Below are 57,671 nucleotides of genomic sequence, written 5' to 3'. Positions count from 1 at the left end.
TTCAACCGTTGTCCGCCTCGCGCCAGCAGCCGCCGACGGCGCTGTGGCGTCAGGCGCTGGCGGTCCTCGCGGTGCTGACCTTCTATATCAGCCTTAGCGCGGTGTGGACTTTTATCGGCACCCTCGGCGCGGCGGCGGGCCTGAGCCCGACGCAGGTCGGCCTGGTGCTGGCGGCGGCGACGGTCTGCGGCATTATCGGCGCGGGGGGCGCGGCCCTGCGCGGCACCCGGCGGGCCGATCGTTTGCCGGTGTGGCTGGGCTACGGCCTGCTGATCCTCAGCGTCGGGCTGCTGATCGGCCAGCCGCTGCTGGCGCGCTACGCCATCGCGGCGCTGCTGTTTAAGTTCACCTGGACCTTCGTACTGCCCTTTATTCTCGCCCGCGTCGCCGGGCTCGATAACAACGGCCGGCTGATGAACAGCATTAATCTGGTGATCGGCGGCGGCATGGCGGCCGGTCAAGCATTAGCCGGGGCTTTACTGCAGCATTTTGCCAGCGCCGATCCGCTGCTGCTGGCGGCAGGGGGCTGCGCACTGCTGTCACTGATTTTGATTGCGGCGGCGTCGGCCGCCGGCAAAGGCTTAGCCAACGGGAGGATAGAGTGAAAAGAAAAACCGGTTTCTTCTTTGATGAACGTTGTTTCTGGCACAGTACCGGTCTGCACGCGGTGACGCTGCCGGTGGGCGGGTGGGTGCAACCGCCCGCCGGCGGCGGTCATGCCGAATCGCCGGAGACCAAACGGCGGATGAAAAACCTGATGGACGTCTCCGGGCTGACGCCGCAGCTGGCGCTGCGCAGCGCGGCGCCGGCAAGCCTTGCGGACCTGCGGCGGATCCATCCCGACAGCTATCTTGAGCGCTTCAAGGCGATAAGCGATAACGGCGGCGGCATGCTGGGCAAAGAGGCGCCGTTGGGGCCGGGCAGTTATGAAATCGCCTGTCTCTCCGCCGGACTGGCCTGCGCGGCGGTGGAAGCGGTGCTGAAGGGCGAGCTGGATAATGCCTATTCGCTGTCGCGGCCGCCTGGACACCACTGCCTGCCGGACCAGTCGATGGGCTTCTGTTTCCTCGCCAATATTCCGATTGCCGTCGAGCGGGCGAAAGCGCTGCTGGGGCTCGGCAAGGTGGCGATCATTGACTGGGACGTTCATCACGGCAACGGTACCCAGCATATCTACCTGCAGCGCGACGACGTGCTGACCATCTCCTTGCATCAGGACGGTTGCTTCCCACCCGGTTATGCCGGTGAGGACGATCGCGGCGCTGGCGCGGGCGAAGGTTACAACATCAATATTCCGCTACTGGCCGGGGCGGGGGACGACAGCTGGCGCTATGCGCTGGAAACCATCGTTATTCCGGCGCTGGCGCGCTTTGAGCCGGAGCTGATTATCATCGCCTGCGGCTATGATGCCAACGCCATGGACCCGCTGGCGCGGATGCAGCTGCACAGTGACAGCTTCCGGGCGATGACCGGGCTGGTGCAGCAGGCGGCGGATCGTCTGTGCGGCGGGAAACTGGTGATGGTGCACGAGGGCGGCTACGCCGAATCCTACGTGCCGTTCTGCGGTCTGGCGGTGATGGAGGCCCTGAGCGGCATTCGCACCGCGGTCCAGGATCCGCTGCTGGAATTTATTCAGCAGCAGCAGCCGCGGGCGGAGTTTGCGCAGTTCCAGAGGCAGGCCATCGATCGGCTGGCGCAACGGTTTGGCCTGCAGTAAACCGGCTCAGCTTCCCCGCTGTGATGGCGGGGAAGGAAATGCTTTCTCATCTACGATTTCACCGCGCATCCACTGACTGACTGCCTGATCGATCATCGCCAGCACGCTGAGCAGCAGCATCCGCTGCTGCGCTTCCAGCCGCAGATAGCGGCGCAGCGGCGGCATTTTACAGACCACTTCGCTGGCGGCCCAGGGTTCAATACTGCAGCGCCAGCCGTTACCGTCAAAGGTCAACGAAAAGCGGCGGTAGTCCAGTTCGCTTAGGGTCTGCTGGAGATTAGGAAACCCGTTGAGATAGCCGGCGAGTTCCTCGCTGCCTTTGCCGCCGATAAAGCGGATCGGCTGGCGTTTCCACCAGCCGGATTGATGGGCGCGAATGTGACCGCGCACGGGCCGGGTGACCGGCCCTGCGACGACAAATTCGCAGCTGTGAATGCTGGCCATAAACAGCCGCTTCTGACGCACGCTGAAGGTGACGGCGGTGGCGTCGTTCAATCGCAGCAGCGCGCTGCGCTCGCTCAGCTTTTCGCAGGGCCAGCCGGCCAGATCGCGCTGCACCGCGTTCATTAACGGCGTCTCAAACCAGGGGACGGAGGACATCTGGCGTCATCTCCCCGCGGGTCTGTTTTTCGTAGTTGCTGATGGCGCGGTCGACCACCTCTTCCACCACCAGCGGCTTGAACGGATTGACGCGCTGTACGCACACCGTCCAGAACAGGGCGTAGGCGGCGGTCAGGCCGAGCATAATGCCGAACGGCACCAGCACCTGGCGGCTGTCCATCCCCGGCGGGGTGATATTGACGATAGCGATGATAATTCCGACGCTGGAGATAATCTGCGGCAGCGGGAACCACGGCGAGCGGTAGGCGCGCGGCAGGTCCGGGCGGCGAATGCGCAGCATCACCACCGACAGAGTAACCAGCAGATAGGCGACGCCCCAGGCGCAGACCGCGGCGAGGATCAGCGGCACGATGCGGTCCAGATCGCCGTTCAGATACCAGGCGTGCAGGCAGGGGATCGCCACCCCGATGGCGATGGCGATCACCGGCGTTTTAAAGCGCGGATGCAGCCAGGTCAGGAAGCGGGGCAGCGCGCCGTCCAGCGCCATACCGTAAATAATGCGCGGTACCGCGGCCATCAGCGTATTGATGGTGGCGCAGCCCGCCAGCAGCAGCCCGACCCCCAGCCAGTACTGGCCGGCGTGGCCCATCACCCGCTCGGCAAAGGCCGGGATCGCCATCGGCGTATCCAGCAGATGGACGTTGTTGGCCGCGTCGAGCACGGTGTTCTCCACCTGGCGGTTGATCGCCGCCCCGTAGATAAACATGCAGCTGGCGACCCCCAGCAGGCCCAGCGCCATCGCCCGCGGAATGGTACGGTGAGCCTGTTTGATCTCCGGCGCCATCGGCGTCACCAGTTCGCAACCGACGAACATAAACATCGCCATGCCGATATAGCCGAACAGGCCATGGATATCGCTGACGTTCAGCGGCGTGCCGAACCAGCCGGAAAGATGGGTGACCGGCGCCATAAAAATGCCGCACAGGCCGAAAATGGTCAGCGTGGTCCACATGCCGAAGGTCAGCACCACTTCGACCTTGCCGAAGATTTCCACGCCGATGGCGTTCAACAGGCCGAAAACCACCACCATGCCGACGCCCACCATCCAGGTGTTCTGGTGAGCGGCCATCTGGGCGTTGATCGATTCGAAGTTCACCAGCGCCATAATGCCGGCCAGGATCGTCTCCGCCGTCCCGGCGAAAATATGCACGATCAGATAGGCGCACAGCGCGCCGGTGATGGCGAAGAAGCGTCCCATGCCGCAGGAGATATAGTCGTACACCGAACCGGTGGTGGGAATGAGCGTCGCCGCCTCGGCAAAGGTGGTGACCTGCGCCTGCATCATAATAAAGGCCAGCAGCACCGCCAGCGCGAAGGTATCACCGCCCATGCCGAAGCCGCTGGTCACCGTCAGGATCACCGGGCTGGCCATAATCAGCCCGACGGAGCTGGCGAGAGTGGTCGGGAAGCCGACGACCCCGCGCTCAAGATGGCTGGCAAGTCTGTTACTAAACATAGTCAACCTCTGCACAATAGTGGGGGAGGGCAGGGAATAGCCAGCGCCACTCCCGGATAGTCATAATTTAGGCGGGCATCCTGCTCAACGAATATCGTCCGGAAGGTGGAGGGCGGCGCATGATTCTGTGACGCCGTCGATGAATGTGCGGGTGGATAAACAACATGACCCCGAAAACCGGGGCCATCCGTCTTGCCACATTGCGCCTGTTTCTGCCGGGTGGCGGCTGGCGCCTGACCCGGCCTGGCGACGGCATTCGTCCCCCAGGCCGGGCAAGCGCAGCGCCGCCGGGCAGTATCAGCGCGTTAGCGCGTCTCGACGTTCGCCAGGTAGTGCTTCACAAATCGCGGCGTCAGGATTTTCCACTCCACTTCGGTACCCTGTTTAACAAACCAGCTGTCGCCCGGCGCAAAGCGCTGCGGCTCGCCGCCAGCGACGGTCAGCTCCACTTCGCCTTCCAGCACGGTGGCGTGTTCGGTAAACGGATAGGTCATGGTAAAGCTCCCCTCAGTGGACGAAAACAGTCCGCAGGTAAAGGCATCCTGCGGCTCGCCGTAGATCATCGCCCCGGCCACCTGCGGGTCGCCGGCGGTCGGCGTCGCGCCGAGCAGGCTGACGCTGCCGATTGGCTGCAGGTCGGGCACCGGGTGTTTAAGTTTAAAAGCGTGCATAGCGTTCTCCTGGTTAACTCCGGCCTTTCCAGAAACCGGCGGTTTGATGCATCAGTTTTCCGGCGGTGACTAATAGCAAGCGCAGGCTGTCACGGCCGTGGATGGTCGCGTGGGGGATGCTGCTCAGCAGACGATAGCGGTCGGAACCGCCGTTGATCCCTTCGGCGAGGATTTTGCACACGATGTGCGACGGGGTGACGCCGAAGCCGGAGTACCCCTGGACGTAAAAGACGTTGTTGTGATCGCGTAGGGTGCCGATCTGCGGGAACAGATTGGCGCTACAGGCCATCGGCCCGCCCCAGGCGAAATCGATCTTCACATCCTTCAAATAGGGGAAGACCTCCGCCAGCAGGGTGCGGTTCCAGGCGGCGAAATCGTTCGGCGTATACTCCACAAAGCGGGTGGCGCTGCCGAACAGCAGGCGGTTTTCCCGGGTGACGCGGTAATAATTAATCACCGGGCGAATATCGCTGAAGGCGCCGCGCAGCGGGCTGATGCGCTCGATCAGTTCATCGGAGAGCGGCTCGGTCGATACCTGGTAGGAGTAGGTGACCAGCGTTTTGTTGTAGATCTCCGGCTCCATATTGTTGAGAAAGCTGTCGCAGGCCCACAGCAGTTTGGCGGCTTTGACGCTGCCCATCGCGGTCCGTACCCGCACCTGTTTGCCGTAATTCACTTCCACCACCGGCGAGGATTCGAAGATCTTCACCCCCAGCGAATGGGCGGCCTGCGCCGAGCCGAGGAGCATATTGAGCGAATGGATCTGCCCGCCGCCCATATGTTTCAGCGCGCCGCAGTAGACCTCGGAGCCGACCACCTGCTGCACTTCTTTCCCGGTATACAGTTCGATATCTTCATCCGGGGTGGCGGCCTTAAACTCTTTCTCCCACTGGCGCAGCGTTTTGAGCTGCCGCTGGTTATAGGCGAGGTAGCCGTAGCCGGGGACGAAATCGGCGTCGATGTTGTATTTGCGGATGCGCTCGCGAATGATGCCTGCGCCGAGGTTGGCGATTTTAAACAGCGTCTCCAGCCCCTCTTTGCCGACGTGCTTTTTTACCGCTTCGATATCGTGACCGATACCGGCCATCACCTGGCCGCCGTTGCGCCCGGTGCCGCCGTAGCCGAGATGGCGCGCTTCCAGCACCACCACGTTGGTGATGCCCTGTTCCGCCAGCTCAAGGGCGGTGTTAATGCCGGAGAAGCCGCCGCCGATAATCACCACGTCGGCTTCAATATCTTCCCGCAGCGCCGGAAAATGGAGGTGGTATTTCTTCGTCGCGCCGTAGTAGTTCAGCGCATCGATTTTGATGTTCATCGCGTTACCCTGTGGTCTTGCCTCGCTCAAGTTCCTCATCACAGCACGCCGCGCGGGCGTTGAATATCGTCCGGAAGAATGACGTTCTTTAGAACGATGGGCGGCGGCGGGAAGCCGTGCTGTGATGGGCCAACGTTGCTGAAAAGACGGGTACTGACGATGAGCGAGATAACCTTACTGGCGGAAGTGACCGCCTTTTTACGCCAGCCGCACGGGCAGTTTATCGCCGGTCAACGTGAGGCGGGCCGCGGCGCGCCGTTTGCAGTGATCAACCCGGCCACCGGGCGGGCGATCGCCGAGGTCACCGCGGCGGATAGCGACCAGGCGGACCGCGCGGTAGAGAGCGCCCGCCAGGCGTTTAGTCAGTGGCGCGAAATGCCGACGCTGGCGCGCGGAACCTTGCTGCTGAAGCTGGCGGATGCCCTGGCTGAGCATCGCGAAGCGCTGGCGCAGCTGGAAAGTCTCTGCTCCGGTAAGACCATCACGCTGGCACGCATGTTAGAGCTGGATCAATCGGTCGCGTTCCTGCGCTACTTCGCCGGCTGGGCGGGGAAAGTCACCGGTGAAACGCTGGATGTCTCGCTGCCATCGATGGCCGGGGAGAAATATACCGCCTTTACCCGCCGCCAGCCGCTGGGGGTGGTGGTGGGCATCGTGCCGTGGAACTTCTCCATCATGATTGCCATCTGGAAGCTGGCGGCGGCCCTGGTCTGCGGCTGCACCATCGTCCTCAAGCCGAGTGAGTATACGCCGCTGACGCTGCTGCGCGTGGCGGAGCTGGCGAAAGCGGTGGGTATTCCGGACGGGGTGATTAACGTGGTCAACGGCGCCGGCGGCGAGATTGCTCAGCGGCTGATTACCCATCCGGCCTGCGCCAAGGTGAGCTTCACCGGCTCGGTGGCCACCGGCGAGAAAGTCCAGCAGTCGGCTGGCGCTTTCGGTAAACGGGTGACCCTTGAGCTGGGGGGCAAAAACGCCGCGCTGTTTCTTGACGACCTGACGCCGGAGGCGATGGTCAACGGCATTCTTGAAGCCGGCTACCTGAACCAGGGGCAGATTTGCGCCGCCGCGGAGCGCTTTTATCTGCCGCAGGGCAAACTGGATGCGGTGCTGGCGCTGCTGAAAGAAAGACTCAGCGCCTTCGCGCCGGGATCGCCGCTGGATGAGCGCACGCTGATGGGGCCGCTGGCCAACCGCCAGCAGCATGAAAAAGTATTGCGGCTCATTCAGACCGCACGCGACGAGGGCGATACCATCGTCTGCGGCGGCGAAGCCCTGCCGGGGGAGGGCTATTTCCTGCAGCCGACGGCGGTCAAAGTGCGCAGTGAAGAGAGCACCCTGATGCGCGAGGAGACCTTCGGCCCGGTGTGCAGCTTTATCGGCTATCACAGTGAAGACGAGGCGCTGGCGCGGATGAATGCCTCGCCGTATGGCCTGGCGGCCAGCGTCTGGTCGGATAATATTCGCCTGGCGCTGCGCTACTCGGAGGCGATAGACGCCGGCATCGTGTGGGTCAATATGCATACCTTCCTCGACCCGGCGGTGCCGTTTGGCGGCATGAAGGGCTCGGGCATCGGGCGCGAATTCGGCAGCGCGTTTATCGATGACTACACGGAGCTGAAGTCAGTAATGGTGCGCTATTAACCGCCGTTCAGCGACATAGCGCCGGCATTTGTCGTTTTGCGCCAGATGGGCGACACATCCTGCGCCTTCTGGCCCTGAAACCGGGAGGAGGCACTGCCTCGCTTCCGGGACTCTTTTCCCGTCACGGAGCCTTTCTTCCCCCCGTTATCCGCCATTGCCGTAAAAAATTAGCAGATTATCTTTTTTGCCCGCCAGGGCTTGTCTGACACTAGATAATGCGTATAGTTCTCATTCTCTTTTTTATTTGCATATCAGGCAAGGTTCGAGCTGCGCCAGTGAGTCGTTCACAAAGAGTCGCGAAGGCGTAGGGTGACGTAAAGACAGCAGGCTGGAAACACACAATATCGGCCGCTGCGCGTCCATCGGGTCATTGATTTTTTATAGGGTTGATCCAATGAAATACACACTTCCGGCGTTGACGCTGGCCATCAGCGCGGCGTTAAGCGGCTGCGCGACGCATCCTTCCTCTGCCGTTTCCCAACCGGTTATCGACTCTCCAGCCCCTAACGTGGCGCAACCGCTGCAGCGCCAGCTAGCGGAAGGGCTGTACGAGATGGCGCTAAGCCCGCAGGGTGATGCGCTGTACGTCGCCAGCGCCGAAGGCTTTAAACATGTGCAGGGTGGGGCGGTCTACACACTGGATCCGCAAACCCTCAACACCATCGGCCTGACGCATACCGATCTGAAAAACTTCGCTTTACAGCTCTCTGCGGAGGGTAAAACGCTTTATGTCAGCAATTCGCTGGACGGCGGCATCAGCGCTATCGACACCGCTACCGGCAAGGTCAAAAACCGCCTGCTGTTCAGCGAGCGCAATGAAAAAGGTCGCCCTTATGGGGCCCGTCAGCTGCTGTTGCTGAATAATACTCTCTACGTTGGCGCGGTCGCCGACCCGGCGCAAATCTGGGTGGTTGACGCCACTACCCTGAAGCTGAAAACGCGGATTAAAAATACCGGTAAATGGATGACCGGCCTGCACTACTCCGCGCAAACCGGTCGCGTGTACGCCGCTAACGGCAGCGGTGAAATTCTGGTGATCAACCCGCGTAACCAACGCATTGAACAGCGCTGGAAGCCGCTGGGCGACAAGCCGGCGCTGCTCCTTAATATGGCCGAAGATAGCGACACCGGCCGTCTGTTCGTGACCGACAACTCGAAAGCGAAAACCACTCTGGTGCTGGATATCCACAGCGGCAAGCTGCTTAAACAGCTCGACGTCGGCGATTCGCTGGCGGTGCAGTTCAATAAGAAACGCCACGAAATTTATATTTCACAGCGTGAATCCGGCAAGGTCATCAGCCTTGACGCCAGCCGCTACACGCTGAAGAAAAGCTGGGCGCTGCCGGCCAATCCCAACAGCCTGCTGCTTTCCGCCGATGGTCAGACGCTGTTTGTCACCGTCAAACAGCCCTTCAATAAAGACCACTCCACTAAAGGCCCGGACAGCGTCGTACGTATCGACCTGAACGCGCAATAAAAATAACGGGTCCGGCGACGGGCCCTTTGATTCATTTATCCTCATCCATGGGGCAAATTATGCACACCACGCACTATTCATCCTTCCCGCTGCGTAAAACGCTGCTGGCCTTAGCCATCGGCGCCGCCAGTCAAACGGCGATGGCCGCGGACGCTGCCGCCGCGAAGCAGCCTGGCGAAGAGACCCTCATCGTCGAGGCTAACGAAACCAGCGATTTTAAATCCGGCGGCGACCTGGTGGTTCCGGCATTCCTCGACGGGCAGATCGCCCACGGCGGTCGTCTGGGGATGCTTGGCGAACAAAAGGCGATGGACGTTCCTTTTAACGTTATCGGCTATACCTCGAAACTGATTCAGGATCAGCAGGCGAAAACCATCGCCGATGTCGTCAGTAACGACGCTTGCGTGCAGGCCGTACAGGGCTACGGCAACTTCGCCGAGACCTATCGAATCCGCGGGTTTAAGCTCGATGGCGACGACATGACCATGGGCGGCCTGGCGGGCGTGGTGCCGCGTCAGGTGATGGACACCCAGATGCTGGAGCGCGTTGAAATTTTCAAAGGGGCTAACAGCCTGCTTAACGGCGCGGCCAGCAGCGGCGTCGGCGGGATGATTAACCTCGAGCCGAAGCGGGCGGAAGATCTGCCGACCGCACGCGTTGGCGTCGACTATACCTCTGATTCTCAGGTGGGCGGCACCCTCGACCTGGGGCGCCGTTTCGGCGACAACAACCAGTTCGGCGCCCGGGTCAACCTGGTGCACCGCGAGGGTGAAGGCGCTATCGATAATGATAAACGCCGTACCACGCTGGCTTCGCTGGGGCTTGATTACCGCGGCGACCGTTTCCGCTCCTCGCTCGATTTCGGCTATCAGAAGAAAACGTTCCACGGCGGTACGATGGGCGTCAATATCAGCGGCGTGGATTTCGTTCCGGCGCTGCCGGACAACAGCAAAAACTACAGCCAGAAGTGGGGCTATAGCGATATTGAAAGCGAGTTCGGCATGGCGAAGGCAGAATATGACCTGACCGATAGCTGGACGGTATACAGCGCCCTCGGCGGCCAGCATTCGCATGAAATTGGTACCTACAGCGCGCCGAAGCTTCTGAATAAAAACGGCGATGCGACGGTGGGCCGCCTGGATACTAACCGCATTATCGACGCGATCAGCGGCATGGGCGGGGTACGCGGCGATTTCAATACCGGCGCGATTTCGCATAAGGTGAACCTCGGCTATGCGGCGCAGGTGCATACCGATGCGACCGCCTGGCGGATGTCGGCCAGAAACCCGACCACTAATATCTATGACAACCATGATGTGGCGATGCCGGATAACGCCTATTTTGGCGGCAACTACCACGATCCGCTGGTCACCTCGCGCAGCCGTACGCAGGGCTGGCTGCTGAGTGATACCCTCGGCTTCTTTAACGATAAAGTGCTGTTTACCGCCGCTGCTCGTCATCAGAAAGTGGTTGTGCGCAACTACAGCAACGCCACCGGGCTGGAAGATACCTCTTCGCGTTATACCCAAAGCCGCTGGATGCCGACGTTTGGCCTGGTGTACAAGCCGTGGGAGCAGCTGTCGCTGTATGCTAACCATACCGAAGCGCTGCAGCCGGGCTCTGTGGCGCCGACGACGGCGGCCAATGCCGGGCAGAGTACCGGGATCGCGCACTCGAAGCAGGACGAAGTGGGCGTCAAGATCGACTACGGTACGATCGGCGGATCGCTGGCGCTGTTTGAAATCAAAAAACCGAACGCTATTTCCGATACCGCTGGCAATTACGGCCTCGACGGCGAGCAGCGTAACCGCGGCGTAGAGATGAACGTCTTCGGCGAGCCGATGCTGGGGCTGCGTCTTAACGCCAGTACGGTGTGGCTGGATGCCAAACAAACTAAAACCGCTAAAGGCGCAACCGACGGTAAAGATGCCATCGGGGTGGCTAACTTCTACGCAGTGCTCGGCGCCGAGTATGATATCAAGCCGGTGGAAGGCCTGACCGCCACCGCGCGCGTCAATCATAGCGGGTCGCAGTATGCCGATGCGGCCAATACCAAGAAGCTGGATAGCTACACCACCCTGGATTTAGGCCTGCGCTATCGTATGCGCCTGAACGCCGACCAGAACGAAATGACCTGGCGCGTCGGGGTGACCAACGTGACCAACGAGAAGTACTGGTCTGGCATTGACGATACCGGTACCTATCTGTTCGAAGGCGATCCGCGTACCGTGCGCGTCTCAATGAGCTACGACTTCTGACGCTAAAAAAGCGGGGCGGGCGGCTGACGCTCGCCCCGCGCAACTTGCGACATCTTCCCCTAAGTGATAAAAGGTGCCCCTTCGCAAAAACACACAGGGGAACGACGTGAAAGACGCGTCAACGTCGTCGGATGCCGTAGAAGAGAGCGGCCCGACGCTTCATCGCGGTTTACAGAACCGACACATTCAACTTATCGCCCTTGGCGGCGCGATTGGCACCGGCCTGTTTCTCGGCATTGGTCCGGCGATTCAAATGGCTGGCCCGGCGGTCTTGCTGGGCTACGCGGTGGCCGGGATTGTCGCTTTTCTGATCATGCGCCAGCTGGGCGAAATGGTGGTGGAAGAGCCGGTATCCGGCTCCTTTGCCCACTTTGCCTACAAATATTGGGGCCCGTTCGCCGGCTTCCTGTCCGGCTGGAACTACTGGGTGATGTTCGTGCTGGTGGGAATGGCGGAGCTGACCGCCGCCGGGATCTACATGCAGTACTGGCTGCCCGACGTTCCGACCTGGATCTGGGCGGCGGCCTTCTTCCTCATTATTAACGCCGTCAACCTGGTCAACGTGCGCCTGTATGGCGAAGCGGAGTTCTGGTTCGCGCTGATAAAAGTGCTGGCGATTATCGGCATGATTGCCTTTGGCCTGTGGATGCTGTTTGGCGGCCACGGCGGCAGCAAGGCGGGTTTCGATAATCTGTGGAAGCACGGCGGTTTCTTCGCCACCGGCTGGCACGGTCTTATCCTGTCGCTGGCGGTGATCATGTTCTCCTTCGGCGGGCTGGAGCTTATCGGCATCACCGCCGCGGAAGCGCAAAATCCGGAAAAGAGCATTCCGAAAGCGGTCAACCAGGTGGTTTATCGTATCCTGCTGTTCTATATCGGTTCGCTGGTGGTGCTGCTGGCGCTCTACCCGTGGGTGGAGATCAAATCCGACAGCAGCCCGTTTGTGATGATTTTCCATCATCTCGACAGCAACCTGGTGGCGTCCGCGCTGAACTTCGTCATTCTGGTGGCTTCGCTGTCGGTGTATAACAGCGGCGTGTACTCCAACAGCCGGATGCTGTTCGGCCTGTCGGTGCAGGGCAATGCGCCGACGTTCCTCGCCCGCGTCAGCAAGCGCGGCGTGCCGGTGAACTCTCTGCTGCTCTCGGGGATTATCACCTCGCTGGTGGTGGTGCTGAACTACCTGCTGCCGCATGAAGCGCTGGGACTGCTGATGGCCCTGGTGGTGGCGACGCTGCTGCTGAACTGGATCATGATCTGTATGGCGCATCTGAAGTTCCGCGCCGCCCAGCGCCGCAAAGGGCGTGAGTCGAAGTTTAAAGCGCTGCTGGCGCCCGCCAGCAACTACTTCTGCATTGCTTTCCTTGGGCTGATTCTGGCGCTGATGTGCACGATCGACGGGATGCGCCTGTCGGCGATCCTGCTGCCGGTGTGGATCCTGTTCCTGTTTATCGCCTTCAAACTGCTGCGCCGCCCGGCGTAAGCGAGATGCCCCGCCGTCCGGCGGGGCTGCCTGCCTTTTTATTGTGATCCTCTTCGCAGGTGGCGCATTTGCCTGGCGATCTTCTTTTTGTAATCGATTACTTTTGTGTTGAGCGATTTTGTAATCGATTACTTTTCTGAGGGCGAGCAACATGGTCACAACAACAGAAGGTCGGGAAAGTGTCCGCGTGAGCCACCGTTTTCTGGTACCGCGGCTGTCGTTAATGATGTTTATGCAGTTCTTTATCTGGGGCAGCTGGTCGGTGACCCTGGGGCTGGTCATGACCCGCTATGAGATGTCATTGCTGATCGGCGACGCGTTCTCCGCCGGGCCGATCGCCTCCATCCTGTCTCCCTTTGTGCTGGGGATGCTGGTGGATCGCTTTTTCGCCTCGCAGAAGGTGATGGCGGTGATGCACCTGGCCGGGGCGGCGATCCTGTGGTTTGTCCCCCAGGCGCTGGTGGCGCAGAACGGCGCGCTGCTGATTGGCCTGCTGTTCGGCTATACGCTGTGCTACATGCCGACCCTGGCGCTGACCAACAATATCGCCTTCCACAGCCTGGCTAACGTCGATAAAACCTTTCCGGTGGTCCGCGTGTTCGGCACCATCGGCTGGATTATCGCCGGGATCTGCATCGGGGTGACCGGCATCTCTGACACCACCGGCATCTTCACCCTGGCGGCGCTCTGTTCGGTGGCGCTGGCGATCTACAGCCTGACGCTGCCCCACACCCCGGCGCCGGCCAAAGGCATGCCGGTTCAGTTTCGCGATCTGCTGTGCGCGGACGCCTTCGCGCTGCTGAAAACGCGCCATTTCCTGATTTTCTCCCTCTGCGCCACCTTAATTTCCGTGCCGTTAGGCACCTATTACGCCTATACCGCGTCGTATCTGGCGGATGCCGGCGTTAAGGATGTCAGCACCGCGATGTCCTTCGGCCAGATGTCAGAGATCGTCTTTATGCTGGTGATCCCGCTGCTGTTCCGTCGCCTCGGGGTGAAATACATGCTGCTTATCGGCATGGCGGCGTGGTTTGTGCGCTATGCCTTTTTCGCCCTCGGCGTCAGCGAAGAGGGGCGCTTCCTGCTCTATCTCGGCATTTTGCTGCACGGCGTGTGCTATGACTTTTTCTTTGTCGTCGGCTTTATCTATACCGACCGCGTGGCGGGCGAGAAGGTCAAAGGCCAGGCGCAGAGCATGATTGTGATGTTCACCTACGGGATCGGCATGCTGCTGGGCTCGCAGATTTCCGGCGCACTGTATAACCATCTGGTGGCCGGGCAGAGCGTGCCGCAGGCCTGGGTGACCTTCTGGTGGATCCCGGCGGTGGCCGCCGCGGTTATCGCGCTGATTTTCCTTTTCTCTTTCCAGTACAACGAGAAAGAGCCGCACTAATTTTTCAGGAGGGGGTATGAAAACGATTAAGGGACCGGGCATTTTTCTGGCGCAGTTTATCGGCCCGCAGGCGCCGTTCAACACGCTGGAGGGGGTGGCGCAGTGGGCCGCCGGCCTGGGGTACAAGGCATTGCAGATCCCCTGCAACCACCCGGCGATTTTCGATGTCGATCGGGCGGCGGCGAGCCAGACCTACTGCGACGAGGTCAGCGGTGTCCTGGCGGAGCATGGGCTGGCGATCAGCGAGCTGTCCACCCACCTTGAAGGACAGCTGGTGGCGGTGCATCCGGCGTATGACGCGGCGTTTGACGCCTTTGCTCCGGCGGCGCTGCATGGCGATCCGCAGGCGCGCCAGCGCTGGGCGGTGGCGAAGGTCAAGCAGGCGGCGGTGGCCTCCGGTCGCCTGGGGCTGAAGGCCCATGCGACCTTTTCCGGGGCGCTGGCATGGCCCTTTTTTTATCCATGGCCGCCGCATAATCAGCCGCTTCTGGATGAGGCCTTTGCCGAGCTGGCCCGGCGCTGGCGGCCGCTGCTGGACCTCTTCGACGAGCAGGGCGTCGATGTCTGCTACGAGATCCACCCCGGCGAAGACCTGCATGATGGCGTGACCTTTGAGCGTTTTCTCGCGCGGGTGGATAACCATCCGCGCTGCAATATGCTCTATGACCCGAGCCACCTGCATCTGCAGCAGATGGATTACCTGACCTATATCGATATCTATCATTCGCGTATTAAAGCGTTTCACGTCAAGGACGCCGAATTTCGCCGCAACGGGCGCAATGGCGTCTACGGCGGCTATCAGCCCTGGCAGCAGCGGGCTGGCCGTTTCCGCTCTCCCGGCGACGGGCAGATCGACTTCAAAGGGGTGTTCAGTAAGCTGACCGAATATGATTTTGACGGCTGGGCGGTGCTGGAGTGGGAGTGCTGCCTGAAGGACGCCGAGACCGGCGCGCGCGAGGGCAGCGAGTTTATTCGTCGCCATATCATTCCCGTTGCCGGGCGGGCCTTCGATGACTTTGCCGCCGGCGGGAGGGAATAATATGATTCAGGTCGCGATTATTGGGGCAGGGTTTATTGGTCCGGCGCATCTGGAGGCGCTGCGGCGGCTGGGGGATATCGAGGTGGTGGCGCTGTGCGACAGCAGCCTTGAGGCGGCGCAGCGCAAGGCGCGTGCGCTGAATATAGCCCATGCCTACGACAGCGTGGAGGCGCTGCTGGCCCATCCGGGGCTGCAGGTGGTGCATAACTGTACGCCGAACCATCTGCATGCCCAGATTAACCGGCAGATCCTCGCCGCCGGGCTGCACGTCTTCTCAGAAAAACCGCTGTGTATGACGGCGGAGGAGGCGCGGGAGCTGGTGACGCTTGCCGCCCGGGCCGGCGTGGTGCACGGCGTCAGCTTCGTCTATCGCCAGTTCGCCATGGTCCAGCAGGCGGCGGCGATGATCCGCCATGGCGATGTCGGCAGAATCTTCGCGGCGCACGGCGGCTATTTACAGGACTGGATGCTGCTGGAGACCGACTACAACTGGCGGGTTGATTCGGCGCAGGGCGGCGCGTCGCGGACGGTGGCCGACATCGGCTCCCACTGGTGCGATACCGTGCAGTTTATGACCGGTCGGCGGATTGTCGAGGTGATGGCGGATCTGTCTATCGTCTGGCCGACGCGTAAAGCGCCAGTGAATGGCAAAGCGACCTTCAGCGCCGTTCAAGAGGCGCAGGGATATGAAACCCGGCCTGTCGATACCGAAGACTTTGGCTCGGTGCTGTTGCGTTTTGACGATGGCAGCAAAGGCAGCTTTATGGTCTCTCAGGTGAGCGCCGGGCGGAAAAACCGTCTGGCGGTGGAGATTAACGGCAGCCGCTGTTCTCTGGCCTGGGATCAGGAAGTGCCCCAGCGGCTGTGGATTGGCCACCGCGAGCAGTCGGATCGGCGGCTCAGCGACGACCCCAGCCTGCTGCGGCCGGAGATCGCTGACAGCGCCCATTACCCCGGCGGCCATATTGAGGGCTGGCCGGACGCCTTTAAGAATATGATGGGCCATTTTTATCAGGCGGTGCGCGCCGGGAAGATGCCGGAGGCCGGGGCCCGGCGCTTCGCCGCTTTCGACGACGGCGCCGATGTGATGTACATCATCGAGGCGATCGTCAAAAGCCATCAGCAGCAGCGCTGGGTGAGCGTCGAACGCTGAATTCTGGCGGAGCGCAGGACGCGCGCCGCCGGGTTATTTCACCCCAAGATAGCCGTCGAGATAGGCCCCGGAGAGCTCATTGCCGAACAGGACGGCATCTTTATTTTCCATCGCATTATCCCATTTGTCGCTGGCGTTGCCGGTAAAGGCGTGCTCGGTGCGGGTGCCCTGCGCCGCCTGCTGTTTGATGGCCTCGGCGGTGCGGCGGGCGTCGCTTTCGCTCATGCCAGCGGCTTTATCCTGCTGGCCGCGGGCGTACATCGCCGTGAAGGTTGGCAGGTTTAAACGGTAATTTTCCTGACGGTTGACGGTGAAGTTGCCGCCGACAAAATCGGAGCGGTGGGCGACGAACGCGTAGGCGTGGCGTTCCGGTGACGATTTTGACGAGGTGCAGCCGGTGATCGTTACCAGGGCACAGCTGAGGGCGAGAATCGCGGTGGAGAGCCTCATGGGGATATCATCCTTAATCATAAAAGCACAAATGGGGCGCAGGCGGTCTGTTGCGCCTCCTGCGCTTATAAGCATATGAAACGGCAAAAGGATGCGCGTTAACGGGGCGGGAGAGAAGCCCTGATTATTAATAGTTTCCCGAGACACCGTCTTACTGAGCCGCGCTTGCGCGCCAGGCTGGCAGGCCAACCAGAGGTCATTTATGATAGCCTGCAGGATCCACCTCTATCGCAGGAAGTGCAGGGTTTATGTCTATTCAGAAAATTGCTCGTCTGGCCGGCGTTTCGGTGGCCACGGTGTCGCGGGTGCTGAACAACAGCGATACGGTAAAAGCCAAAAACCGTGAACGCGTGCTGCAGGCGATCAAAGAGAGCAACTATCAGCCGAACCTGCTGGCGCGACAGCTGCGAACCGCCCGCAGCAATATGATCCTGGTGATGGTCTCCAATATCGCTAACCCCTTTTGCGCCGAGGTGGTGAAAGGGATAGAAGAAGAGGCGGAAAAGAACGGCTACCGCATTCTGCTGTGTAACTCCGGGTCGGATCTGGCCCGCTCGACCTCGGGCCTGCAGCTGCTCTCCGGCAAAATGGTCGATGGCATTATCACCATGAACGCGCTCTCCAGCCTGCCGGAACTGACCACCATGATTGGCGATGCGCCCTGGGTGCAGTGTGCGGAGTATGCCGACACCGGCAGCATCTCCTGCGTCGGGATTAACGACGTCGAGGCGGCCCAGGGGGCGGTGTCCCGGCTGGCCGACAGCGGCCGCCGGCGCATCGCGCTCATTAATCACGACCTCAGCTATCGCTACGCCCGTCTGCGCGAGCGCGGCTATAAAAGCGTGCTGCACGTGCATGGTCTGGCGTATCAGCAGGTGACCTACGCGCAGGATCTTAGCGCGGCGGCCGGTAAACGGGCGATGGAGCAGCTGCTGTCGCAAGATGAGAAGCCCGACGCGGTATTTGCCGTATCGGACTCCCTTGCCGCCGGGGCGCTGCGGGCGATTGACCAGGCCGGGCTGCGGGTGCCGGAGGATATCGCGGTGATCGGCTTCGACGGCACCGAGCTGGCGGAAGTGGTCTCCCCGCAGCTGACCACCGTTGAACAGCCCTCCCGGGCGATCGGCCGCACGGCGGTGGATCTGTTAATGAAACGCATCGACGATCCCGACGCCGCCGTCGAGCGGGTGATGATGGACTGGCGCGTGATCGCCCGCGCCAGCGCCTGAGGTTAGCGGGGGAAGGCCCCCGTCAGCGCGCGAATGTCGTTGCCGGTGGGCGTTTGATGAATGCGTAAGCCAAACTCCTCCACTACGGCGAAGACATGGTCGAAAATATCCGCCTGGATCCCCTCATATTCCGCCCACACCACGGTGTTGGTGAAGCAGTAGATCTCGATCGGCAAGCCGTTGGCATCCGGCGCCAGCTGGCGCACCATCAGGGTCATATCCTGGCGGATGCGCGGATGATGACGTAAATACTCCTGCAGATAGGCGCGGAAGGTGCCGACATTGGTCATTCGGCGCTCGTTGAGGACCGATTGCTCCCCGGCATACTGCTGGTTCCAGGCGCTAATCTCCTCGTGGCGCGAATCCATATAGGGTTTAAGCAACTTCGCCCGGATCAAGCGCTGCTGCTCCTGTTCATCGAGGAAATGAATGCTGGTGGTGTCGATGTTGAGGCTGCGCTTAATGCGGCGGCCGCCGGAGGCCGACATCCCGCTCCAGTTTTTAAACGAGTCGGAGACCAGCGACCAGGTTGGAATGGTGGTGATGGTGTTGTCCCAGTTGCGTACCTTGACCGTGGTGAGGCCGATATCGATCACCGCGCCGTCGGCGCCGTACTTCGGCATCTCCAGCCAGTCGCCAAGCTTGAGCATATCGTTGGCCGAGAGCTGGATACCGGCCACCAGACCAAGGATCGGATCTTTAAATACCAGCATCAGTACCGCGGCCATCGCGCCGAGCCCGCTAATCAGGATCGCTGGCGACTGGCCTATCAGCAGGGAAATAATCAGGATGCCGATAATAATCGCCGTCACCAGCTTAATTCCCTGGAATATCCCCTTCAGCGGTAGCTGAGAGGCGGCGGGAAATTTCTGCGCCAGCTTTAAGATCACATCCAGCAGCGAGAAGAAGGACAGCATGGCATATATCATCACCCATAGCTGAGCCACGGTGGTTAATATTTCCGCGGCCTCGCTGCCTTTTTGCAGCCACAGCACCGCCTGCACGTTAACGATGATCCCCTGCAGGGTAAAGGCCAGTCGGTGAAAGAGTTTATTCTGCGTGATGATTTGCAACCACAGATGGCTGCTGGCCAACGCCCGTTTTTCAAAAGCGCGCAGGACCACTTTGTGCAATATCAGATGCACGACGACGGCGGTGAACAAGATAATGCCGAAGATAATCATCAGCGAGCGGGTGGGGGTTATTTCGATTCCTAAGGCGGCAATTTGCGATATTAATTCCTGCATAACGTCTCCTGAATATCCAGCGGGTATGATGACCGCTGGATAACGATTATGCAAATTACCGCCGCCGGTATTACGACGCCGCCGTCGCCGGCTGTCGGTTGAGATGATGGCGCAGCCACAGCGCGATGGCCCCCAGCAACAGCATCATGGCCACCTCGACCAGCAGAAAATCAATCAGCGCCTGCGGATAGTTTCCGCCGCCGCGGCGGGCCAGCGCCAGGAACAGCGAACCGAGGATAGCCGGCCCGAGACCGAGGGTCGCCTGCTGCAGGGTGCTGAGGATGGCGCTCCCGGCCCCGGCGTCGCTGGCGCTGATATCGCGCATGCCAATGCGGTAAAAGCTGTTGACGATCAGCGCCTGACCGTAGCCGATCAGCGCCGTGGCGGGGACCAGCGTCAGGGCGGTGGTGGCGATGCCGAAGCGGGAGAAGGTGGCGCACAACAGCAGTAGCCCGGCGATCTGCACCGTCAGACCGGTCAACAGGATCCGCCCCATGCTGTAGCGGGCGATAAGCCGCGGGGCATACAGCGCCGAAATAAAATAGGCCACGCCGAGGGCGATAAAGCTATTGCCGGACTGCCACGGCGCCATCCCCAGCCCCTCCTGCATGGTCAGCGCCATGCAGAACATAAAGCCGGACCAGGCGCTGAAGAACAGCAGAGCGATGGCCATCCCGAAGCGGATGCTGGTCAACTGCAGCAGACGCGGCGGCAGCAGGGGATGGTCGCCGCGCTGCTGCTGGCGCAGGGCGCTCTGACGCATGGCGAACAGCAGCGGCAGGACCGCCACCAGCATCAGCTGCAGCCACAGCGGCCAGTGCAGCTCCGGACCGAGGGCCATCGGGAACAGCAGGCAGCAGAGGATGAGGGCGAGGTACAGAGTACCCTGCCAGTCAATCCGCGACGGCGTCTCACGACGGGTTTCCGGCACATAGCGGCGGCTCAGGGCCAGCACCAGCAGGCAGATCGGCACATTGATAAAAAAGGCGTTGCGCCAGCCCAGCCCGGCGATATCCGCCGATACCAGCCAGCCGCCGCCCATCTGACCGACGATAAACGCGATCCCGCCGATCCCGCCATACAGGCTGATGGCCCGGGCGTGGGCCGGGCCTTTGAGGGTGACGTGCAGGGTGGCGAGGATCTGCGGCACAATCAGCGCCGCCCCGGCGCCCTGCAGGGTGCGGGCGGCCAGCAGGGCGCTGATGCTGTTCGCCATGCCGCACAGCAGGGAAGCGATGCCAAAGAGAGCGACGCCCCACATAAACAGGCGACGGCGGCCATAGTTATCGCCAAGCTTACTGCCCATCGCCAGGCAGACGGCAAAGGCGACGCCGTAGAGCGCGACGATAAGCTCCAGCTGCGTGGCGCTGGCCGCCAGGGTGTGGGTGATGGCGTCCAGCGCCACATTGGTGATCGAGGTATCAATAAGCGGCAGCATCTGGCCGCCCAGCAGCAGCCACAGACCGGCGCGGCCGGGTGAAACAGCAGACGTTTTCATGGGGTTCTCCATTGCGTCATTCAGCAGACCGACGTAGCATTACCGATAAATTAAACGGGTACCAGTTCCTGTCTATATTGGTACTGGAACTACCATGCTGGAGGGGTGATGACCACGATGCCGCAACGAGAGTCGACGTTCGCCGTGCCGGACGATCGGCGCAAACAGCTGGGGGCGTTTCTGCGCGCCCGGCGTGAGAGCCTCGATCCGCAGCGCCTGGGGTTGCCCAGGGTGGGCCGCCGGCGCACGCCGGGTCTGCGCCGGGAGGAGGTGGCAATGCTTGCCGACGTCGGCGTCACCTGGTACACCTGGCTGGAGCAGGGGCGGGAGGTGAATCCGTCGGAAGCGGTGCTGGTGGGGGTAGCGAATGCCCTGCAGTGCAGCCCGCTGGAGACCCGGCACCTGTTCGTGCTCGCCGGGCTGACCCCGCCGGAAGCGACCCAGGTGACGGTATGCGAAGGCATCAGCCCCGGCACCCGGCGAATGCTGGACAGCCTGATGCCGCAGCCGGCCAGTATTCAGAAACCGAACTTTGATATTGTGGCCTGGAACGACAGCTTCTGCCGCCTGATGGGCATCGATTTCGCCATCCTCCCGGAAGAGGATCGCAACTGCATTTATCTGTATCTGACCCATGAGACCTGGCGCAGCCGGATCGAAAATCGCGATGTGCTGCCGACCTTCGTCTCCTATTTCCGCGCCGCGATGGCCGAGCACCGCGGCGATCCGGCATGGGAAAACAAACTGGCGCGCTTTTTCGCCGCCTCGTCGGAGTTTGAAGCGCTGTGGCATCAGCGCTACGAGGTGCGCGGCGTGGAAAACCAGATTAAACATTTTAACCACCCGCAGCTCGGGCGATTCAGCCTGCAGCAGATGTACTGGTATTCGGCGCCGCGCAACGGTTCGCGCCTGCTGGTCTACCTGCCGATGGACGAGGCGGGCGAGCAGGCGCTGGCGTGGCTGGACCAACATTAATCACAAGGAATCAGATGGCTGGCAATGTGCCAACTTCGGGTATTGCCCGGCCGGCCGGGAACGTCTCAGCGATGTTGAGGCCGCAACACCGGCAGTTTCAGCAGCCCCAGGCCCGGCGGTGATTTGGGACCGTAGGCCGGGTCAGGCGCAGCCGCCACCCGGCAATATGACGGGTATCGAGCCTGATATCATGCCCGGCGGCGCTGCGCTTACGCGGGCCCAGGTTGCGGGGTAACAATCTGATATATAAATGGTTAGGTAGGCCGGGTCAGGCGCAACTGCCACCCGCAGAAAGGCGAGCACATTAGCGAAAACAGGTTTGCCATCAGTCTCAAGGAATGCCTATGAACGTAACCCGAAAAGAGCAGCGCATTATTCAGCGCGCGCTGAACGCCTGGCAGGCCAGCGGGGAGTTAACCCCGGCGGACAGCCAGCGGCTGGCGCAAACGCTGCGCCTCTCCCCCTTCGACTGGCGGCGCCTGAGCCGCTATGCCTTCTGGACCGCGCTGGCCTGCGTGCTGATTGCTCTGGGCAGTCTGTTCGCCGACAATGAACTGGTGGCGTGGCTGCTGAGCCTGTTCAGCCGCTCGGCGCTGACGCGGATCCTGCTGCCTGCGCTGCTGGCTGTCGCCTGCTACGCCTGGGGTTTTCGCCGCCAGCGGCGGGAAACGCAGTGGCACTACAGCACCGAGGCGATTTTGTTTCTGGGCGTTGTCTTTACCGCGGTGGCGCTATGGCAGCTTGGCGAACGGCTGGATAACGGCAGCGGCCATATCGCGCCGCTGTTTCTGGCCGGATGCGTGATTTACGGCGCTATCGGCTATGCTGCCCGCTCCGGGCTGGTGTGGCTCTTTTTTCTGCTGGCGCTGGGCAACTGGTTTGGCGCGGAAACCGGCTATGTCTCGGGGTGGGGCGCCTACTGGCTGGGCATGAACTACCCGATTCGCTTCGTCCTGTTCGGCGGCGCGCTGCTGGCGCTCTGCTACGGCGCGCAGTCCCTGCTTCGCCAGCGGCAGCTGTTTACCGTCAGCAAGGCGATGGGCCTCACGTATCTGTTTATTGCGCTGTGGATCCTGTCGATTTTCGGCAATTACGACGCTGACAGCTGGTACAACGTAAGCCAGGCGCGACTCCTGCCGTGGGGGCTGCTGTTTGCCGCGGCGGCCGGCGTCTGCATTTTTATCAGTCTGAAAACCGATGACGCAATGCTGCGCGGCTTTGGGTTAACCTTCCTGACGATCAATCTCTATACCCGCTTCTTTGAGTTTTTCTGGAACGGGATGCACAAGGTGCTGTTTTTCCTGATCCTTGCCGTCTCGCTGGCGGTAATTGGCCGTTATGCCGAGCGCATCTGGCACGCGGGGAACGTTAAACCATGAAAAATTAAGCGCTTTTAAAGAAGTGTGGCTGGCGGCAGCGACGTCCTGCGCGAATTGTCGTATAAGCGAATTTTACGCTTTTGACAGGGGAGCGAGATGAACAAGGAGTCGATTTTTCGCCAGCTAGAACAACGGATCGCCGGGCGAGCGCTGACGGCGGAAGCGCTGGGCGAGTTTAACGCTATGGCCATCGCCGATAGCTTGAAGCAAAAACGCAGCATCATCAGCCATCATCTGAATAATCTTCATCGCGAGCAGCGGGTGGTCAAAGTGAACGGTCGCCCGGTGCTGTTTTTACCCGTTACCGTTCTGCGCGATCGTCACCGGCTGGCGGTTCGGCACGGCGAATACGCCTCCATTCAGGCGCTGTGCGCGGAGCGTCAGGATAGTCTGGCGCAGCTGATTGGCGCGCAGGGCAGCCTGCAGGAAGCATTGCGCCAGTGCAAGGCTGCCATCAGCTACCCTGGCGCAGGTCTGCCGCTGCTGCTGCGGGGCCCTACTGGCACCGGGAAAAGTTTTCTAGCTCGCCAGCTCTGGCACTACGCAATAGATGAAGGTATTTTACCTGCCGATGCGCCTTTTACCGTATTTAACTGCGCCGAGTACGCGAATAATCCAGAACTACTGACCTCGAAGTTATTTGGTCATGCGAAGGGGGCCTTTACCGGCGCCGATAAAGCCGTTCCTGGTCTTATCGAGACCAGCAACGGCGGGGTGTTGTTTATCGATGAGGTTCATCGGCTGCCGCCCGAAGGTCAGGAAAAGCTGTTTCATTTTATGGATAACGGTAGCTGGCGCCGGCTGGGGGAGAGCACCGACGAGCGCAGCGCGACGGTGCGGCTAATTTTTGCTTCAACCGAGGATCTGGAAAAACACTTTTTGGCGACCTTTATTCGCCGTATTCCGGTGATTGTAAAAATTCTGCCGATCGCTGAACGCGGCCAATTCGAGCGGCTGGCGTTTATCCACCACTTTTTCCGCCGTGAAGCCCAGCGTTTGAACCACGATCTTGCGCTGGATGGCGAAATCGTCAGCCAGCTAATGCGTGAAACGCTTGAAGGAAATGTCGGTGGGCTGGAAAATTTGATTCGCAATATTTGCGCCAGCGCCTGGACATTTGGCGAACGTGATAGCGGTCTTTTACACATAAAAGCGGGTTTGCTGCCCGACCGATTACTGGCGGATGCGCCTTTTTCCCTTCAGCAAAATAGCGAGCGGGTGATGATTTACCGCGATGGCGATGCGCTGCCTCTTTTTTCTGGTCGTCACCATGAATACCAACGGCTAACGGAAAATATTTGTAGCCTGTGCGAGGAGTTGGCTCAGGATAATATTAGCGTGCGGACCTTTGAAAAGCTCATTTATCAAAACGTGACGCTCTATCTCGATGCGTTGATGAATCAGGAGAGCGCGGTCTCTCTTCAGGACAAGCGGCTGCGCTTTATTGAGGATGTGGGCAAGGCGATCGCCGCCAATTACGATCTCCAGCTGAATGCCGAATTCGCCTATCTTACTGGCCGCTACCTGACCAGCCTTCCTCTGGCGCCGCGCAGCGTTGCCGAGCCCGCGCGTCTGGTGATGCAGCGCTGGCTGGAGTCCTCAGCGGGGCTGGCGCAGCGTATCGCGGGGAAACTACTGGATGTCGTCAATAACAAATACGATCTGCTCATCGATACGCTTGACCGTCTGGCGATTACCGCCATTGTCAGTAATGCTATCGATGCGACCAGCGGCGGAAAAGTGAAAGCGCTGATAATCGCCCACGGTTATTCGACCGCCAGCAGCATTGCCGGCGTTGCCAACCGCCTGATTGGCGAGAAGATCTACCAGGCCATGGATATGCCGATGGAGGTGGCGTTCAGCGACGTCAGTCGCGCCGTGGTTGATTATCTCCAGCATACGGACACGCGTGCGGGTGTGATGGTGCTTATTGATATGGGCTACACAAAGGAGATTGCCGATGCGCTTTTGTCGGTGATTAACGGCCCGCTGGTGGTGGTGGATAACGTCACGACCCGCATGGCGCTGAATGTTGCCAGCGAGATCGCGCTGGAAAAAAACATCGAACAAATCGCCGAAGAGATCGTGCCGCTTAATCAGTCGCGTTGGGATGTGTTCTGGCCCGCAGAAAAAAAAGAGCGTGCGCTGCTGGTGACCTGTATTACAGGTATCGGTACCGCATTTAAATTTAAAAATCTGATGGAGAAGAGCCTGCTCAACGATTTTGATATTAACATCATCGCCTGCGAGTATACGCGCTTAAAAAACAGTCGTACGGCGGTATCGTTGCTCCACCAGTATGAAGTTATTGCGGTCGTGGGTACCCACGACCCGCAGCTGGCCGGAGTGCCCTGGGTTGGCATTGAGGAACTACTTGGCGAGCAGGGGCATCGACATCTGAGTCAGCTCTTAAGCGGCTATCTTAATGAAAAGCAAATTGCGCTGATTAATAAAAATATGGTACGTGAGTTTTCGCTGCATAACGTTGTCAACTCTCTGACGATACTGAATGCCGGAAAAACCATGGGTCATATCGAAACCATTATCGCTGAGTGGCAAAATACGCTTGGTTTTCATTTTAATAATAACTTAATTATCAGTTTATATGTGCATCTCAGCTGTATGATTGAGCGTCTGGTAATGCGTAATGAAATTAGCCATTATAAAGATCTTGAGCAATTTACCCGCCAGCATGGCGAATTTATTGCCATGGTCAATCACTCGTTCCAGCGCCTGAAAATACTCTATAACGTGGCGCTGCCGGTAGCGGAAATTGGCTATATTCACGATATTTTTGAATTACGTATTGAAGGTTTTAGCTGGTAATCCTCAACGCAGCCCCGGAGAATTACGCCGGGGCTGGCAGGCGGTTAGCGAATCAATATTCGACTTTCCACATATAGCGGCGGGTGGTCAGAGGATGGTTGCGGGCGGTGGCCAGCGCCAGGTTGTACACATCAAGAACGCAGTTGTGCAGCAGGCCGCAGAAATATTCGCGCACGCTGGCGTGCAGTGTGTCGATTCCCACCTTTTCCACGTCAATAATCTGCAGTTTTCCCTGGTAACGTTCGATAAAGCGGATCGCGCGGTCATCCAGCGGGCGGGTGCGGCCGCTGCTTTTTAATAAAATAAACGGCGTTCCCGCTTCGGTAATCTCAAAGGGGCCGTGGAAATACTCGCCGCTGTGGATGCTTGCGGAGTTAATCCACTGCATCTCGAGCAGAATACAGATGGATTCCTGATGCGCGGCGCCGAATGAGGGGCCGCTGCCCATCATGTAGATGACCTTTTCGCTCTTCCAGGCTTCGGCAAAATGGCGCGCATCCGCCTGAACCTGCTGCTGAGCGCCGCGTACCACGGATTCAAAACTGGCAAAGGCGCTGACCATCTCATCGTAATGGGCGTATCCCTCAGTTTGCGCAAGCACTTCCAGCGCCAGCCACAGGCTGTATGCTGCTTTTTGCTGCGTCGGATCGACGGTTTCGGGATAGCGCGCCCAGCAGTATTCAATAGTGTAATCGCTGTGTTCGCACAGCGGCGTGCCGGGGGTATATACCAGTCCAATCGTAGCCGCGCCTTTCTGACGCGCGATGCGGGCGGCTTCCACCGTTTCAGCGGTGTTGCCCTGCTGCGAGGCGAGGATCACTACGCTGTTTTTACCTAACGCGTTCGGCGTCGCGTGGACAAATTCATTACTGGTCACATAGCCGACGGCCAGCTTTTTCGCTTCACAATCGAGAAAATATTTCCCTGGCCAGAAACCGGTTAATGAACCACCGCAGCCGACAAACCATACCCGCTCAATGTGCTGCTTAGATAAAATATCGCGAATAATAGTATGTGCGTTTTTATGAGCTATAGACATATTGGTCTCCTTGGGATGTAACGGGTCCTCCGCTGAATAGCGGATAACTTTTACTATGCGTCAATTAATTGGGTTGTTTACTTTTCATTTTCTGGTGGAACTGCGGATCCTTCGGTATTGCGGGATCGATGCCCTTCACTGGCGGCAGTCGGGCACAAACCATTTGTAACGGAATAATATATTCAAAGATCGCAAAGTCGGGATCGTTAATAAATGCGAAGGGCATATTTTTGCCGTTATTTTCGACTTGTGGACCAATGCGATAAATATGATGAGTCCAGCCGCCAAGTATTTCCGCCAGGCGATCCTGACGCTCATCGGGAAACGGATCGAGCATGATCAGGGTAGAGCGTTCGTCGAAGGCGTTATAGATCCCGTGGATGAACTCCTCAAATTCGTAACCGGCAACCGGACAGCGTAGCGTTTCAAGCATCTTTAGCGCACCTTCCTGAACGGTGCCAAACAGCCCTGCCGGACCGGTCAGGCGAATGTCCGCGCTGTCGATAAGCGGCCGGGCGTGATTGAGAACCCACGCCTGCGAGGCCTCAATGAGCGTCGGCAAATGATTGAACGTCCTCTCCATGCGGACGAGTAGCGCCTTGCGCTCCTCATCGCTCAGGCGCTGCTGGCGACTGGCGACGGCAAGCGCAAGCAGTATCAGGTTGAGTATGGTGCAGTGATACCCTTTGGTTTTGGCGCCGGCGCGCTCTTCTCCACAGGGGACCGTCAGGATCAAATCTGCCGCCTGGTCGATGGCAGCTGGCGCTTCCCCGGCCATGGAAGCGGTAAGGTGCCCGGCTGCCCGGGCGCGCTCCATTGCGGCGAGAGTAGAGAGGCTACCGCCTCCCTGAGAAATGCCGATGACCAGCGCTTTGTCGCTGAGGGATAGAGTCGTCTCGTCCAGCAGGAAGGGCCAGTACACATCGACCGGGATGCCGCACCACTGCTGCATAAACGACCGCGCGGTCAGCGCGCCGTGGTAAGACGTACCGGAACCGGTCAGGATGATTCGAGAGATCCCGCGATCCGCCAGCGCTTTCGCCGCTTGCCAGAGATCTTCCCGCGTCTGCGTTAGCATAGCGAGCAGGCGAGCAGGGGTTTCATTCATATAGTCTTCTACGTGCATGGGTAATATTCCTCTTCTTAAAGCAGGCCTAACGCGCTGGCCGCCATGCCAAACGCGATGGTGCCTAACAGGATCCAGTTGATGTTGACTCCCTTACGGATCAGCTTGTACATCCCAAGGGTGAAAAGCAGAGGCAGCAGAGAAGGAAGTATTTTGTCGATAAACTCCTGCGCCTTCATGGTCGTCTGCCCGGCAGTGAAGCTGAGCGGGGTGGTGATATCTATCATACTGGCGGTCATCGCGCCGACGACCATCAGGCCAACGATTGACGCGATATAGGTGACCCGATCCATGAGTCCGCTTTGGTAAATCCGCATCAGCCAGGTGGTGCCAGCCCGATAGCCGAGCTTCAGCCCATACCAGCGGCACAACAGATGCGGTAGGTTATAAACTAACAACGCCATTATCGGTCCCAGGAGGCTGCCCTGCTGGGCGAAATAAATCCCCATCCCGGCGGCAATCACCTTCAATGACCCCCAGAATATGGAGTCACCGATACCCGCCAGAGGCCCCATCAGGCTGGTTTTAATCGCGTTTATTGATTCTTCATTAAATTCGGGATTGCGTTGATTCTCCTCTTCCATAGCGATCGACAAGCCGAAGATAAAGGTGGAGAGGTGCGGCGTAGTGTTAAACAGCACCAGATGGCGCTGCAGGGCGCGCCCCAGTTCCGTCGGGTCCTGATAGATGCGCTTCAGGGCCGGCGACATTGCGAAGGCGTAACCCATATGCTGCTGGCGCTCGTAGTTCCACGAGCCCTGCAGCGTAAAGGAGCGCCAGAACACGCTGCGTAAATCCCGAGCGGTGACCCGGCTTGCGTCATCGCTTTGCGGCTGGGCGGCGCCTGACAGGGTCTGCGTCATTTCACTCATGATTAGCTCTCCTGCTGCTTAAGATTAAGAAACTGGCTGATGATAAAAGCCAACACCACGGCGAATAGCGCGATGGCGATGATATCCAGTTTGGTATATGCCGCTATCAGAAATCCCAGACCGAGGTACGGCATCAGTTTGCTGCTGAGCATCATGCTGATCAGCAGGGCGAAACCGAGCGCTGGCAGGATCTTACTGGCGACGATCAATCCGTTGGTGATCACCGGCGGAATGGCCTCCAGGAACCAGCTTACCGCCGAAGAGCCAAGCAGGATGGCGAAAAAAACCGGTAGAAATCCGTTTAAAAAATAGAGTAGCGTCGGACCGGCGAGGTGCATCAGGCCGACCATCCGGGTATTACCTTGCGCCGCATAGCGGTCCGCCAGATGACCGAAGCGGGCGTTCACCACGCGCACCAGGATGCCCAGCGTCTGCGCCAGCATTGAAACAGGAATGGCGATGGTGAGCGCAGCCTCCGGACCGCGGCCGGACATGATCGAAAACGCGGTCGCCAGTACGGAGCCGGTCACGATATCGGGTGGGTGCGCGGCGCCGATGGCGACGTTGCCGAGAAAAATAAGCTCCAGCGTAGCGCCAATCAGAATCCCCTCATGCAGATTGCCGCAGACCAGACCGGTGAGGGCGCACATCACCAGCGGCCGGTCGATCATCGATACCCCAAGCAGGCGGCCATCGAGGATCCCCAGGGCGGCAATCAGTCCGAGTAACGTTGCGGTGAGCAACATAGTGACCTCCGAAGTTAAAGTTGGTCGTTAAGGAGTTCAGCCGAGTGGGCGGGTACCTGACGCATCTCCAGCCGAATGCCTTTTTCTTTTAGCGCTCTGCTATGGGCGATTTCCTCTTCGGTCAGATAGATGGCCTTGCCGAATTGTCTTGCCCCTTCCTTCTGTGGCAGACCGCCGTAATTAATTGCGCTAATTCCCGGGACTTTTTCTACCAGCGCGAGGGTTTCAGCAGTATTGCCAAGGACCACCATGACTTTTTTATGATCCAACTTGCCGCCGTTAAGCTTTTCCGCCGCCTGTTCAACGGTGGCGATGTCCAGCGTGACGCCCGCCGGCTTGGCCAGGTTAAGCGACATCGTAATGAAGGCATCCGCCGCGGCTTTGGCGTTAGCGACGATGATATGATCGATATCCAGCGCTCGGGTCCAGGCAAAAACCACCTGGCCGTGCAGCAGCCGATAATCAATGCGCACGAGTTTAATCATGAGATTCTCCCTGTGGGTCAGAGGATGGTTGTGTTAGTAGAGGGTTGATGAAAACAATGGATTCACGCGCCGCGCTGGTGGCGTAGACAATCGCGGACTCGGTAGTGGCTTCTTCGCACAGCAGAAACTCCAGCAGCAGAGTCAGATTGATGCCGGCGACCACGAAAACGTTACGATGACGCATCAAGACGCTCACGGCGCTATTGTTGATACTGCCGCCAAGCAGGTCGGTAAAGATCACCACTTCATCACCATTCGCCTGGACGATGAGATGCTCCAGGGTTTGCTCCAGCTGTTCGGTGGTCACGATATCTTCGTCATAGGCGCAGACCGGGATAACGCCGTGTTCGTCACCAATCAGCAGCGACAAACTGTTCACCAGTCCGCGAGCAAAATGGCCGTGGCTGGCCACATAGATATGTTTCACCCGGTTTCTCCTTCATCCAGATAGCGGTATCTGTTAAGAGCAAAGGGCGTGCCAGAAATAAAAAATATTAATTATCAATTAATTAAAGCGGCTGGTTCACACTAAAGACGTTATTCCTGGCACAAGCGGGCTTATTAGCGCCAGAAACCTGGCACAAACGGCAGAAAAAGAGGGGGAAAGAGTGGGGGAAGAAAGTCCCGGGCGAGACGCTGCTGCGCCATGGCCCGGGCGTTCCCGGCAGAAGGGAATTAAATCTCGGTAATCGTCGTCGACTGCGGCAGACGCGACTTCGGCAGGGAGGCGTTAAAGTCTTCAACGCTATGATGGCCGACCGGGACCACCACCAGGCTGGTGTAGCCCTGGGCTTTCAGGTCAAATTCCTCATCGAGGATCGCAAAATCAACCCCTTCAATCGGCACGGCGTCGAGACCCATCGCCGCTACGCCCAGCAGGAAATTGCCGACGTTGAGATACACCTGCTTCGCCATCCACTGATCGTCATCCTTCAGCTCTTTGCGGTGCATATCGGCAAAGAAAGTGCGACCCTTATGGTTAGCGGCTTTTGCGTCCGGGGTGGCGAAACGGCCATCGGCCTCTTCCTGATCCACGACGCGCTGCAGCCAGGCGTCGTCCATCGCGGTTTTCGCGCAGAACACCACCACGTGCGAGGCGTCGAGAATTTTACGTTCGTTGAACACGTAGGTACCGCTGGCGGCTTTCGCCACGCGGGCTTTCCCTTCATCGGTGCTGGCGACGATAAAGTGCCACGGCTGGGAGTTGGTGCTAGACGGGCTGTACTGCAGCAGCGTTTTCAGCTGTTCCGCTTCCCCGGCAGTCAGCTTTTTCGTGGCGTCAAAGGCCTTGGTGGAATAGCGCTTCAAAGCGACCGATACGATATCCATAACTCTTCCTCACAGTTTACAGCACCTTACCGGTGCGTTCAGGAGAGGAAGAGTACAGCGAAGATCGCCAAATGATAAGGGTGAAAAATGCGATAACACTTATCGCGTTTGGCTGAAAATCAGCGCGGACGCAGGCGCTGCTGGGCCTTTTTGCTCAGCTTGTTCACCACCTGATGCCATGAGTCGTCAATCAGCTCGGCCAGCAGATCCTCGCTGATGTCGTCCCCCGGCACCACCGTGATCCAGTGTTTCTTGTTCATATGGTAGCCCGGTTCGATACTGCGATAAATTTCCTGATTGAGCAGCGACTTCTGCGGCTCGGCCTTGAGGTTGACCAGCGCCCGGCCGCGAATGGTCATGGTGATCATAAAGATGCGGCCGTCGACCTTAAACACGTCGTACTCCGGCCCAAAGGGCCAGCAGTGCTCGGTAAACGGGTAGGTCAGGGCGATACGGTGGGCGCGGGGGTGCAGCGTTTCCGGCGTCATTTGGCGTCCGCCTCATGCAGGGCGTTCCACATGGCTTCAAAACCGAGGGCGATAATCTCCCGGGCGCGCTGCGGATCGTGGCTGGCGAATTCGATAGTGGTTTCCGCCAGCGACAGAAACAGGGCATCGCCAAAGGCGCGATACGCTTCGCTGAGGAATATCTCTTTCACCGACAGCTGGCACATTTCGTTGAGCTCCGGAAAACTCTCTTTCACCTGGCGGCGGGTTTCGTCCGTGATGCGCTCGCTGAGCGCCATCCGGCGGATCGCCTTGTGCTCCATCGGGTTGCGCACGCCCCAGTCGATATAGCTGTTCCAGATATTGCGCGCGTTCTCTTTCGGGCGCTTTTCGTCCGGATCCAGCCCGGCGATCATCATCCGCACCAGGCGCAGCTTAATGGCGAGGTACAGTTCGTTGAGCAACTCATCCTTGGTGGCGAAATAGCGAAACAGCGTCCCCTCGGCAACCCCGGCGCTGCGGGCGATGGCCGACGTTGAGGCGGCGATGCCGGACTGGGCGAAAGCCGCGGCGGCAGCTTCCAGTAACGCTTGCTTTTTATCTTCACTCTTTGGACGAGCCACTACATTTTTCCTCACGCAGGTTTAAACAAACCGCCGATCTTTGCACGTCTGACCAGGTCGCTGCAACGGCGGAACGCAAAAATTGAAAATCGTCTTGACGACTTTCATCACATTCCTAATAATGAGTGCGTACTCACTCATAATCAAGTTATATCATAAAGCCTCCGGGATGGGGGCTTTTGTCTGGTCAGGATATGAACCGTGTCACTTTCAGCGTGGTCGCCATCATGTTACTCGCAGCAGCAACGACATTGCCGTTTGTCCTCAATGCCGGTTTTGGTAAGGCGCCGCAGGGGGCACAGCTTAGCCAGGTGGAAGCGTCTCCCCACTACCGGGACGGCCAGTTCCATAACCAGCTGCCCACGCCGGGATTCACCGGGCAGAAAAATATGCTGGCGGCGTGGTGGGATTTTTTGATGACCAAACGGGAAAACGCCCGTCCCGCGCAGCCGCTGCCGCTGGTGAAAACCGATCTGGCGACGCTGCCCCTCGGGCAGGACGTGATGGTCTGGCTCGGCCACTCTTCCTGGTATCTGCAGCTGGCGGGAAAACGCATCCTGATCGACCCGGTGTTCAGCGATTACGCGGCGCCGTTCTCCTTTATCAATAAAGCCTTCCCCGGCGATTATCCGTGGCGAGCGGAAGGGATGCCGGCGATCGATCTGCTGATCGTCTCCCACGATCACTACGACCATCTGGATTACGCCACCATCCGCGCTCTGCTGCCGAAAATTAAGCGGGTCATTACGCCGCTGGGGGTTGGGTCGCACCTGCGCTACTGGGGAATGGACGGGGCGCTGATTACCGAAGCGGACTGGCAGCAGGCGATTCCGGTTAGCGATGAGCTCAGCGTCCACGTCCTGCCGGCGCGGCACTTTTCCGGCCGTGAGCTGAAGCGCAACCAGACGCTGTGGGCCAGTTTTCTGTTCGTTACCCCGCAGCAAAAGATTTATTACAGCGGCGACAGCGGGTATGGGCCGCACTTTAAAGCGATAGGCGATGAGTTCGGTCCGATCGATCTGGCGATCATGGAGAACGGACAGTATGACCAGGACTGGAAATATATCCACATGATGCCGGATGAAACGGCTCAGGCTGCCGATGACCTGCGCGCTCGCGCGGTGCTGCCTGGGCATGCAGGACGATTCGTTTTGGCGAAACACAGCTGGGATGAACCGTATCAACGGCTGGCGGCTGCCAGCGAAGGAAGGGGCTGGCGTCTGCTGACGCCTGTGCAGGGCGAGCCGGTGTGGGTCGCCGATAAGACGCAATCATTTAACGCCTGGTGGCGCTAAGCGCCAGTGCAGTATCAGAGGAGAGAGCATATGACGATTTCCGCTCAGGTGATTGACACTATCGTCGAGTGGATTGATGACAACCTGCATCAACCGCTGCGTATTGATGATATCGCTCGCCATGCCGGGTATTCGAAATGGCATCTGCAACGGCTGTTTTTACAGTATAAAGGGGAGAGCCTGGGGCGCTATATACGCGAAAGGAAGCTGCTGCTGGCCGCCCGCGATCTGCGCGACACCGATCAGCGGGTCTACGATATCTGCCTGAAGTATGGCTTCGATTCGCAGCAGACCTTTACCCGCGTCTTCACCCGGACCTTCAATCTGCCGCCGGGCGCCTACCGTAAAGAGAACCACAGCCGCGCCCACTGAGGCGCGCCCTTCCTGATTTAGCGTTCGAGGGAAAACCAGCGACGCCACACCCAGCGCAGCACCAGATACTCAATGGCGCCCAGCGCCAGGAACCACAGACAAAACAGCACGGTATAAAGCTGGTTGAGATCCATCATATGGAATGTCTCAACCAGCTTTTGCGCCAGCGTCAGGCCCAGCGACGGCGCGGGCAACAGCAGACAAGAGAGCAGGGCCAGCAGTAAGATCCCGGCGGCGGAGAGGAGCGTTTCCAGCGGATGTTTCATGTCATGTTAATCATCAGTTAAAAAACATATTGTCCGGCAAAATAACACCTAACGCAATATGCTTTGTATTTTACTCGCCTTAATGCGCCTCTGTTTAATATTATTGCCTGCGTTGTCTTCGCATGTTAATTAATCTGAAATAATTTGTAATTAAATTAAATCCCGTTGCTTGTAAATTAACGTCATTATTATGCCAGCGCTTTTACAAAACTATAAGTGCTATACCCCACCAGCGTGGCAGCGATGATGGCCAGCAGGATGTACAGCGCCAGACGGCGTCCGCGGTAGATTCCAAACATATTTGACCTCGTTTAGTTTTGGTTTATTAATATTCTGTAATAGTTGGTTCGTGGAATTAACTTACCACATATTTTTTATTTTGCGAAAAATTTAGGCTTGTAATGGTTCACATTTTTATCGGCTTTTTCGCCACCTTTTATTGCATTGGCCAGGAATGATTTCAGGCTTTCCGACTCACGGAATTTATAAGGAAAATGTAATTTGACCAAGATGAATAACCCAAAGTTTACGACGCCCTCGGGCGACACCGCGCCACGGCAGGTCTGGCAGCAGACCGTTGACGCAGTGCTGGCGCAGACCAAAAGCCAGGCCGCTGGGTTAAGTTCCGCAGACGCCGCCGAGCGCCTGAATACCTGCGGGCCGAACGCGCTGCCGGAAAAGAAGGGAAAACCGGCCTGGCTGCGCTTTCTCGCCCACTTTAACGACGTACTGATTTATGTGCTGCTGGCCGCCGCGGCGCTCACCGCCATCATGGGGCACTGGGTCGATACCCTGGTGATCCTTGGCGTGACGGTGATTAACGCCCTGATCGGCCATATCCAGGAGAGCAACGCCGAAAAATCCCTGCAGGGGATCCGCAACATGCTCTCCAGCGATGCCCGCGTCCAGCGTAACGGCAAACATGAGACTATCCCGACGCGCGACCTGGTTCCGGGGGATATCGTTATCCTGCGCGCCGGCGACCGCGTGCCGGCGGATATGCGGCTGATTGAAACGCACAACCTGCGGGTGGAAGAGGCGATCCTCACCGGCGAGTCGACGGTGGTGGATAAAATCACCGACGCGCTGGAGGGCGACCTGCCGCTGGGCGACCGGGTGAACATGGTCTTCTCCGGGACCACCGTCAGCGCCGGCGGCGGCGTCGGCGTGGTGACCGCCACCGGCGCGCAGACCGAACTCGGCCATATCAACCAGATGATGGCGGGCATTGAGAAGCACCGCACCCCGCTGCTGGTGCAGATGGATAAGCTCGGCAAAGCGATTTTCGTCATTATCCTCGCCATGATGGTGGCGCTGTTTATTTTCAGCCTCGCGTTGCGGGACATCCCGATGGGCGAACTGCTGCTGTCGCTGATTAGCCTGGCGGTGGCTGCGGTACCGGAGGGACTGCCGGCGATCATCTCGATTATTCTGTCGCTCGGCGTGCAGACGATGGCGCGCAAGCGGGCGATTATCCGTAAGCTGCCGACCGTGGAAACCCTTGGCGCCATGACCGTGGTCTGCTCGGATAAAACCGGCACCCTGACGATGAACGAAATGACCGTCAAGGCGATCATCACCGCCGACTGCTGCTACCGGGTGGAAGGCGACAGCTATGAGCCGCAGGGGCGGATCTTCCTTGAGGGGAGCGATGAGCCCGTGCAGGTTCAGCCGGGTACCGTGCTGGAGACCTGGCTGCGCACCATCGACCTGTGCAACGACAGCCAGCTTACCCAGGATGAGCGCGGCCTGTGGGGGATCACCGGCGGGCCAACCGAAGGGGCGCTGAAGGTGCTGGCGGCGAAAGCGCAGCTCCCGGCGGTGGAGGCCCGTCTGGTGGCCAAGATCCCTTTTGACTCGCAGTACAAATATATGTCCACGCTGCAGCACATCGATGGCGACGCCCGGGTGCTGATCACCGGTGCGCCGGACGTCATCTTCGCCATGTGCCGCGAGCAGATGACCCGCCAGGGCGCGGTGCCCTTCGAGGCGCAGTACTGGGAAGAGGAGATGGCGCGCTTCGCCCGTCAGGGGCTGCGCATGGTGGCGGCGGCCTGTAAGCCGGCCAGCGTTGATGCCACCACGCTGAACCATGAGGATCTGCAGGAGGGACTGATTTTCCTCGGCATCGCCGGGATGATGGATCCCCCGCGTCCGGAAGCGATTGACGCTATCCACGCCTGCCAGACCGCCGGCATCCGCGTGAAGATGATCACCGGCGACCACCCGCAGACGGCGATGAGCATCGGCCAGATGCTGGGGATCACCAACAGCAGCCAGGCCATGACCGGCTACCAGCTGGAGCACATGGACGATGCGGCGCTGGCGAAGGCGGCGGTGGAGTACGACATCTTTGCCCGCACCAGCCCGGAGCATAAGCTGCGCCTGGTGAAAGCCCTGCAGGATAACGGCGAAGTGGTCGGCATGACCGGCGACGGCGTCAACGACGCGCCGGCGCTGCGCCAGGCCGACGTGGGTATCGCCATGGGCATCAAAGGCACCGAAGTCACCAAAGAGGCGGCTGACATGGTGCTTACCGATGATAACTTCGCCACCATCGCCAGCTCGGTGAAAGAGGGCCGTCGGGTCTATGACAACCTGAAGAAGACCATCCTCTTCATCATGCCGACCAACCTGGCGCAGGGGCTGCTGATCATCATCGCCCTGCTGGCGGGGAACATGATTCCGCTGACCCCGGTGCTGATCCTGTGGATGAACATGGCGACGTCGGCGACCCTCTCCTTCGGCCTGGCCTTTGAGGCCGCGGAGCGCAACGTGATGAACCGCCCGCCGCGTAAAACCGGCCAGCACGTGATGGATGGTTTCGCCGTGTGGCGGGTGGCTTTCGTCGGGTCGATGATTGCGATTGCCGCCTTTATCCTTGAGGCCTGGCTGGCGCCGCGCGGCCACAGTCCGGAGTTTATCCGCACCGTGCTGCTGCAGATGCTGGTGACGGCGCAGTGGGTCTACATGATCAACTGCCGCAGCAGCGACAGCTTCTCCCTGAGCATGGGCCTGCTGCGCAATAAAGGCATCTGGCTGGTGACCGGTGTCCTGCTGCTGATGCAGCTGGTGATTATCTATGTCCCGCTGATGCAGAGCATGTTTGGCACGGAAGCGCTGCCGCTGCGCTACTGGTTTGTCACCCTGGTCATCGGCATCGCCATGTTCCTGGTGGTGGAAGTCGAGAAGCGTCTGACGCGCCGGTTCCGCAAAACGGCCTGATCGATCTCGCGCGCCTGGCTGCAGGCGCGCGTTACTTTCGCAAGGATCCTCTATGATTAACACCTTTCGCTTTGCGCTGCTGGCCTGCGTCCTGGGCGGCAGCGTCCTGACGGCGACCGCCGCGCCGGCGGTGCCGGTCCGCATCGCCACGGTAGAACGGGCTCCTCACGCTGAAGAACGCGCCATCCCCGGGCGGGTCGAGGCGATCCGCGCCGTCGACATTCGCGCGCGCACCGAAGGGGTGATTGTTCAGCGCCACTTCCAGGACGGGCAGTATGTGACCGAGGGCGACCTGCTGTTTACCCTCGACGACGCGCAGCCCCGCGCGGCGCTGGCCCTGGCGCAGGCCGAGCTGAAAAGCGCCGAAGCCTCGCTACGCCAGTCGCAGCAGCTGCTCACTCGCTATGAGCGGCTCATCAACAACCACTCCATCAGCCGCAACGACCTCGACACGGCCCGGATGCAGCGCGACGTCGCCGCCGCCGCCGTGCAGCAGGCGAAAGCCCGCGTCGAGGCTCAGCAGATTGTGCTCGGTTATACCCGGATTGCGGCGCCGGTGACCGGGCGGGTGGGCCACAGCGCCTTTCACGTCGGGACGCTGGTCAACCCGTCCAGCGGGGTGCTGGCGGACATCGTGCAGCTCGATCCGGTACGGGTGTCGTTTGCCCTCGACGAAGCCGCGTTTTTCAGCAAAACCGGCCAGCATGCCGACATCCACGCCCTGAAGCAGGCATGGCTGGCGCAAATTGACGTGGATGGCAAACGGCGCGACGGCGTGTTGACCTCCATCGATAACCGGATCGACGCCCGCACCGGCAGCGTGGCGGTGCGGGCGGAGTTTGCCAATCCGCAGCACCGTCTGCTGCCGGGCGGCAGCGTGACGATCCTGTTCCGTCCGCAAGCGCTGTCGTCGCGGGTGATGATCCCGGCTGCCGCCGTGCAGCAGGATCCGCAGGGCTTTTTCAGCTGGGTGCTGAAGCCGGACCACACCGCCGGGCAGCGTCGTCTGACCCTTGCGGGGCAACAGGGGCAGCAGTTTGCGGTCGAGAAAGGGCTGCAGGCGGGCGAGCAGGTGATCACTGACGGCGCGCAGCGGCTGCGCGAAGGCGCCGCGGTGCAGGTGCTGAACTAGCTAAGGAGAGGGGATGCTGACCTTTTTTATCCGTCGTCCGCGATTTGCGATGGTGATCGCGCTGCTGCTGACCTTTGTCGGCGCGGTATCGCTGAAGCTGATCCCGGTGGAGCAATACCCGGCGATCACGCCCCCGGTGGTGAACGTCACCGCCAGCTGGCCGGGCGCCAGCGCGTCAGACGTGGCGGAGGCCATCGCCGCCCCGCTGGAGACCCAGCTCAACGGCGTCGATCATATGCTGTATATGGAGTCCACCAGCTCGGACGAGGGGACGTACCGCCTGAGTATCACCTTCGCGGCAGGCACCGATGCCGATCTGGCGGCGATCGACGTGCAAAACCGGGTGGCGCAGGCGCTGGCGCAGCTTCCGGCGGAAGTGCAGCAGAATGGCGTCCAGGTGCGCAAGCGCGCCAGCAACCTGCTGATGGGGGTAAGCCTTTACTCGCCGCTGGGCACGCTGTCGCCGCTGTTTGTCAGCAATTACGCCAGCACCCAGGTGCGCGAGGCGCTGGCCCGCCTGCCCGGCGTCGGCGAGGTGCAGATGTTTGGCGCCCGGGATTACAGCATGCGCATCTGGCTGCGCCCGGACCGCATGAACGCCCTTAACATCACTACGGATGACGTTGCCCAGGCGCTGCGCGAGCAGAATGTGCAGGGGGCGGCGGGGCAGGTGGGCACCCCACCGGTGTTCAACGGCCAGCAGCAGACGCTGACCATCAACGGACTGGGGCGTCTGAACGAGGCGGCCAGCTTTGGCGAGATTATCCTCCGCCGCGGCGCGCAGGGGCAGCTCGTGCGCCTCGCCGACGTGGCGACCATCGAGCTGGGCGCCCGCAGCTACAGCTCCGGCGCGCAGCTGAACGGTAAAGCGTCGGCCTATCTGGGGATCTATCCGACGCCTACCGCCAACGCCCTGCAGGTCGCCAGCGCGGTGCGCGCGGAGCTTAACCGCCTGCACACTCGCTTTCCGGCGGATCTCACCTGGGAGGTGAAGTTCGATACCACCCGCTTTGTGGCGGCGACGATCAAAGAGATCGGCGTCTCGCTGGCGCTGACCCTGCTGGCGGTGGTGGTGGTGGTGTCGCTGTTCCTGCAGAGCTGGCGGGCGACGCTGATCGTGGCCCTGGCGATCCCGGTGTCACTGATCGGCACCTTTGCGGTGCTCTATCTGCTGGGCTACAGCGCCAACACCCTCAGCCTGTTCGCGATTATTCTTGCCCTGACGATGGTGGTGGATGACGCCATTGTGGTGGTGGAGAATGTCGAAACCAAAATGGCGGAAGGACTGGATCGCCTGCAGGCCACCGCCCAGGCGCTGCGGCAGATCGCCGGGCCGGTGATCGCCACGACCCTGGTGCTGTTGGCGGTGTTTGTGCCGGTGGCGCTGCTCCCGGGGATCGTCGGCGAGCTGTATCGGCAGTTTGCCGTGACGCTCTCCACCGCGGTGGCCCTGTCGAGCCTGGTGGCGTTAACCCTGACCCCGGCCCTCTGCGCGCTGCTGCTGCGCCCGCGACCCGCCCGGCCGGCGGCAGTGTGGCGGGCGTTTAACCGTCTTCTCGACGGCACCCGCGACGGCTATGGCCGGCTGGTGGGGTGGATGAACCGCCGCCCGTGGCTGGCGCTGGCGGCGACGGTGGCGGCGGGCGCGCTGGTGGCGTTCAGCTTCACCTCGATGCCGAAAGGCTTCCTGCCGCAGGAAGATCAGGGCTACCTGTTTGCCAGTGTGCAGCTGCCGGAGGCGGCGTCGCTGGAGCGTACCGAAGCGGTGATGGCCCAGGCGCGCAAGCTGCTGACGGCTAACCCGGCGGTGGAGGATGTGATTCAGGTGTCCGGCTTCAACATTCTCAACGGCACCAGCGCCGCTAACGGCGGGTTTATCTCGGTGATGCTCAAGGACTGGCATCAGCGGCCGCCGCTGGATACGGTGATGGCGGATATTCAGCGCCAGCTGCTGTCGCTGCCGGAGGCGACGATCATGACCTTCGCGCCGCCGACCCTGCCGGGCCTGGGCAATGCCTCGGGGTTTGATCTGCGCATTCTGGCGCAGGCCGGTCAGTCGTCGGCGGAGCTGGAGCAGGTGACGCGGGAGATCCTTCAGCTGGCGAACCAGCATCCGCAGCTGAGCCGGGTATTTACCACCTGGAGCAGCAACGTGCCGCAGCTGACCCTGACGGTCGACCGCGATCGGGCGGCGCTGCTGGATGTGCCGGTGGCGCAGATCTTCAGCAGCCTGCAGACGGCGTTCGGCGGCACGCGCGCCGGCGATTTCAGTCTTAACAACCGTGTCTATCATGTGGTGATGCAAAATGAGATGCAGTGGCGCGAGCGGGCTGAGCAGATTAGCGAGCTGTACGTCCGCAGCCGCGACGGCGAGCGGGTGCGGTTGAGCAATCTGGTCACCATTACGCCGACGGTGGGGGCGCCGTTTATTCAGCAGTACAACCAGTTCCCGTCCGTGTCGGTGAGCGGTTCAGCGGCCGAGGGGGTCAGCAGCCGCACGGCGATGGCGGCCATGGAGCAGATTTTGCAGGCCCATCTGCCGCCGGGGTATGACTACGCCTGGAGCGGGATCTCCTGGCAGGAGCAGCAGACCGGCAATCAGGCGGTGTGGATCGTGCTGGCTGCGGTGGCGATGGCGTGGCTGTTCCTGGTGGCGCAGTATGAAAGCTGGACGCTGCCGGCGAGCGTCATGCTCTCGGTGCTGTTCGCCATCGGCGGAGCGCTGGTCTGGCTGTGGACGGCGGGCTATGCCAACGATGTGTATGTCCAGATAGGGCTGGTGCTGCTGATCGCCCTGGCGGCGAAGAATGCGATTCTGATCGTTGAGTTCGCCCGCAGCCGGCGCGAGGAGGGGCTGTCGATAGTCGACGCCGCGCGCGAGGGCGCCACCCGCCGCTTCCGCGCGGTGATGATGACCGCGGTGTCGTTTATTATCGGCATCATGCCGATGATGCTCGCCACCGGCGCCGGGGCGCAGAGCCGGCGGATCATCGGCACCACGGTGTTCAGCGGGATGCTGGTGGCGACGATGGTTGGCATCCTGTTTATTCCTTCGCTGTATGTGCTGTTTCAGCGTATGCGCGAGTGGGCGCATCGGCGGGGGTAAGCGCGGCGCTACCGGTCGGTAACGGGGATACCCCAGGCTACAACGACTACCGGGCGGTCCCCTCTCCCTTTGGGGAGAGCCGGGGTTAGGGGGAATTTTCCGTTCACGTTGCGTTTGGCAGAAAAGGGTAGTCCTTCGCTGGTGAACGGGTAAAGGGGGAGAAAACCGTCTCCCCCTTTACAATCCCCCCGGTCCCGCAGAGAAATCGGTGCTGCGCACTACGCTCACCTCCCGGTCGTCCGCCTGCGGTCGGCTCAACTCGATACTACTCGTCCCATCCCTGGGACTCGCCCCTGCGGGGCCAGCGCAAGCGCTGTTCAAAATTGCTCCCGGCAATTTTGTCGTGTCTCGAATCGCCTCTGGCCGCCCTCCGTGGCGGCCAGCCCTTGTCTGCCGACCTCCGGTTCGCCGATTTCAGCGGGAATCGGCTCCGCTGCACGCCCGTAGTTTTCAGAGGCCATACCATAGCGATCAGAATATATCCGTTAAAAATTGTATGTGCCTTTCTCCGTGGCCCCGCTGTGTATACCGGGGCTGCAACGACGACCGGGCGATCCCCTCTCCTCTGGGGGAGAGCCGGGGTCAGGGGGAATCGGCCCCGCTGCACGCCCGTAGTTTTCAGGGGCCATACCATAGCGAGCAGACTTGTAGGCCCGGTAAGCGCAGCGCCACCGGGCAAGGACATCGGGCACGGCGGCAATCCCTTGCCCGGCCTGTCGTTAATTTATTCAGTCTCCTGGCTGGAATGGCTGCCCCCAAACGCGCCCGCTATTTCCTCTCCACCGTAATCATGCTCACGAACGGATGATACTGCCACGGCACGCTGCCGCCTTTGCGGTACATCTTCGACAGGGTGCCGTCGAGATAAAGCATCTGCCGCACCCCAAGCTTTGACTGCGCATAGCAGGCAAAATCATAGAAGTTGGTCTCGCGCTCGCTGAGCATAAACACCACCCGGCCCTGCTTATCGATGCCAACGCCGTTGCGCAGTTTGCGCGAGCTGGCGGAGGGCTTCAGCCGCCAGTTGATAGCGCCATTTTCAATCAGCATCGGGCCGGACTGCACCGCATAGCGGATGGCGGGAGAGCGTTTAAACGCCGGCAGCGGCACGATTTTCGCCCGGCCGTTCTCCACCAGGAATACGCCGCCGGGGCGGATAAAGAAGTTCCCGCCGCCGGCGGAGCGGTTTACCGGCGTCAGGCGCTTGCCGTCTTCGATATACAGCCCCAACGGCGCGTAGGCCTTATCGTAAATGCCGCCGTTCATCGCCATCTGCACCCGGCCATCGCCATCGATACCCGCCAGCAGCGAACGCAGGGAACCCCAGGCTTTGCCGTGCCGATCCTGCCAGTACATCGCAATGCGCTCTTTCTGCGCATCCACCCGATAGCTCTGCAGGGTCAGCGTCGGGTCGGTGAGGGTACAGGCGGCGCTGGCGAGGGTGGCCAGGGGCAGCAGCGCCAGGGGGAGCAGGCAGCGTAATAACATGGGCGGTCCTTTCTATGGTCTGCGCCGAGTATACCCGCCTCGCTGCCTTATGCCGCCCAAATCTCACAGTGTTTTTGCACCAGCCCGGAAAGCGAACCGCCGTTGGCGATAAACTCGCGCATCTGCTGCGCCTCGCTGTGCGGCGATTTCGCCTGGCGAACCACCGCCTCCAGCGCCGCCGTCGCCTTCAACTGATGGGCGAAAGGAGCCAGCCGGTCGGCGAGCTGCAGGATCTCCTGGCGGATGCTGCGCTGCTCCCCGCCGCGCACATCGGTGAGAGTCCCGTCCAGCCCGTAGCGACAGGCCTGATAGCGGTTAAAAGGGTACAGCAGATAATCGTCAGGCTGGTGCTTAAAAGGACGCTCCGTCAACAGCCAGCAGGCCAGGGTCTGAATAAAGCCGGCGATGTGGATCGCCTGGGCGAGGGTCAGGGGGGTATCCATCACCCGCACCTCGACGGTCCCAAACTGCGGGCTGGGGCGAATATCCCAGTGCAGATCCTTCATGCTGTCGATCATGCTGGTGTAGCTCAGCTGGCGGAACAGGCGACGAAACCCCTGCCAGTCGGCCACCCACGGCATCGGGCCGTTGTCGGGATAAGAGGAGAAGCGGTTGAGGCGCGAACAGGCGAAGCGGCTGTCGGTGCTGTCGAACCACGGCGAGGCGGCGTTAAGGGCGATGAAATGCGGCACAAAGCGCGACAGGCCGTGCAGCAGATAGATGGCGTCGTCGCCGCTCTGGCAGCCGACGTGCACATGCTGGCCAAAGACCGTCGCCTGCTGCGCCAGATAGCCAAAATGCTCGACGGTTTTGACATAGCGCGGATTGTCGCTGATCTGCTGGCGCTGCCAGGCATGAAAGGGGTGCGAACCGCCGCCGCAGATCTGCAGATGATGATGCAGCGCCGCGCGCTGGACCGCCTGCTGGATGGCGCTGAGCTGGGCTTGCGCATGGCTGATGTCGCGACACACCCCGGTGGCGATCTCCAGCATGCTCTCGGTGATATCGTGCTTGGCTTCTCCCACGGTCAGTTCATGCTGGACGTCGGCAATCAGAGTCGAGGCATCCTGGCTGAGGTCGTAACCCGGCGGGTTCACCACCTGCAGCTCCAGTTCGATACCGAGGGTAAAAGGATCGGAGCGGTGAAAATCGGCTAAAGGCATAGTCTCTCCCGGTCGATGTGTTCTCTGAAGTATAGAAGGGATTGTTCCCGGCGGAGAATACGCCGCGGCGGGGGAGGGGGAAGCATAAAAAAGTGACGCGACGTGATTATTTAAATTTTGCGATATAGCGACTGGTGCAATTCTGCAACATATTTCCCGCTGGCGGTGCGGCAGAATAAGGTTGAATTATTTTCCCATAATTATCATGGTGATAATATAAGTCCTTCTTATTTTATCGGTCGGTTTCGGCCTATTTCCGCCCGCACCAGAGCTGGTACGCATTTTGCCTGTTAATCAGTGACACTTTATTTAACAGGGATCATGTGATGCACAAAACGACGTTATTTTCGCGTGCCGGTCGTCTCGCCGTGGCGGTGAGCGGCGCACTGGCCCTGGCGGGCGCCGCCTTACCTGCCAACGCCTCCACGCTGCGGATCGCCATGACCGCCGCGGATATTCCGTTGACCCTCGGCCAGCCGGATCAGGGCTATGAGGGCAACCGCTCTACCGGCATCCCGCTGTACGACGCGCTGGTGGAGTGGGATCTGTCGCAAGGGGAAAAGCCCAGCGGTCTGGTGCCGGGGCTGGCGACCGAGTGGCACATCGATCCGCAGAACACCCGCCGCTGGATTTTCACCCTGCGTCCGGGGGTGAAATTTCATGATGGGAGCGAGGTGAACGCCGACGCCATCGTCTGGAACGTGGATAAGGTGCTCAATAAAGCAGCGCCACAGTACGCCCCGGGTCAGATCGGCAACACCCTGTCGCGGATGCCGACCCTCGCCGGCGCGGAGAAAATTGACGATCACACCGTGGCGCTGACCACCTCGGAACCGGACGCGCTGCTGCCGTACAACATCACCAACCTGTTTATTGTCTCGCCCACGGCGTGGCAGAAGCAGTATGACGCGGTGCCGGCCAGCGCGGGCGATAGCGCCGCGCGCAGTAAACAGGCGTGGACCGCCTTCGCCGCCCATGCGGTGGGCAGCGGCCCGTTCAAACTGGAGAAGCTGGTGCCGCGTCAGCAGCTGATCCTCGCGAAAAACCCCGACTACTGGAATAAAGATCGCATTCCCCGGGTGGATAAGGTGGTGCTGATCCCCTTGCCGGAGGCTAACGCCCGCACCGCGGCGCTGCTGTCGAAGCAGGTGGACTGGATTGAAGCCCCGGCGCCGGACGCCATCGATCAGATCAAGTCTCAGGGTTTTCACCTCTACGCCAACACCCAGCCGCACCTGTGGCCCTGGCAGTTCTCCTTTGAAAAAGGATCCCCGTGGCAGGACATTCGGGTGCGCAAAGCGGCCAACCTGTGTCTGAACCGCGCCGAGCTGAAGAGCTACCTCGGCGGCTATATGACCGAGGCCACCGGGGTCTACGAGGCCGACAGCCCGTGGCATGGTAAACCCACCTTCCAGATCAAATATGACCCGGACGCCGCCCGTCAGCTGATGACCGAGGCCGGATACAGCGCCGGCAAGCCGCTGCACGTCACGGTGGCGACCTCGGCTTCCGGCTCCGGGCAGATGCAGCCCTTGCCGATGAACGAGTATATCCAGCAGAGCCTGAAGAGCTGCTTCTTCAATGTGGATATCAAAGTGGTGGAATGGAACACCCTGTTCACCAACTGGCGTCTGGGCGCCCGGGATCCCTCGGCAAAAGGGATCGACGCGATCAACGTCAGCGCCGCGGTCAACGATCCCTATTTTGGCCTGATCCGCTTCTCCACCGCCAAAGCGTTTCCGCCGGTGGCGACCAACTGGGGCTACTTCTCCACTCCGGAGACGGAAAAACTGGCCGCCGCCGTCAAGCACGCCTTTACCCCGGAAGCGATGAATAAAGCCGCCGGCGAGCTGCACGCCGCGCTGGTGGATCAGGTGCCGTTCCTGTTTGTCGCCCACGACGTCGGGCCGCGCGCGATTTCGCCCGCGGTGACCGGGGTGGTGCAACCGCAGAGCTGGTTTATCGACCTCAGTCTGGTGAGCAAAAAAGAGTAATCGCGAAAGGGGCGACCGATGATCAATACGCTGCTATACCGCATTCTGCTGGCTATCCCCACCATGCTTGGGGTGGCGGTGATCTGTTTCATGCTGGTGCAGATAGCGCCTGGCGACCCGCTGGTGTCGGTAATGCCGCCGGACGCCTCGGAGGCGCTGCGCCAGACGTTGATGCAGGCCTACGGCTTTGATAAGCCGCTGCCCCTGCAGTTTATCCACTGGCTGTGGCGGGCGCTGCACGGCGACCTCGGTATGTCGGTCGCCACCGGCCGCCCGGTGATTGACGAGGTGATGACCGCGGTAAGCTACTCCCTGCGCCTGGCGCTGCTGGCGACGGCGATCGGTTTCGTCCTCGGCAGTCTGTTCGGCTTTGTCGCCGGCTATTTTCGCAACAGCGTCATTGACCGTCTGGCCTCGGTGTTGTCGGTGTTTGGCGTCAGCGTGCCGCACTACTGGCTGGGGATGCTGCTGGTGATCCTCTGCAGCGTCAAGTTCGCGCTGCTGCCGGCCACCGGCGGCGGGCCGATAGGCGAGGTGGGCTGGCAATGGGACTGGGCGCACCTGCAGTTCATGCTGCTGCCGGCCATCACGCTGTCGGTGATCCCGACCGGGATTATCGCCCGCACCGTGCGCTCGCAGGTCGCCGATATCCTCAGCCAGGAGTTCATCGTTGGCCTGCGCGCTCGCGGGCTCAACGAGTCGCGCATCTTTGTCCACGTCATGAAAAATGCCGCGCCAACCGCGCTGGCGGTGATGGGGCTGCAGGTGGGCTATCTGATGGGCGGCTCGATCCTCGTGGAGACCGTCTTCTCCTGGCCGGGAACCGGACTGCTGCTCAACACCGCCATTTTTCAGCGCGACCTGCCCCTGCTGCAGGGCACCATCTGGGTGCTGGCGCTGTTTTTCGTATTGCTCAACCTGTTGGTGGATATTCTGCAGACCACCCTCGACCCGCGCATTAAGAGGAGCTGACCATGGTGGATACGGCAACGACGAAAGCGGTCCCGGCCGCGCCGGCCAACGCTTCCCGGCAAGGTTACTGGCGCGGCGTGCTGCGCCGCCTGCTGCGCGACCCGGGCGGGGTATTCGTCGGCGCGATCATTCTCGTTCTGCTGGCCCTGGCGCTGTTCGGGCCGTGGCTTATCGTCAAAGACCCCTATCAAACGTCGATGTTCCTGCGCCTGAAGCCCATCGGCAGCGACGGCTTCCCGCTGGGCTCTGATGAGCTGGGGCGCGACATGCTGTCGCGACTGATCCTCGGCACCCGGCTGTCGCTGTTTATGGGGATTGTCCCGGTGGTGTTCGCCTTTTTTATCGGCGGCGCCATCGGGATCATCGCTGGCTACATGGGCGGCAAAATCAATACCCTGATCATGCGCACCGTGGATGTGTTCTATGCCTTTCCCTCGGTTCTGCTGGCGATTGCGCTGTCGGGGGCGCTGGGGGCGGGCATCGGCAATGCGCTGCTGTCGCTGACCCTGGTGTTTGTCCCGCAGGTGGCGCGGATTGCCGAGAGCGTGACCGCCCAGGTACGGCATATGGACTATATCGATGCCGCCCGGGCCACCGGCGCCAGCGCGTTGACCATTATCCGCGTCCAGGTGCTGGGTAACGTGCTCGGGCCGATCTTCGTCTTCTCCACCGGGCTGATTTCGGTGTGCATGATCCTCGCCTCCGGCCTGTCGTTTCTCGGCCTCGGCGTGCGGCCGCCGGAGCCAGAGTGGGGGCTGATGCTCAATACGCTGCGCACGGCAATCTATACCCAGCCGTGGGTGGCCGCCCTGCCGGGCCTGATGATTTTTATCACCTCCATTTCGTTCAATATCCTCGCGGACCGCCTGCGTGCGGCAATGGCGATTAAGGAGTAAGCGATGCAACCCTTTACCAATATCGACCTCGGCGGGCCGGCGCAGCCGCTGCTGAAGGTCAATCACCTGCTGAAGTACTTCCGCGGCGGCAAAGGCCGGGAGGTGGTCCAGGCGGTGGACGATATCAGCTTCTCGGTGATGAAAGGCGAAACCCTGGGGGTGGTCGGCGAGTCGGGCTGCGGCAAATCGACCACCGCCCGGCTGCTGATGCAGCTGCTCACCCAGGACAGCGGCGAACTGATCTTCGACGGGCTGGGGGTCGGATCGTCGCGCCTGCCGCTGAAAGCCTACCGTCGCCAGGTGCAGATGGTTTTCCAGGACAGCTATGCCTCGCTCAATCCGCGCCTGACCATGGAGGAGAGCATCGCCTTCGGCCAGCGGGTCCACGGCGTCAGCGCCAGAGAGGCCAGCGAATACGCCCGCTATCTGCTGGCGCACGTTGGCCTTGAGCCGGCGCGCTTTGCCGACCGCTATCCCCATGCGCTCTCCGGCGGCCAGCGGCAGCGGGTGAATATCGCCCGCGCGCTGGCGATGAAGCCGCGGCTGGTGATTCTTGATGAAGCGGTGTCGGCGCTGGATAAATCGGTGGAAGCTCAGGTGCTGCAACTGCTGCAGGAGCTGAAGCGGACCCTCGAGCTGACCTATGTGTTTATCAGCCACGATCTGCACGTGGTGCGCTGGCTGTCGGATCGGATCCTCGTCATGTACCTTGGCGAAGTGGTGGAGATCGGCCCGGCGGAGCAGCTGTTTACCGCCTCCGCCCATCCCTATACCCGGGCGCTGTTAAGCTCCATGCCCTCCATGGATCCGCAAAACCGCACCCTGACCTCGCCGCTGAGCGGCGATCCCCCCAGCCCCATCGCGCCGCCGAGCGGCTGCCGCTTTCACACCCGCTGCCCGCACGCGAAGGCGGTCTGCGCCGAGGTGAAACCGCGGCTGGAGGCGGTCGGGGAGGGGCACCAGAGCGCCTGCCTGATGGCGCAGCCAGCCTCGCCCTGGCATCAGCGCATCCCTCTTAAGGAGGTCAGCCATGTCGCATAACGCCTTTGTCCATGTGCGCGACCTGCGGGTCGTCTTTCGCCGCGACGGACAGACCATCAACGCGGTCAACGGGGTCTCCTTTGACGTACAAAAGGGGGAGGTGATGGCGTTGATTGGCGAGTCGGGTTCCGGCAAGAGCGTGACCCTGCGGGCGCTGATGCGCCTGCACCCGCCGGGGAGCAGTGAGCTCTCCGGCACCCTGCGGGTGGGGGACGACGCGGTGCTGACGATGAACGCCAGCCAGCTGCGGCGCTATCGCGGCGGGCGCTGCGCGATGATTTTTCAGGAGCCGCTGCTGGCCTTCGATCCGGTCTACACCGTCGGGCAGCAGATTATAGAAGGGCTGCGCCGCCACGAAGGGCTGTCGCGCCAGGCGGCCCGGGACAGGGCGCTGGAGGCCCTGCGTCAGGTGCGCATTCCCAGCCCCGAGCGGCGGCTGGAGGCTTACCCGCACGAGATGTCCGGCGGGATGCGCCAGCGGGCGATGATCGCCCTTGCGCTCTCCTGTAACCCGCAGCTGCTGCTGGCGGATGAGCCGACCACCGCCCTCGACGCCACGGTGCAAATCCAGATCCTGATCCTGCTGCGCGAGCAGCAAAAGCAGCGCGGGCTGTCGATCGTGTTTGTGACCCACGATATCGGCGCCGCGGTGGAGATTGCCGACCGGGTGGCGGTGATGTACGCCGGGCGGATCGTTGAGGAGGCCGCCATGAGCGAGATCCTGCGCCACCCGCGCCATCCTTATACCCGGGTGCTGCTGGGCAGCCGGCCGAAAGAGGGGCTCAAGAAAGGCGATGCCCTGCACTGCATTCCCGGCGCGCCGCCGGATCTGGCGCGCTTGCCCCCCGGCTGCGCCTTTGCCGAGCGCTGCCCGCACCGTCGCCCGGTCTGCGAGCAGAGCCTGCCGCCGACGGAGGCCGCAGCGGAGCGCCACACGGTGAGTTGCCACCGCTGGCGCGAGCTGGCGATTGACGCCCACGCGCAGGCCCTGGCCGTCTGACCGACGGCAACACACTCTACAGATGAAGGCCAGGCGCTGATGCCTTATTTCCCACCGCCGGTTGCGCTGGCGGCGACCTTGATGTCAGGAGACCACCATGAGCAGTGATGTACTTTTTACCCCCGCCACCGACACCACCCGCTGGCGCATCAATGGCGACCGCCTGTGGGCGTCGTTAATGGACCTTGCTCAGATCGGCGCCACGCCGAAGGGCGGCTGCCGCCGTCTGACCCTCACCGACCTCGACCGCCAGGGGCGGGACCGGGTGATTGGCTGGGCGCGGGAGGCCGGGCTGAGCGTCACCATCGATAAAATCGGCAATGTGTTTATGCGCCGGGAAGGGCGCAACCCCAGCCTGCCGCCCATCGTCTCCGGCAGCCATATCGACACCCAGCCCTCCGGCGGCAAATTTGACGGCAACTTCGGCGTGCTGGCGGCGCTGGAGGTGGTGCGCACGCTCAACGATCGGCAGATTGCCACCGAGGCGCCGATTGAGGTGGTGTTCTGGACCAACGAAGAGGGGTCGCGCTTCGTGCCGGTGATGATGGGCTCCGGGGTCTTTGCCGGGGTCTTCCCGCTGGAGGAGACCTGGGCCGTCACGGATAAAGAGGGCGTCAGCGTCGGCGAGGCGCTGGCGCAGATCGGCTATATCGGCGAGCAGACCCCGGGAGAGCATCCCATCGGCGCCTATTTTGAGGCGCACATTGAGCAGGGACCGATTCTCGAAGATGAAGCGAAAACCATCGGTATCGTGCAGGGCGTGCTGGGGATCCGCTGGTACGACTGCGTGGTGACCGGCCAGGCGTCGCACGCCGGACCCACGCCGATGCGCCTGCGTCAGGATGCCCTGCAGGTGGCGACCCGCATTATGCAGGAGGTGGTCGCCATTGCCGGGCGCAGCGAAGAGGGACGCGGCACCGTCGGCAGCGTGCAGGTGTGGCCCAACAGTCGCAACGTGGTGCCCGGGGAGGTCACCTTCTCCATTGATATGCGCAATCTCAGCGATGCGCTGGTGGATGAAATGGATCGCCAGCTGCGGGCGTTTATCACGGAGGTTGAGCGGGAGAGCGGTCTGCAGGTGGCCCTGAAGCAGGTGAGCCACTATCCGGCGGCGCCGTTCGATGGCGAATGCCAGCAGGCCATTGCCGATGCCGCGCAGCGGCTGGGCTACCCGGCGCGACCGATTGTCTCCGGCGCCGGGCATGACGCCGTGTATATGAGCTACCTGGCGCCGACCGGGATGATTTTTATTCCCTGCAAGGACGGGATCAGCCATAACGAAATGGAGTATGCCTCGCCGGAGCACGTCGCCGCCGGGGCCAACGTGCTGCTGCAGGTGATGCTCCAGTACGCCCGGCCGGTGTAGGCGCTCATCCTCCCCGGCGGGGCGACGCGTCAGGTCAGGCGCGGCTCCCGCTCCCTGCGCCAACCCGCTGGCGGCCAAATTTGCGCGAGCCCACCACGCACAGCACTACCCCGAGGGTGACCGCCAGCATCAAGGGGCTGACGGTTTCGTGCAACAGCGCCGCCGACAGGCCAAGCCCAAAGAACGGCTGCAATAGCTGGAGCTGGCCGACGGCGGCGATCCCGCCCGCGGCCAGCCCTTTGTACCAGAAGATAAAACCAATCAGCATGCTGAAGAGCGACACATAGCCCAGCGCGGCCCAGGAGGAGGTCGATATGGCGCGCCAGGAGGCGGGCTGAACCATCAGCGAGGCGGGGAGCATCAACGGCAGGGCTATCACCAGCGCCCAGCAGATCACCTGCCAGCCGCCGAGCTCCCGGGTCAGCTTTGCCCCTTCCGCATAGCCGAGGCCGCAGGCGATCACCGCCGCCAGCATCAGCAGATCGCCGCTGAGCGACGCCGCCGCACTTTGCGTCAGGGCGAATCCCATCACCAGCAGGCTGCCCAGCAGCGAAAAGATCCAGAAAGCCCGCCGCGGACGTTCGCCGCCGCGCAGTACGCCGAAGAGGGCGGTCATCAGCGGCAGCAGACCAATAAACACAATCGAATGCGCCGAAGTGATGCGCTGCAGGGCCAGCGCCGTGAGCAGGGGAAAGCCGATCACCACCCCGGATGAGACGATGAACAGGGGCACAAGCTGCGCCAGGCGCGGGCGTTTCTGACGAAAGCCGACCAGCAGCGCGACGGCAAGCAGCCCGGCGATGGAGGCGCGCAGAAAGGTCAATAACAACGGATCCATATCCTGCACCGCCAGCCGCGTCGCGGGCAGCGAACCGCTGAAAATGATCACCCCCAGTAAACCATGAAGCCATCCGGACCAGGGGCCGGGCGCCGATTTATCCAGTGTTGAATCTACCACGTTAACCTCGCGTTATCTGAATGGGCTGCGCCCGCTTGAGCATCGTCAGCGGCGATGGTAATGTGGCCAATCTGATACAATCAAATTATTGTAATAGATACATTTCACGATGAAAGCCCGATACAAAGCCGTTGTCGACCGATACGCGCAGGCGATCCGCAGCGGGCAGCTGCCCGCCGGCAGCCGTCTGCCGACGCACCGTACCCTGGCCGCCGAGGAACGCCTCTCGCTGGCCACCGCCACGCGCGTCTACCGTGAACTGGAGGAGATGGGGCTGGTCAGTGGCGAAACCGGGCGCGGCACCTTCGTGCGGGACCTCTCGCTGCCGCCGGGGCATGGGGTCGACCAGCAGGTGGTGGCCGCCGACGTCGTGGATCTTAACTTCAACTACCCTTCGCTGCCGGCGCAGGGCGATGCGCTGCGCGAGGCGCTCAGGCAGCTGGCGATGGCGGGCGATATTGACTCGCATCTGCGCTATCAGCCTCACGCCGGGCGGCTCGCCGAGCGGGAAATCATCGCCCGCCATTTGACCTGCCGGCACTTTGCGCCGGACGCGGAAAATGTCCTGATCGTCAACGGCGCGCAGCACGGGCTGGCGGTGACCGTTATGGGGCTGTTACGTCCGGGGGATGTGGTGGCGGTTGATGCGCTGACCTATTCGGGCTTCAAGGTGCTGGCGGCGCTCTATCATCTGGAGCTGGCGGCGATCCCCTGTCGGGCCGAGGGGCCGGACCTGCAGGCGCTTCACACGCTGTGCCAACAGCGGCGGGTGTGGGCGGTGTATACCATGCCGACGCTGCACAATCCGCTGGGCTGGGTGCTCAACGCCGGGCAGCGGCAGGCGCTGGCCGACCTCGCGCGCCAGCACGATCTGCTGATTATCGAAGATGCCGCCTATGCCCGGCTGGTGAGCCGTCCGCCGCCGCCGGTGGTCAGCTATGCGCCGGAAAGAACGGTGTATGTCACCGGATTTTCGAAAAATATCGCCACCGGACTGCGCGTGGGGGTGGTGATTTCTCCGCCGCGCTATCGGCCGGAGATTGAGCGCGCCATCCGGGCCACGACGTGGAATACGCCGACGCTGATAAGCTCGCTGATCTGCGCCTGGATTGAAGATGGCACGGTGGCCCGCTTTGAAACGCAGAAACGACAGGATGCGCGACAGCGGCAGCAGGTGGCCCGCGAGGTGCTCTGCGGCCTTCCCGTTGTGAGTCATCCCGATTCGTACTTTGTCTGGCTGCCGCTGGGCGAAGAGAGCCGGGCCGACCGGCTGGCGAATGCGCTGATGGAACGCCGTATTTCGGTGTCGACCGCCGAGCCGTTCTGCGTCTCCGCCACGATCCCACAGGCGCTGCGCATCGCGCTCGGTTCGGTGCCTTTCGACAGCCTGCGCCCGGCGCTGCTCAACGTGCGCGATGCCGTCGAGTATGAGCAATCCCGCTAACCCATCTGCTCCAGCTGGCCGCGCAGGACTTCCACCCCCCGGGCGATGGCGTCGGGGTTAATGGCGTGGAATCCCATGCGAAAGTAGTTATCCGGCGGCGCGGCGTTGAGAAAATGGCGCGCCCCGGGCTCAATCAGCACGCCGGCGTGGGCGGCGCGCCAGGTAAGCTGCTGGGTGTTGATCTGCGCCGGGGTCTGCAGCCAGAAGGCGTTAGCGTGTTCGCTCCCCGCCAGCGCGCGGCACGACGGCAGGTAGCGCTGCAGGGCGGCGTGCAGGCGCTCCCAGCGCTGGGCGGAGTCGTAGTGGTAGCGCCGCAGATGGGTTTCATAATGGCCCTGGGCGAGGAAGTGGGCCATCTGGTACTGAATGTTGGTCGGCGGATGGCGATAGACCAGCCGGCGCAGGGCGCGCGCCTCGTCGATCAGGTCCGGGTCGGCGACCATAAACCCCAGCCGCAGCCCCGGCGACAGCGCCTTTGACAGGCTGCTGACATACACCACCCGGCCGCTGCGATCGCTGGCCTTCAGCGCCGGCAGCGGGTTTTGGGTAAAGTTACTCTCCGAGTCATAATCATCTTCAATGATCACCGCGTCATGGCGGGCGGCATGCTCCAGCAGCTGGCGGCGGCGCGCGCTGCTCATCGCCACACCGGTGGGCACCTGGTGGCCGGGGGTGACATAGTAGTAATCGCAGGGACGCTCATTAAGCACGATCCCCTCTTCATCCACCGGGTGCGGCGCTACCTCGGCGTCGGCGAGCAGAAAGGTGTTGATGGCTTCGCGAAAGCAGGGGTTTTCGACGCCAATGCGGGTGGTGGAAGAGAGCAGCAGCCGTGTCAGCAGGTAGAGGGCGTTTTGCGAGCCCAGGGTGATGAGAATTTCGTCCGGGGCGGCGACAATGCCGCGCTTGGGCAGCACCCGGGTGCGGATCTGCTCGATGAGCATCGGCACATCCTGGTCAATATGGTCGACCACCCACGCCGGATCGCGCACCCCGCCGTGCAGCCAGTTGGCCGCCGAGCGCCAGGTGGCCAGCGGGAACTGCCGGGTATCGGGCTGGCCGTAGATAAACGGGTAGCGGTAGTGCATCCAGCCCGCCGGTTTGAGGATCGACTCCTGCTGGCTGGGGGTCATCTGCAGCCGGTCGCCCCAGCGTGGTGCAGCCGCTTCGCGCTGCGGTGCACTTTCGACCGCGGGAGGCGAAGCGTCGTGATAGTCGGGATGCAGGTAGTAACCGCTTCGCGGGCGGCTTATCAGATAGCCCTCGTTGACCAGGCTTTCGAACACCAGGGCGGTGGTATTGCGCGAGACGCGCAGCTGGCTGGCCAGCTGGCGGCAGGAGGGCAGCGGGGTGTCGGCGGCGAAGATCCCGCTGAGAATGGCATTCACCAGCGTCTCTCGCACCTGCTCCTGCAAACCGCGGCCAGGCTCAAAATCAACGTGTAACAGGTGACGGATCATACGGGGCTCCTCTGGCAATAACGCATCGCGACCACCCCATAAGCTCAGCAAATTCCATACCACCCTTCCGCCATCTGACACAGCGATGCGGCCCATCTGGCTCTATACGGAATTGCAAAACGCTCCCACATTAAAAACGCATTCAGCCGCCGCGGACCGGAACCTCCCGGCCTCTATTTTGCATAAACCTTTTCGCGTTCTGGAATGAACCCGTCTGGCTAATCCATCAGGGGTGAAATAATGAAAAAATCATTGGCATCAATGTGTCTGAGCGCTGTATTAACGGTTGCTTTTTCTTATCACGCCGTCGCGGCCGATCTGCCGGAAATAGAAAAATCCGGCACCCTGAAAGTGGCGACGGAAGATGATTATGCGCCATTTAACTTTATGAATAATGGTCAGGCCGATGGCTTTAACAAAGATATGCTTGAGGAGTTACGTAAATACGCCAAATTTCATGTCGACCAGAGCATATTACCGTGGACCGGATTATTAGCGGCGGTTTCCACCGGACAATACGATATGGCCTTGACCGGGGCGGTTATTACCGATGAGCGGCTGAAGGTCTTTGATTTCACCCCGCCGTGGGCCTCCGCGCAGCACTATTTCGTCAAACGCGCTGGCGATACCTCGCTAAACACCATTGCCGATCTCAGCGGCAAAAAAGTGGGCGTGCAGGCGGGCAGCGCGCTGCTGGCGCGTTTGCCGGAGCTGAAGGCGATGCTGGAGAAGACCGGCGGCAAGCTGGGGCCGGTGGTGGAGTACCCCTCCTATCCGGAAGCCTACGCCGACCTGGCGAATAAGCGGCTGGATTACGTGATTAACGTGGTGATCTCGGTGAACGACCTGGCGAAAGCCAAACCGAAGGTCTTCGCCAAAGGGCTGGCCGTCTCCGGACCGGGCTATATGGCGTGGCCGATCCCGAAAAACTCGCCGCAGCTGCTGGCCTATATGACCAAGTTTATGAACCACATGAAGGAGACCGGCAAGCTCGCCGAGCTGCAGAAAAAGTGGTTTGGCGAAACCTATGACAACCTGCCCACCGAGGCGATCACCAGCCCGGAACAGTTTCATAAGCTTGCCGGTCTGTAATGTTCCGCGGCGGGCGACCGCCGCCTGTTGCTGAGAAGGAGGGCCTCATGGATGCAATTTCCTGGCAGTTATTAATCGAAGGCGCATGGACGACCCTCTGGATTTCGGCCATCGCTATCGCCTTCGGGGTGGTGGCGGGGCTGCTGATCGCCCTGGTGCGGATGCTGCGCCTGCCGGTTATCGACCAGCTGCTGGTGGTCTATATCAGCCTGGCCCGCGCGACGCCGCTGGTGACGCTGGTGCTGTTTCTGTTCCTTTCCCTGCCCACGATGGGCATTAACCTCGACAAGAACGTGGCCGCCATCGTGGCGCTGACGCTTAACACCTCGGCGTTTAACGCTGAGATCTGGCGCAACGCCTTCCGCACCTTTCCGCGCGAACAGCGGGAGGCGGCGGAATCGGTGGGAATGCGCCGCTGGACCTACTTCCGCTACATCATGCTGCCGCAGATGTGGATCGAGAGCCTGCCGGCGCTGGTCAATGAGATGTCGTTTTTGATCAAAGGTAGCCCGGCGATCGCCGTGATCGGCGTGGTGGATCTCACCCGGGTGACCAACCGTATCTCCTCGGTCACCTACGAGCCGCTGTCGCCGATCCTCGCCGCCGGCCTGCTGTATGTGGCGATCATCGGCTGTTTATTGAAGCTGCAGGGGATCGCGGAACGGAAAGCCAGGCGCCTGGCGCGCTAGCAACGGGAGGTATTATGAATCAGTGGGGCGTTATCTGGTCGGTACGCGATAGCTTTATTGCCGGGCTATTCGCGACCCTCGAACTGTTTATTACCGCCGCCCTCGCGGCCCTTATTATCGGTATTGCGTTGTGTTATTTTAGCGAATATCAAAAGAAAGTCCTTAACCGGGTTATCATTGGTTTCGTCAGCCTGATGCGCGCGATCCCTTTTTTG

At 60.9% G+C, this 57,671-nt stretch carries 49 protein-coding genes (2 of these 49 cut by a window edge); 28 read left to right on the top strand and 21 right to left on the bottom strand.

The features are described 5' to 3' along the window. A protein-coding gene (locus tag ACOI6Z_RS10735) for an MFS transporter (RefSeq protein WP_322355708.1) crosses the window boundary here: on the top strand, positions 1 to 605 show its 3' portion. 589 nt of this gene lie to the left of the window's left edge; only the last 605 of its 1,194 coding nucleotides appear in the window; its start codon lies beyond the left edge, outside the window; it ends in the stop codon at positions 603 to 605. After that, a complete protein-coding gene (locus tag ACOI6Z_RS10730; RefSeq protein WP_023288712.1) occupies positions 602 to 1,717 on the top strand; it encodes a class II histone deacetylase in 1,116 nt (371 codons plus the stop codon). The genes ACOI6Z_RS10735 and ACOI6Z_RS10730 overlap by 4 nt, the downstream gene beginning before the upstream one ends. A 6-nt stretch (positions 1,718 to 1,723) precedes the next feature. On the opposite strand, the gene ACOI6Z_RS10725 is transcribed toward ACOI6Z_RS10730, so the two are convergent. The 4 genes from ACOI6Z_RS10725 to ACOI6Z_RS10710 form a co-directional block, all read right to left on the bottom strand. Next, positions 1,724 to 2,317, bottom strand: a complete 594-nt coding sequence (locus ACOI6Z_RS10725; RefSeq protein WP_064157798.1) for a DUF3156 family protein — start codon at positions 2,315 to 2,317, stop codon at positions 1,724 to 1,726. Then, positions 2,295 to 3,794 carry an APC family permease gene (locus ACOI6Z_RS10720; RefSeq protein ID WP_032454960.1) on the bottom strand — a complete coding sequence of 500 codons (1,500 nt, stop codon included), beginning with the start codon at positions 3,792 to 3,794 and terminating at the stop codon, positions 2,295 to 2,297. The genes ACOI6Z_RS10725 and ACOI6Z_RS10720 overlap by 23 nt, the downstream gene beginning before the upstream one ends. 305 nt (positions 3,795 to 4,099) lie before the next feature. After that, entirely contained in the window at positions 4,100 to 4,465 is a 366-nt protein-coding gene (locus ACOI6Z_RS10715) for a cupin domain-containing protein (protein WP_002892824.1), read from the bottom strand. Between the two features lie 13 nt (positions 4,466 to 4,478). After that, entirely contained in the window at positions 4,479 to 5,780 is a 1,302-nt protein-coding gene (locus tag ACOI6Z_RS10710; RefSeq protein WP_023288715.1) for an NAD(P)/FAD-dependent oxidoreductase, read from the bottom strand. A gap of 159 nt (positions 5,781 to 5,939) precedes the next feature. Between ACOI6Z_RS10710 and ACOI6Z_RS10705 the strand changes: the two genes are divergently transcribed. The 7 genes from ACOI6Z_RS10705 (at position 5,940) to ACOI6Z_RS10675 (ending at position 16,227) form a co-directional block, all read left to right on the top strand. Next, positions 5,940 to 7,424 carry an aldehyde dehydrogenase family protein gene (locus ACOI6Z_RS10705; protein WP_064157852.1) on the top strand — a complete coding sequence of 495 codons (1,485 nt, stop codon included), beginning with the start codon at positions 5,940 to 5,942 and terminating at the stop codon, positions 7,422 to 7,424. Between the two features lie 394 nt (positions 7,425 to 7,818). Further along, positions 7,819 to 8,901 (top strand): YncE family protein, encoded by a 1,083-nt coding sequence (locus ACOI6Z_RS10700; protein ID WP_064157797.1) that lies wholly within the window; start codon positions 7,819 to 7,821, stop codon positions 8,899 to 8,901. A gap of 59 nt (positions 8,902 to 8,960) precedes the next feature. Beyond that, positions 8,961 to 11,159 (top strand): TonB-dependent receptor, encoded by a 2,199-nt coding sequence (locus ACOI6Z_RS10695; protein ID WP_420687288.1) that lies wholly within the window; start codon positions 8,961 to 8,963, stop codon positions 11,157 to 11,159. Positions 11,160 to 11,265: 106 nt separating this feature from the next. Further along, complete coding sequence (pheP, locus tag ACOI6Z_RS10690; RefSeq protein WP_023288717.1) at positions 11,266 to 12,642, top strand: phenylalanine transporter; 1,377 nt, start codon at positions 11,266 to 11,268, stop codon at positions 12,640 to 12,642. Between the two features lie 187 nt (positions 12,643 to 12,829). Continuing rightward, entirely contained in the window at positions 12,830 to 14,035 is a 1,206-nt protein-coding gene (locus tag ACOI6Z_RS10685; RefSeq protein ID WP_072096478.1) for an MFS transporter, read from the top strand. A gap of 16 nt (positions 14,036 to 14,051) precedes the next feature. Continuing rightward, positions 14,052 to 15,074 (top strand): sugar phosphate isomerase/epimerase family protein, encoded by a 1,023-nt coding sequence (locus ACOI6Z_RS10680; protein ID WP_130952886.1) that lies wholly within the window; start codon positions 14,052 to 14,054, stop codon positions 15,072 to 15,074. Position 15,075: 1 nt separating this feature from the next. Then, positions 15,076 to 16,227, top strand: a complete 1,152-nt coding sequence (locus tag ACOI6Z_RS10675) for a Gfo/Idh/MocA family protein (protein WP_130952887.1) — start codon at positions 15,076 to 15,078, stop codon at positions 16,225 to 16,227. 33 nt (positions 16,228 to 16,260) lie between these two features. Here ACOI6Z_RS10675 and ACOI6Z_RS10670 read toward each other — a convergent pair whose 3' ends face one another. After that, positions 16,261 to 16,677 carry an Exc2 family lipoprotein gene (locus ACOI6Z_RS10670; protein ID WP_023288721.1) on the bottom strand — a complete coding sequence of 139 codons (417 nt, stop codon included), beginning with the start codon at positions 16,675 to 16,677 and terminating at the stop codon, positions 16,261 to 16,263. Between the two features lie 248 nt (positions 16,678 to 16,925). On the opposite strand from ACOI6Z_RS10670, the gene ACOI6Z_RS10665 reads away from it, so the two are divergent. Further along, positions 16,926 to 17,906 (top strand): LacI family DNA-binding transcriptional regulator, encoded by a 981-nt coding sequence (locus tag ACOI6Z_RS10665; protein ID WP_420687285.1) that lies wholly within the window; start codon positions 16,926 to 16,928, stop codon positions 17,904 to 17,906. 2 nt (positions 17,907 to 17,908) lie between these two features. Here the strand turns inward: ACOI6Z_RS10665 and ACOI6Z_RS10660 are convergent, their stop codons facing one another. Continuing rightward, positions 17,909 to 19,153, bottom strand: a complete 1,245-nt coding sequence (locus tag ACOI6Z_RS10660; protein ID WP_032454965.1) for a mechanosensitive ion channel family protein — start codon at positions 19,151 to 19,153, stop codon at positions 17,909 to 17,911. Between the two features lie 70 nt (positions 19,154 to 19,223). Beyond that, positions 19,224 to 20,651, bottom strand: a complete 1,428-nt coding sequence (locus tag ACOI6Z_RS10655) for an MFS transporter (protein WP_048296961.1) — start codon at positions 20,649 to 20,651, stop codon at positions 19,224 to 19,226. Between the two features lie 108 nt (positions 20,652 to 20,759). On the opposite strand from ACOI6Z_RS10655, the gene ACOI6Z_RS10650 reads away from it, so the two are divergent. The 3 genes from ACOI6Z_RS10650 (at position 20,760) to ACOI6Z_RS10640 (ending at position 25,831) form a co-directional block, all read left to right on the top strand. Continuing rightward, positions 20,760 to 21,626: a helix-turn-helix transcriptional regulator gene (locus ACOI6Z_RS10650; protein ID WP_065812424.1), complete on the top strand. Its 867-nt coding sequence runs from the start codon at positions 20,760 to 20,762 to the stop codon at positions 21,624 to 21,626. 344 nt (positions 21,627 to 21,970) lie between these two features. Next, the gene (locus tag ACOI6Z_RS10645) at positions 21,971 to 23,005 is read left to right on the top strand and encodes a DUF2157 domain-containing protein (RefSeq protein WP_065812425.1); all 1,035 of its coding nucleotides are present in this window, start codon (positions 21,971 to 21,973) and stop codon (positions 23,003 to 23,005) included. Between the two features lie 96 nt (positions 23,006 to 23,101). Then, a complete protein-coding gene (locus ACOI6Z_RS10640) occupies positions 23,102 to 25,831 on the top strand; it encodes a sigma 54-interacting transcriptional regulator (RefSeq protein ID WP_420687284.1) in 2,730 nt (909 codons plus the stop codon). A gap of 52 nt (positions 25,832 to 25,883) precedes the next feature. Here ACOI6Z_RS10640 and ACOI6Z_RS10635 read toward each other — a convergent pair whose 3' ends face one another. From ACOI6Z_RS10635 to ACOI6Z_RS10595, 9 genes are all read right to left on the bottom strand, one after another. Continuing rightward, positions 25,884 to 26,870, bottom strand: a complete 987-nt coding sequence (locus ACOI6Z_RS10635) for an SIS domain-containing protein (RefSeq protein ID WP_004202478.1) — start codon at positions 26,868 to 26,870, stop codon at positions 25,884 to 25,886. A gap of 64 nt (positions 26,871 to 26,934) precedes the next feature. Continuing rightward, a complete protein-coding gene (locus tag ACOI6Z_RS10630; protein ID WP_048296965.1) occupies positions 26,935 to 27,996 on the bottom strand; it encodes an SIS domain-containing protein in 1,062 nt (353 codons plus the stop codon). A gap of 17 nt (positions 27,997 to 28,013) precedes the next feature. Then, complete coding sequence (locus ACOI6Z_RS10625) at positions 28,014 to 28,868, bottom strand: PTS system mannose/fructose/sorbose family transporter subunit IID (RefSeq protein WP_004099982.1); 855 nt, start codon at positions 28,866 to 28,868, stop codon at positions 28,014 to 28,016. A gap of 2 nt (positions 28,869 to 28,870) precedes the next feature. Continuing rightward, the gene (locus ACOI6Z_RS10620) at positions 28,871 to 29,614 is read right to left on the bottom strand and encodes a PTS mannose/fructose/sorbose/N-acetylgalactosamine transporter subunit IIC (protein WP_004183295.1); all 744 of its coding nucleotides are present in this window, start codon (positions 29,612 to 29,614) and stop codon (positions 28,871 to 28,873) included. 14 nt (positions 29,615 to 29,628) lie between these two features. Further along, the gene (locus ACOI6Z_RS10615; protein ID WP_023288730.1) at positions 29,629 to 30,099 is read right to left on the bottom strand and encodes a PTS sugar transporter subunit IIB; all 471 of its coding nucleotides are present in this window, start codon (positions 30,097 to 30,099) and stop codon (positions 29,629 to 29,631) included. Next, the gene (locus ACOI6Z_RS10610) at positions 30,092 to 30,526 is read right to left on the bottom strand and encodes a PTS sugar transporter subunit IIA (RefSeq protein ID WP_048296967.1); all 435 of its coding nucleotides are present in this window, start codon (positions 30,524 to 30,526) and stop codon (positions 30,092 to 30,094) included. Before ACOI6Z_RS10610 ends, ACOI6Z_RS10615 begins: the two co-directional genes overlap by 8 nt. 248 nt (positions 30,527 to 30,774) lie before the next feature. Further along, positions 30,775 to 31,428 (bottom strand): oxygen-insensitive NAD(P)H nitroreductase, encoded by a 654-nt coding sequence (nfsB, locus tag ACOI6Z_RS10605; RefSeq protein ID WP_023288731.1) that lies wholly within the window; start codon positions 31,426 to 31,428, stop codon positions 30,775 to 30,777. A 119-nt stretch (positions 31,429 to 31,547) separates the two neighbouring features. Then, positions 31,548 to 31,916, bottom strand: coding sequence for an MmcQ/YjbR family DNA-binding protein (locus ACOI6Z_RS10600; protein ID WP_101990211.1), 369 nt, complete (start codon positions 31,914 to 31,916; stop codon positions 31,548 to 31,550). Continuing rightward, a complete protein-coding gene (locus ACOI6Z_RS10595) occupies positions 31,913 to 32,497 on the bottom strand; it encodes a TetR/AcrR family transcriptional regulator (protein ID WP_023288732.1) in 585 nt (194 codons plus the stop codon). Before ACOI6Z_RS10595 ends, ACOI6Z_RS10600 begins: the two co-directional genes overlap by 4 nt. A gap of 179 nt (positions 32,498 to 32,676) precedes the next feature. Here ACOI6Z_RS10595 and ACOI6Z_RS10590 point away from each other — a divergent pair, with 179 nt between their 5' ends. Both ACOI6Z_RS10590 and ACOI6Z_RS10585 read left to right on the top strand, forming a co-directional pair. Next, on the top strand, positions 32,677 to 33,792 hold the full coding sequence (locus ACOI6Z_RS10590) for an MBL fold metallo-hydrolase (RefSeq protein WP_420687280.1): 1,116 nt from the start codon (positions 32,677 to 32,679) through the stop codon (positions 33,790 to 33,792). Between the two features lie 30 nt (positions 33,793 to 33,822). Then, positions 33,823 to 34,164 carry a RamA family antibiotic efflux transcriptional regulator gene (locus ACOI6Z_RS10585; protein WP_004202492.1) on the top strand — a complete coding sequence of 114 codons (342 nt, stop codon included), beginning with the start codon at positions 33,823 to 33,825 and terminating at the stop codon, positions 34,162 to 34,164. A 17-nt stretch (positions 34,165 to 34,181) separates the two neighbouring features. Here the strand turns inward: ACOI6Z_RS10585 and ACOI6Z_RS10580 are convergent, their stop codons facing one another. Beyond that, positions 34,182 to 34,430: a DUF1158 domain-containing protein gene (locus tag ACOI6Z_RS10580; RefSeq protein WP_002893037.1), complete on the bottom strand. Its 249-nt coding sequence runs from the start codon at positions 34,428 to 34,430 to the stop codon at positions 34,182 to 34,184. Positions 34,431 to 34,931: 501 nt separating this feature from the next. On the opposite strand from ACOI6Z_RS10580, the gene ACOI6Z_RS10575 reads away from it, so the two are divergent. Genes ACOI6Z_RS10575 through ACOI6Z_RS10565 form a run of 3 tightly spaced genes read left to right on the top strand, consistent with a single transcriptional unit; the run spans position 34,932 to position 41,893 of the window. After that, the gene (locus ACOI6Z_RS10575) at positions 34,932 to 37,655 is read left to right on the top strand and encodes a cation-transporting P-type ATPase (protein WP_023288734.1); all 2,724 of its coding nucleotides are present in this window, start codon (positions 34,932 to 34,934) and stop codon (positions 37,653 to 37,655) included. 52 nt (positions 37,656 to 37,707) lie between these two features. After that, positions 37,708 to 38,787 carry an efflux RND transporter periplasmic adaptor subunit gene (locus tag ACOI6Z_RS10570; protein ID WP_087827243.1) on the top strand — a complete coding sequence of 360 codons (1,080 nt, stop codon included), beginning with the start codon at positions 37,708 to 37,710 and terminating at the stop codon, positions 38,785 to 38,787. Between the two features lie 13 nt (positions 38,788 to 38,800). Further along, positions 38,801 to 41,893, top strand: a complete 3,093-nt coding sequence (locus ACOI6Z_RS10565; RefSeq protein WP_048296972.1) for an efflux RND transporter permease subunit — start codon at positions 38,801 to 38,803, stop codon at positions 41,891 to 41,893. A gap of 768 nt (positions 41,894 to 42,661) precedes the next feature. Here the strand turns inward: ACOI6Z_RS10565 and ACOI6Z_RS10560 are convergent. Both ACOI6Z_RS10560 and ACOI6Z_RS10555 read right to left on the bottom strand, forming a co-directional pair. Further along, positions 42,662 to 43,381 (bottom strand): phosphodiester glycosidase family protein, encoded by a 720-nt coding sequence (locus ACOI6Z_RS10560; RefSeq protein WP_064155700.1) that lies wholly within the window; start codon positions 43,379 to 43,381, stop codon positions 42,662 to 42,664. 47 nt (positions 43,382 to 43,428) lie between these two features. Next, the gene (locus ACOI6Z_RS10555) at positions 43,429 to 44,544 is read right to left on the bottom strand and encodes a YbdK family carboxylate-amine ligase (protein WP_048296974.1); all 1,116 of its coding nucleotides are present in this window, start codon (positions 44,542 to 44,544) and stop codon (positions 43,429 to 43,431) included. Positions 44,545 to 44,870: 326 nt separating this feature from the next. Between ACOI6Z_RS10555 and ACOI6Z_RS10550 the strand changes: the two genes are divergently transcribed. The 6 genes from ACOI6Z_RS10550 (at position 44,871) to ACOI6Z_RS10525 (ending at position 51,813) form a co-directional block, all read left to right on the top strand. Next, positions 44,871 to 46,538: an ABC transporter substrate-binding protein gene (locus ACOI6Z_RS10550; protein ID WP_420687277.1), complete on the top strand. Its 1,668-nt coding sequence runs from the start codon at positions 44,871 to 44,873 to the stop codon at positions 46,536 to 46,538. An 18-nt stretch (positions 46,539 to 46,556) separates the two neighbouring features. Next, positions 46,557 to 47,510, top strand: coding sequence for an ABC transporter permease (locus ACOI6Z_RS10545; protein WP_023288740.1), 954 nt, complete (start codon positions 46,557 to 46,559; stop codon positions 47,508 to 47,510). A 2-nt stretch (positions 47,511 to 47,512) separates the two neighbouring features. Then, positions 47,513 to 48,406, top strand: coding sequence for an ABC transporter permease (locus ACOI6Z_RS10540; protein ID WP_023288741.1), 894 nt, complete (start codon positions 47,513 to 47,515; stop codon positions 48,404 to 48,406). Between the two features lie 3 nt (positions 48,407 to 48,409). Then, entirely contained in the window at positions 48,410 to 49,447 is a 1,038-nt protein-coding gene (locus ACOI6Z_RS10535; protein WP_048296975.1) for an ABC transporter ATP-binding protein, read from the top strand. Then, complete coding sequence (locus ACOI6Z_RS10530; RefSeq protein ID WP_044521499.1) at positions 49,437 to 50,447, top strand: ABC transporter ATP-binding protein; 1,011 nt, start codon at positions 49,437 to 49,439, stop codon at positions 50,445 to 50,447. The genes ACOI6Z_RS10535 and ACOI6Z_RS10530 overlap by 11 nt, the downstream gene beginning before the upstream one ends. A gap of 97 nt (positions 50,448 to 50,544) precedes the next feature. Beyond that, positions 50,545 to 51,813, top strand: a complete 1,269-nt coding sequence (locus ACOI6Z_RS10525; RefSeq protein WP_048296976.1) for a Zn-dependent hydrolase — start codon at positions 50,545 to 50,547, stop codon at positions 51,811 to 51,813. A 34-nt stretch (positions 51,814 to 51,847) separates the two neighbouring features. Here the strand turns inward: ACOI6Z_RS10525 and ACOI6Z_RS10520 are convergent, their stop codons facing one another. Then, on the bottom strand, positions 51,848 to 52,756 hold the full coding sequence (locus ACOI6Z_RS10520; RefSeq protein WP_048298636.1) for a DMT family transporter: 909 nt from the start codon (positions 52,754 to 52,756) through the stop codon (positions 51,848 to 51,850). A gap of 124 nt (positions 52,757 to 52,880) precedes the next feature. On the opposite strand from ACOI6Z_RS10520, the gene ACOI6Z_RS10515 reads away from it, so the two are divergent. Further along, positions 52,881 to 54,215: a PLP-dependent aminotransferase family protein gene (locus ACOI6Z_RS10515; RefSeq protein ID WP_130952891.1), complete on the top strand. Its 1,335-nt coding sequence runs from the start codon at positions 52,881 to 52,883 to the stop codon at positions 54,213 to 54,215. Here the strand turns inward: ACOI6Z_RS10515 and ACOI6Z_RS10510 are convergent. Beyond that, on the bottom strand, positions 54,212 to 55,675 hold the full coding sequence (locus ACOI6Z_RS10510; RefSeq protein WP_023288747.1) for a PLP-dependent aminotransferase family protein: 1,464 nt from the start codon (positions 55,673 to 55,675) through the stop codon (positions 54,212 to 54,214). The two genes, ACOI6Z_RS10515 and ACOI6Z_RS10510, sit on opposite strands and share 4 nt — an antisense overlap. A 240-nt stretch (positions 55,676 to 55,915) precedes the next feature. Between ACOI6Z_RS10510 and ACOI6Z_RS10505 the strand changes: the two genes are divergently transcribed. The 3 genes in view from ACOI6Z_RS10505 to ACOI6Z_RS10495 are tightly spaced (at most 47 nt apart) and all read left to right on the top strand, a layout consistent with a single transcriptional unit that may run on beyond the window. Next, positions 55,916 to 56,767 (top strand): transporter substrate-binding domain-containing protein, encoded by an 852-nt coding sequence (locus ACOI6Z_RS10505; protein WP_022631237.1) that lies wholly within the window; start codon positions 55,916 to 55,918, stop codon positions 56,765 to 56,767. 47 nt (positions 56,768 to 56,814) lie between these two features. Beyond that, positions 56,815 to 57,456, top strand: a complete 642-nt coding sequence (locus ACOI6Z_RS10500; protein WP_002893187.1) for an amino acid ABC transporter permease — start codon at positions 56,815 to 56,817, stop codon at positions 57,454 to 57,456. Positions 57,457 to 57,470: 14 nt separating this feature from the next. Then, positions 57,471 to 57,671, top strand: partial view of an amino acid ABC transporter permease gene (locus tag ACOI6Z_RS10495; protein WP_048296980.1) — the 5' end (the start) only. It continues 465 nt past the right edge of the window; only the first 201 of its 666 coding nucleotides appear in the window; it begins with the start codon at positions 57,471 to 57,473; its stop codon lies off the right edge, out of view.

Source organism: Klebsiella sp. C239 (genome assembly GCF_048822715.1).
GTDB classification, from domain to species: domain Bacteria; phylum Pseudomonadota; class Gammaproteobacteria; order Enterobacterales; family Enterobacteriaceae; genus Klebsiella; species Klebsiella quasipneumoniae.
The sequence above is the reverse complement of the archived record's forward strand: the minus strand, read 5'-3'. Positions and strand labels throughout refer to the sequence as shown.

Coding starts and splice junctions, on each gene's coding strand:
- ACOI6Z_RS10515 (WP_130952891.1), top strand. CDS start 52,881: ATGAAAGCCCGATACAAAGCCGTTGTCGACCGATACGCGCAGGCGATC.
- ACOI6Z_RS10695 (WP_420687288.1), top strand. CDS start 8,961: ATGCACACCACGCACTATTCATCCTTCCCGCTGCGTAAAACGCTGCTG.
- ACOI6Z_RS10500 (WP_002893187.1), top strand. CDS start 56,815: ATGGATGCAATTTCCTGGCAGTTATTAATCGAAGGCGCATGGACGACC.
- ACOI6Z_RS10680 (WP_130952886.1), top strand. CDS start 14,052: ATGAAAACGATTAAGGGACCGGGCATTTTTCTGGCGCAGTTTATCGGC.
- ACOI6Z_RS10600 (WP_101990211.1), bottom strand. CDS start 31,916: ATGACGCCGGAAACGCTGCACCCCCGCGCCCACCGTATCGCCCTGACC.
- ACOI6Z_RS10585 (WP_004202492.1), top strand. CDS start 33,823: ATGACGATTTCCGCTCAGGTGATTGACACTATCGTCGAGTGGATTGAT.
- ACOI6Z_RS10540 (WP_023288741.1), top strand. CDS start 47,513: ATGGTGGATACGGCAACGACGAAAGCGGTCCCGGCCGCGCCGGCCAAC.
- ACOI6Z_RS10675 (WP_130952887.1), top strand. CDS start 15,076: ATGATTCAGGTCGCGATTATTGGGGCAGGGTTTATTGGTCCGGCGCAT.
- ACOI6Z_RS10530 (WP_044521499.1), top strand. CDS start 49,437: ATGTCGCATAACGCCTTTGTCCATGTGCGCGACCTGCGGGTCGTCTTT.
- ACOI6Z_RS10645 (WP_065812425.1), top strand. CDS start 21,971: ATGAACGTAACCCGAAAAGAGCAGCGCATTATTCAGCGCGCGCTGAAC.
- ACOI6Z_RS10545 (WP_023288740.1), top strand. CDS start 46,557: ATGATCAATACGCTGCTATACCGCATTCTGCTGGCTATCCCCACCATG.
- ACOI6Z_RS10720 (WP_032454960.1), bottom strand. CDS start 3,794: ATGTTTAGTAACAGACTTGCCAGCCATCTTGAGCGCGGGGTCGTCGGC.
- ACOI6Z_RS10630 (WP_048296965.1), bottom strand. CDS start 27,996: ATGCACGTAGAAGACTATATGAATGAAACCCCTGCTCGCCTGCTCGCT.
- ACOI6Z_RS10650 (WP_065812424.1), top strand. CDS start 20,760: ATGACCACGATGCCGCAACGAGAGTCGACGTTCGCCGTGCCGGACGAT.
- ACOI6Z_RS10555 (WP_048296974.1), bottom strand. CDS start 44,544: ATGCCTTTAGCCGATTTTCACCGCTCCGATCCTTTTACCCTCGGTATC.
- ACOI6Z_RS10640 (WP_420687284.1), top strand. CDS start 23,102: ATGAACAAGGAGTCGATTTTTCGCCAGCTAGAACAACGGATCGCCGGG.
- ACOI6Z_RS10525 (WP_048296976.1), top strand. CDS start 50,545: ATGAGCAGTGATGTACTTTTTACCCCCGCCACCGACACCACCCGCTGG.
- ACOI6Z_RS10710 (WP_023288715.1), bottom strand. CDS start 5,780: ATGAACATCAAAATCGATGCGCTGAACTACTACGGCGCGACGAAGAAA.
- ACOI6Z_RS10560 (WP_064155700.1), bottom strand. CDS start 43,381: ATGTTATTACGCTGCCTGCTCCCCCTGGCGCTGCTGCCCCTGGCCACC.
- ACOI6Z_RS10660 (WP_032454965.1), bottom strand. CDS start 19,153: ATGCAGGAATTAATATCGCAAATTGCCGCCTTAGGAATCGAAATAACC.
- ACOI6Z_RS10620 (WP_004183295.1), bottom strand. CDS start 29,614: ATGTTGCTCACCGCAACGTTACTCGGACTGATTGCCGCCCTGGGGATC.
- ACOI6Z_RS10615 (WP_023288730.1), bottom strand. CDS start 30,099: ATGATTAAACTCGTGCGCATTGATTATCGGCTGCTGCACGGCCAGGTG.
- ACOI6Z_RS10535 (WP_048296975.1), top strand. CDS start 48,410: ATGCAACCCTTTACCAATATCGACCTCGGCGGGCCGGCGCAGCCGCTG.
- ACOI6Z_RS10580 (WP_002893037.1), bottom strand. CDS start 34,430: ATGAAACATCCGCTGGAAACGCTCCTCTCCGCCGCCGGGATCTTACTG.
- ACOI6Z_RS10510 (WP_023288747.1), bottom strand. CDS start 55,675: ATGATCCGTCACCTGTTACACGTTGATTTTGAGCCTGGCCGCGGTTTG.
- ACOI6Z_RS10625 (WP_004099982.1), bottom strand. CDS start 28,868: ATGAGTGAAATGACGCAGACCCTGTCAGGCGCCGCCCAGCCGCAAAGC.
- ACOI6Z_RS10570 (WP_087827243.1), top strand. CDS start 37,708: ATGATTAACACCTTTCGCTTTGCGCTGCTGGCCTGCGTCCTGGGCGGC.
- ACOI6Z_RS10725 (WP_064157798.1), bottom strand. CDS start 2,317: ATGTCCTCCGTCCCCTGGTTTGAGACGCCGTTAATGAACGCGGTGCAG.
- ACOI6Z_RS10705 (WP_064157852.1), top strand. CDS start 5,940: ATGAGCGAGATAACCTTACTGGCGGAAGTGACCGCCTTTTTACGCCAG.
- ACOI6Z_RS10550 (WP_420687277.1), top strand. CDS start 44,871: ATGCACAAAACGACGTTATTTTCGCGTGCCGGTCGTCTCGCCGTGGCG.
- nfsB (WP_023288731.1), bottom strand. CDS start 31,428: ATGGATATCGTATCGGTCGCTTTGAAGCGCTATTCCACCAAGGCCTTT.
- ACOI6Z_RS10665 (WP_420687285.1), top strand. CDS start 16,926: ATGTCTATTCAGAAAATTGCTCGTCTGGCCGGCGTTTCGGTGGCCACG.
- ACOI6Z_RS10670 (WP_023288721.1), bottom strand. CDS start 16,677: ATGAGGCTCTCCACCGCGATTCTCGCCCTCAGCTGTGCCCTGGTAACG.
- ACOI6Z_RS10715 (WP_002892824.1), bottom strand. CDS start 4,465: ATGCACGCTTTTAAACTTAAACACCCGGTGCCCGACCTGCAGCCAATC.
- ACOI6Z_RS10635 (WP_004202478.1), bottom strand. CDS start 26,870: ATGTCTATAGCTCATAAAAACGCACATACTATTATTCGCGATATTTTA.
- ACOI6Z_RS10700 (WP_064157797.1), top strand. CDS start 7,819: ATGAAATACACACTTCCGGCGTTGACGCTGGCCATCAGCGCGGCGTTA.
- ACOI6Z_RS10655 (WP_048296961.1), bottom strand. CDS start 20,651: ATGAAAACGTCTGCTGTTTCACCCGGCCGCGCCGGTCTGTGGCTGCTG.
- ACOI6Z_RS10505 (WP_022631237.1), top strand. CDS start 55,916: ATGAAAAAATCATTGGCATCAATGTGTCTGAGCGCTGTATTAACGGTT.
- ACOI6Z_RS10565 (WP_048296972.1), top strand. CDS start 38,801: ATGCTGACCTTTTTTATCCGTCGTCCGCGATTTGCGATGGTGATCGCG.